This window comes from Psychrobacter sp. UBA6739 (genome assembly GCF_002453835.1).
Classification (GTDB): Bacteria; Pseudomonadota; Gammaproteobacteria; order Pseudomonadales; family Moraxellaceae; genus Psychrobacter; species Psychrobacter immobilis_A.
The window spans coordinates 14347-72017 of record NZ_DKHR01000009.1 but is presented as its reverse complement, the minus strand read 5'-3'; the positions used below and the strand labels follow the sequence as shown (position 1 = coordinate 72017).

Sequence of the window (57671 nt, the reverse complement as noted above, 5' to 3'; positions counted from 1 at the left end):
ACCGCTTCTACTTCATCAGGCGTCATGCTTTGCAATAAGCCAGATGAAACAGCGACCAACGCTTTGTTTTTATTCCAGCCTGTGGCAAACGCATTTGGCTGAGAATTATTAAAAATTCCTACTTCTGGCATGCCAATATTTACCGCTCGCGCTTGTCTAGCGACCGTATCTACAAGCCATTTTTCAGTGGCATTGCTTGGCGTTTCAATAACCACCGTTCCCGTTGATCTTTTGGCCATCCACTTCGAGATAAATAGTGATACCATCGAACCAACCATGCCGTATACGCCGCACATAATGGCAAGACTGGTGTAATTTAACCCGCCCGCACCATGTACGCCGCCAATTCCAAAAAATCTGGATAAAATACCAAACACGATGCTAAATACCACGATCACCGCTAAGTTGGTTAATAAGAACAATCCGATACGCATCATGATGCCAGTTTCCTCATTTAAATTTAAATAGAACTTTAAGACATAATACTCTATGAGGTATTATATTTTTATATATGTTTTTACTTTACATAAATGGCGTTATTTTGATAAATAACAATCCCAGTTAACCGTATAAATACAGTGATATGGTTAGCGAGCAAAGAATAAAAATAAAGGATAGCGACATCTAAAAGGTAAAAATAATTATTTTTTGATGGTTTAAATAGTCAAGGGCTAAAAGTAAAAATTAAAACGAAAATAGTGAGCAGGTATCATGAGCACTCACTGTTGAGGTTCATGATTTGACGCTCTATGAGGTCTAATCATGAACGCTCTAGCACTTAAAGTCCCTCCAGTCGCCCAAGTGATTATTACCGCCGCTGCTATGTATGGTGTCTCTAAAATGGTTCCTGCTTTGACGTTCTCACTCAACGGCTCAACTGCACTGGCAGTGGGTTTGGGTGTGATGGGTCTGAGCTTAGGTATCATGGGTGTGACTCAATTTAGAATCGCTCAGACCACGCCCAATCCGCAAGCGTTAGAGCAGGTCTCTAGTTTAGTGACCAGCGGCGTATATCAGTATAGCCGCAATCCGATGTATGTGGGTTTGGTGCTTATATTATTAGGCTGGGCGTTCTATCTTTCTCACTTTCTGGCGTTTGTACTATTGCCCATTTTTATACTTTATATAACGCGCTTTCAAATCCAGCCAGAAGAGCGAATGATGGCACAGAAATTTGGCAAAACTTATCAGGATTATCTCAATAAAGTGCGGCGCTGGATTTGAGGTATAGTAAGTAAAGATTTTATGATAAATGAATGAACAATAAAATCAGGGAGATGACGTTATGGAAATGAAAAATATACCTTTTGCTATTACCGATTGGACGACAGTAGAAGCGGTAGAAAACAGAGGTGAAACGGGCACGGGGTATTGGAAGACTTGCGAATTTAACAATATCAATGTGCATATGGTTGAGTACTCCGCAGGCTACCTTGCCGATCACTGGTGCGATAAAGGACATATTTTATTCTGTGTTGAGGGCGAGCTGAACACCGAACTAAAAGATGGGCGCACTTTCACCTTAACAGCGGGCATGACTTATCAAGTGGCGGACAATACGATTGCCCATCGTTCGTCAACGAAGATAGGCGCTAAGCTATTTATTGTTGATTGATATTGCCAGTAACACCATAAAATTCATAAAGCTATAAAACCATAGATCTATAAAAATAAAGCGAGAACATAAAATGCAACTAGAAATAAATGTCGTTGATGCTTTTACGGATACCGTTTTTAAAGGCAATTCAGCGGCGGTTATCATTACAGATAATTGGTTAAGTGATGATTTGATGCAGTCTATCGCTTTTGAGAATAATTTATCTGAGACAGCTTTTATTGTGGTTGATGACAAAGACATTTGTCATATCCGCTGGTTTTCACCATTCACTGAGATTGCATTTTGTGGACATGCAACGCTAGCGTCAGCCTTTGTGTTATTTAACAAAAACCCCAATGTAGAAAACATTAAATTTTCAGCCAAAGCGGTTGGTGTTTTGACCATTGTGCAAACAGACGATGGCAAGATACAAATGGACTTTCCTAATACTAAGCCTGAGAAAGTTGACAATATCCCTGATAGCTTGCTTGCAGGACTATCTATTGCACCCGTTGAAGTCTATAAAAATACTCAAGCCTATTTTGTGATTTATAATGCTGAGTCCGACGTCTTAACAGTAGCACGTGATAACGAGCAGCTAAAACAGCTTGCGCCTTTAGATGTGGTGGTGACTTGTCAGGCTAAGTCTGCTGACTACGAAAACTATGATTTTATTTCACGTTATTTTTGGCCAGCCAATGGTGGCGATGAAGACCCAGTGACGGGTTCAGCTCATACAGGGCTTGCACCTTTATGGGCTGAGCGTTTGGCTAAAAATAACTTGGTCGCTTATCAAGCATCACGTCGCGGCGGGGTTCTAGACTGTGTGGTCGCTGGCGATAGAGTCATTATCTCTGGTCATGCCGTACAGTATATGACAGGATTTATCACCGTTTAGGAGTAGATGGTTTTGACTGAATTAAAAACCGTTGGATTGTTCGCACTGACCGCATTAGCAGAGATTGCGGGCTGCTATTTGCCTTATCTTTGGCTGCGAGAAGGTAAATCTATTTGGCTGCTTGTCCCTGGCGTACTAAGTCTGGTCGCTTTCGTTTGGCTGTTGTCTTTACATCCTACCGCAGCTGGTAGAGTCTACGCGGCTTATGGCGGCGTGTATATTTCGATGGCTATTTTATGGTTGTGGGCGGTGAACGGTATCAGGCCGACCACGTGGGATATAGTAGGTTCTGCGGTTGCGTTATTAGGCATGGCAATTATTATGTTTGCGCCGCGCGGTGCTTAGCATAAAGACCGCACCTAGCATAAAAAATGCCAATCAAACCGTGAGGTTCGATTGGCATTTTTTAAATGGCACAATGATACACTAAATATTAATGTTTACCTAAGATACTGCCGTTGTCGTCTTTCTTAGATTGTTTGGCGGCTTTTTTCTCTTTTGCCGTTAATAGCGGTTTCTTTTTTACGTTCTTTTTACTGTCTTGACCTTTACTCATGGTTTTTTCCTCTTGAGATAAGCCGTAATACCTTTTAAGCCAATGTAAATAGCTGAAAGGTTAGATTAACGCTGATGACGCAAATAGTGCGTACTGCAATGAGTATATGCTTAAGGGGTCGCAATAGATAGCGCTAGCACAATTCACCTACGATTTGAGTCAATCCTGTATCCATCCCTTGTTTAATACTACTTTTCAAAAATTTGTCTGATAAATAAATTTTATAAGTAGATTTTCGATGCCATGAATTTATTTAGTCAATACTGCTATTAATAAGTGCTTACTTACGGAGTCATCATGATTTGCTATAATAAGCCACAAGCCGATAAGTCGTCGCGGCAAACTTTTATAATATTCATATTTAGCATAAAAATGCTTACTGTTTTGGTTGATTGTTATGCGTATCCGTAAACTTTTTAAATTTGAAAATGCACATATTGTGCGTAATTGTAGCTCTGAGCGCTGCAAACACTCTATCCATGGTCATAGTTATCAGATTGAGCTGATTCTTGAGGCTAAGCGCTTAGATCATGGGCAAATGGTCTATGATTTTGGCTTATTAAAATCGTCTATCAAGGACATTATCGATAGCTTTGATCACGCGATTTGTTTTTGGAATAAAGACGACCCTGAATATGTCGCTGCCTGTAAAAAATTCAGTGCGCGCTGGATAAGCTTGCCAGTATCGCCATCGGCAGAGCAGTTTTCACGCGTGATATTCTTTTGGGCGCAAGAAATTCTAAAACAAACCCAAATGCAAAACGGTGAATCTGATGTCAGCGTTTACTCGGTGATTGCACACGAAACCGCTACTGGTTACGCGCAGTGCTTTGCTGATGATGTGGCGAACGAGCAAATGGGTAAGCTTCATCTAGAAGCGTTTGAGTTTAGCGATCAAGTCAGTGCCGAGTGGCACGACCCTGAGCTATATGCCAAATTGATCCGCGGTGAAAGCTTTATCAACCCAACGGTGACTATGCAGGTACAGACGCAAGTGCAGGCAGGTAAGCCCGATGCCTAATAGTACAACAGAGGACAAAAATGCTAAGACGCTGACACTGTATACAGAAGCCGATACTCAGCGTTTGGCTGCACAATTGGCAGCTTTACCTTTGACAGGTAGTGTCTGGTTGGCAGGTGATTTAGGGGCAGGTAAAACGACTCTGACTCGCTATTGGTTGCAGGCGCTCGGGCATGCAGGTGCCGTCAAAAGCCCGACTTATACCTTGGTTGAGCCTTATAGCATCGAGCAAACAGACGGCTCGATCAAGCCAGTTTACCACGCGGATTTGTATCGTCTGCAAGACCCAGAAGAGCTGTCTTTTATCGGTTTTGATGAATATCTGGATGAGCCCAATGCGTTGGTTGTCATCGAATGGGCAAGCCGTGCGGACAGCTATTTACCGCCGCCCACCTTGTTTATTAATATGACGCAAGCTACTAGCACTGATAAGGATAATGAGTCTCGTCAAGTTGAGCTGCGGCTATCGAAGGCTGGACAAGCGCAAGGCTTGGATTTATCCTTTATTAAGATTTAATTATACATTTGAATGTTCAATAGACCCTAATATAAATCATCAATATCTGCCAGTACTACTTATCATCACGTAAAACAACGATACCTCTTAATGCCGCAAATGCCAGACAATCATTCTTATACTCGCATCAAAAAACTATCGCCGCTGCTCATCAATCAATTGGCAGCGGGTGAGGTAGTGACACGCCCAGCAGCCGTAGTTAAAGAGCTGCTAGAAAATGCCATTGACGCTGGTGCGACTAATATTGAGATACATATTACTCAAGGCGGCATGGGTATGATTGAAGTGGTCGACAATGGCGTGGGTATTCATCCCGATGATATGGTCATGGCAATTACCCGTCATGCAACCAGTAAAGTCGCGGATGTCGCTAACTTACAAGGTATTACGACGTTGGGTTTTCGCGGGGAGGCGTTGGCGGCGACGGCGGCAGTATCTCGGCTGACTTTAACCAGTAGCCATGATGACAGTGGCATCGGTCGCCAGTTGCAAGTCGCGGGTGTGTTAGATGATGCGCCAAAGCTTATGCCAGTTGTGCATCATCGTGGTACGACCATTACGGTTAAGGATTTATATTTTAATGTACCAGCACGCCGTGGCAATTTGAAATCTATTGCGACGGAGTTCGGTTATATCGAAACGATTGTGCGCGAAGTAGCTTTGGCGCGAGCAGATGTGGCATTGGCGCTCTTTCATGACCATAAAAAACGGTTGTCACTTTCTTCAAGTGCGATGTCTTTAAGTACGATGTCTTCAACTACAAGGCTTTCAAATTCAAAGTCTTTAAGTGCCGTTTCTACAAATGCTAATGGCAATAATAATGTCAATCCTTTGCCATTGGCACGTCTTGAGCAAGCGACTGGGTTGTCGTTAACCAAAAAGGCGTTAGAAATAGCGATAGACCTCACCAGTTTAATACAGCCATCTAGAGAGTATGCTAATAATGGTTTTGCCGATCAAGCAAGCATTAAGGGTTGGTTATGGCCTATCACTGATTCGCAGGATACCTTACCAAAGTTAATCTATGTGAATGGCAGACTGGTAAAAGAAGCATTGATAAGCAATCAGCTACGCCAACTTGCCCAAACTGCTCAGTTGGTAGGAATTGGCTATGCGCTTTATTTTGATTTGCCCACTCAGTGGCTCAATATCAATGTGCATCCCTCTAAACAGCGTATCAAAATAAGTCCGCTCAATAATATTATGGCGCATGTAAGCCATGCGATTCGGACAAAACTTAAGACAGTAGTGACTACAGAGACGATCAGTTCTACTAATGCTAATGATGCTATTCAAATACTAGGTAATAGTCAGATAGTAGATAGTAATCTGTCTATCGATAATGCATTCGCTACTGTAATGCCAAACACATCAACGACCATAATGCCAAACACATCAACGACCATTCATTCAAGCAAAAGCCATCAGGTAAAAGCGCCCAAACAATCCTATCAGTTGTCAGAAGATAGGTATTCGCCTCAAACCTTAAACGTACCAAGTGTTTCTGAGAAAATAAGTCAAAACACCAGAGGTATCGCTAACGATGTCGCAATACATTCGATATCTTTGCCTTATTGCCTAGACGTTGTTACTCATTTAAATGAAGCATTAACCGAATCTGTTGGCACAACATATAGTGAGAATAAAGCACTGCCTTGGCTATTGTTTTATCATCAAAGCCAATGTGTATTGATCGGTGCAGAGAATTGGCAATCAAAGATGCGTTCATTATTTGAGTCAAGTTTACTTAGCAATAGGGAATATAAAAAAGATCAATGGTTGCACAGTGCAAATGACATTAATCAACAACTTGCCACCGTGAGCATGCAGATGTCAAAGCAAGATTTGATGGTGTTCTTGGCGGATATCGACGCGTTACTGACTCAGCATGCGATTAAAGCGATAGATGGTAATCAACTAGCAACATTGATGCTATTATCTGCGCCTGAGTCAAGATAGCTATAACGACAAAAAAATATAATAAGCAAATTTTAGCAATGACAACGCTCAAGTTTATTGCTACTAATATCATTAATAAAGGCAAGCCTATGCAACTTTCATCTGACAGCTCATCTTATCGCCTAAACGCCAATTTAGCAGATAATAGCGTGGTGTGTTTGATGGCGCCGACAGCAAGTGGCAAGACTGCACTGGCTTATGAGTTATATGATACAGGGCGTTATGAGCTAATTTCAGTAGATTCAGCGCTGATTTATCGTGATATGAATATCGGTACGGCAAAACCAACCGCTATTGAGTTGGCGCGTTATCCACATCATTTGGTTGATATTATCGATCCTATGCAGAGCTATAGCGTCGCCGAATTTGTGAATGACGTTGCCGGTTTGATTGATAGCTGTCACGAGAATGGCAAAATACCGTTGCTGGTTGGCGGTACTATGATGTATTACATGGCACTGCTAGACGGGCTATCTCCAGTACCTGACAGTGATGATAGTGTTCGCGCACGTGTGGAGCAGTGGCGGCAAGATGAAGGCATTAGTGCACTATATGACTATTTGGGTGAGATAGATCCGATTAGCCATGAGCGTCTTAATGCGACGGATACTCAGCGTATCACCCGAGCAGTTGAAGTTTATCTGCAAACTGATATCCCTATAAGTGAATGGCAGCGAAAGCCCAAGCAGGCATTGGCAAATAATCCCAATCAGCAATGGCATGCATTGACAGTCATGCCTGATCGTCCATGGTTGCATACACGTATCGAGCAACGTTTAGATATCATGTGGAATGACGGGTTGGTGACTGAGGTCATTGGTCTGCTGGAGCGCTATCCTTTAACACCAAATCTACCATCTATGCGCTGCGTTGGTTATCGACAAGTACTAGAATACCTAGTACATATCGATCACCCAGTATTTGAACAGCCTCATCTAGACAAAGCGCAATTTTACAGTACTTTTGAAGTGCTCCAGTCTTCAGCTCAATCAAGCTTGTCTGATGGTGCGACCGAGGCACTTGCTTGTCAGCAAATGCAAAATAAGGCATTATATGCGACAAGACAATTGGCAAAACGTCAGTACACATGGTTACGCAAAGTTATGCAATTGCCTAGTACTTCCATGAATGGGGCGATAGCAGCCGATACCTTTAGCGAGGAAGGCTATTCTATAGACCGCAATATGGTGGTAAAAGCATTCACGACGATGGCGCAGGCAAGAGACTATTTATATTAAATCTATCAATGATACTAAAGCCATCAGTTATAGCAAAACCACTATCGCCCCAAAATATGGTATGAGTTAATACCTTATAAATACAATATGGTGTACTAAAAATATAGTATTGCAAAAAGCTCTATGCAACTATTAGAAAGTAATGACAATTAGTATCAAAATATATCGTAGATAGCTGTTATAATTTAAATTCATCAAAATAGTAGGTGTAGTATTAGCCTAACTGTTTTTTTAATCAATATTAATTGACGTTTGTTGATAAAAATAACTAATGAAACAACTAGTTACTTAATTATTTACAATAATAATGTATTCGCGATAAAGTGGAATCACTTAAGAACAAGTAGCGTTTATTTAGATACGTTTTATAAAGAAAATTTATTATTGTATCTGCCGTTAGCCATTATAATTAAATTAACACTTAAAATAATTGGCACTAAAACATAATTAATAATATTTAGGAGAGCTCTCATGTCAAAAGGACAAACTTTACAAGATCCGTTTTTGAACTCGCTGCGCAAAGATCGCATTCCTGTCTCTATTTTTTTGGTCAATGGTATCAAGCTGCAAGGTCAGATTGAATCATTTGATCAGTACGTGGTATTGCTCAAAAACACTGTCAGTCAAATGGTATACAAACACGCTATCTCAACCGTCGTGCCGGCACGTAATCCACGTAGCAGTACGACAACGACAGGTACGAGTACTCAATCGCAAAGCGCTGCTCCAGCAGGTTATCAAGGCGGCGGATTTGAACGCGGTAGTAATCCTGCTAGCACAGGTGGCTTTGAAGAGCGCGGTTTTGCGTCTAATCGCAGTGGTTTTAATCGTGGCGGCTTTAGCCAAGGTCAAGATCGTGGTTTTGAGCGTGGTAGCTTTGGTCAGAATCAGGAGCGTGGCTTTGAGCGTGGCGGTTTTGGTCAAGACCGTGGTTTCGAAAACCCAGCAGAAAATACGGGTTTTGAGGAAAAACCAAATGATGGATCTAATGATAACAATGGTTAGAGAGCAAGATTCATTATCGAAGGCGCATTACTAATACGTGATTTATCCGATCAAAACCTGCTTTTTATAGTGGGTTTTTTTTGTATAAATAAACGTATAATAATGGTCTAAAATGACGTGCCGAATTGTTAGCGATTGGTTTCGTAGATTATTATTAATATTGGGCATAGTATAGTAAAATACAGTATTGATTCATTATAAAATAGAGCGAATCCATGAGTAATACCCAAATCAATCTAACCCATGAGCAGTTTATTAGTAAGGCTATCGAAGCGATTAACACTGAGATATCGGCATTGGCTTTACTAACAGAGCAGATAGACGATAGGTTTGCACAAGCATGCGATATTATTTTGGCTTGTAAGGGTCGAGTCGTGGTCACTGGTATGGGTAAGTCAGGATTGATTGGGCGTAAAATAGCGGCGACGTTTGCCTCTACTGGCACGCCAGCCTTTTTTATGCATCCTGGTGAAGCTGGGCATGGCGATTTAGGCATGTTGGTAAAAGGTGATGTATTGCTTGCTATCTCTAATTCTGGTGAGTCCGATGAGATTAAGATGCTGCTGCCAGTGGTCAAATACCTAAATATTCCACTGATTAGTATTAGCCGTGATAAGCGCGGTATGTTGCCTCGTGCCGCGAACATTGTATTGACGCTCGGTAAATCGCAAGAGGCTTGTCCACTTAATCTTGCTCCTACTTCCAGTACCACGGCGACCTTAGCGCTTGGCGATGCATTGGCCGTTGCCTTAGTCCATGCGCGCAACTTTACCTCAGAGGATTTCGCATTATCGCATCCAGCAGGCGCATTAGGTCGTCAGCTGCTAACGCGAGTTGAAGATTTAATGCATACTAAGTCAGAAGATTTGCCGCTCATTCATCAGCAAGCGCCACTGCAAGAAGCGCTTTTTACTATGTCTGCTGGGCGCTTAGGAATGACGGTGGTGACCGATGATAATGATAAGGTGGTTGGGGTATTCACAGATGGTGACCTACGCCGTGGTCTAGAAAAAGGCATCGATTTGCAAACGCCGATGAGTGAAGTAATGGTTAGTAATCCACGGCGCATTAGCAAGACCATGCGCGCATCAGACGCGCTCAGTGTGATGAATGAAAATGGTATTAGCCAGTTGCTAATTATTGACGACCAAGATCGTTTAGAAGCAATTATTACGGTACATGATTTGCTACAAGCTGGTGTAAAATAAATAGCATTAATAAAGATATCGGTTTGTACAGTATAGATTTATAACAATAAAATGTAAAAAATAGCCTTAAGAAAGAGGGATATGATGCAAGACTTAATCAAAAAAGCCGGACAAGTAAAGCTGTTGATAATGGATGTCGATGGTATTTTATCAAACGGTCAAATTATCTATGATGCCAATGGTATCGAGACCAAGGCCTTTTCTGTCCATGATGGCGTAGGCGTTAAGTCGTTAGCACGTTATGGCATTTTGACGGCTATTATTACAGGTCGTAGCAGTGCCATGGTAGATAAGCGCGCCGCGGAAATGGGCGTTAATTATGTGGTGCAAGGTCGTGATGATAAGCTGGTTGCTTTAAATGAGCTGCTAACCATACTTGATCCAGCGCTCAATATCACGGCTGCTGATTGCGCTTATATGGGCGATGATTTACCAGACATTAAAGCAATGCAGACCGTTGGATTTGCTGCAACAGTACCCAATGCGCATGCTGAAGTCATCAATCGCAGTGACATGGTCACCACCCGAGCAGGTGGCACTGGCGCTGTACGTGAAGTATGTGACCTCATTTTGAAAGGTCATGGACACTATCAAGACTTCATCGCGCACTATACGCTTGATGCAGCAAAAACTCAGGATAATTTGTCGTGAATACTCGTGTTTTAATAGTTCTTGCCTTGATTATTGCTGGTATTGCAGGTTGGTTTTTTCAACAGCAAGGAGAGATAGCGCCGCCAGTTAGTATGGAAGCGACCGATGTTGATTATGAAGCAACAGATATCAAAGCGGTACAAACTAATGAGAAAGGCGAAACTGAGTATGAGCTGACTGCCAAAACATTGACGCACAATCCAGAGACCAATTTAGACGAGATGTCAGGCATCACTATGAATTGGGAGCCATCGGCAGAGCAGCGTTATCGTATTGAAGCGGGTAGTGCTGCTATCAGTCAGCAGACGGGTGAACTCAGCTTGTCAGGGGGCTTTTCACTGGTCAGTGAAGGCAATAAAGACACGCCAGATATTGAACCGATAAAGGTGACAGGTAGTATCCTTAAAGGCAATACTAAATCAGGGCAAGTATATAGTGACGCGCCTGTTAAGATTGAACAAGGCATGAATCGGTTTGAAGCTTCTAGCATGACTGCCAACCTTGAGACCGGTGAATATGAGTTTGGTCAAGTTGCCGTCGCTTTTACTCCAGCTGAACGCCAAGATAAAGCATTGTTTTGATCGCAATAACTCTTATTGACTATGTAATAAAAATAGCAGCTAGCATAAAGTTTGCAAATCCTACTACCCATTATAAAACGAGTGATTTTTATGACATCTAAATTTTTGCCTACTTTGCGCTCATCATTAGCACGCTTCAATCTAACATCGTGCCGCTTGCGTCAATTACATGTGCTGCCAACGGTTATACTGCTGGCACTGCCACTTTACAGTCATGCGCTGCCATCAGATGCTAATCAAGAAATCAAACTATTGGCTGATAAAGCGACCTATAGTGAGCGTACAGGCGTTACCAGCTATTCGGGTAGTGTCATTATCACTCAAGGTACGTTTAAAATGACCGCTGATAACATTACGGTTAATCTATCACAGGGTCGCAGTATCAACTCGGCAGTAGCGACCGGACGCCCTGCAACCATGCAACAGGTGGTCACACAAGAAAAAGGGCTGGCAAAAGGTCAAGCCAATAAGATTGATTATAATGCGATCACGGGTATTGTTACTTTGACGGGTAATGCCAAGTTGGTTCAAAATGGCGCAAGCTTTGCGGGTAATGTCATTCGTTATAGCCTAAAAGCTGGTGATGTTGAAGCAACTGCTGGCGGTAATCAGCGCGTAGAGTTGGTGTTTCCTCCCAGTAGTAATGGTAGCCAAAGTAGCATCCGCTAAAAAGCTGAATGGTTAATGTAACTGTATCAACACCCCTTAGTGTATCAGTGCTTGAATTCTGCAACCGTATGAGTAAGTTATGAGTGATAATAAGAATACAAACCCTTTGGCAACCAACAATAACGCAGCACCTGCGACGCGACTATCAATGCAGAATTTAGGCAAACGCTATGGTAAGCGCTGGGTTGTGAAAGATGTCTCTTTCTCCGTAGAACAAGGGCAAGTCGTTGGTTTATTAGGTCCAAATGGTGCAGGGAAGACAACCAGCTTTTATATGGTAGTTGGGTTGGTCAATATGGATAAAGGCCGTGTCACTTTAGGAAAAATGGATCTGTCTAAATATGCCATGCATGAGCGTGCGCGTGCGGGTATTGGTTACTTACCACAAGAGGCGTCTATTTTTCGAAAATTGTCTATCGAAGACAACATCTTAGCTATTTTAGAAACTCGTAAAGAATTAAATAAAAGCGAGCAAAAGCAAGAGCTGGAAAAACTAATCGGTGAATTCCATCTAGAGCATGTACGAAAATCATTAGGCATGAGCGTATCAGGTGGTGAGCGTCGTCGCTGTGAAATTGCCCGTGCATTGGCGGCTGACCCAAAGTTCATTTTATTAGATGAGCCATTTGCAGGCGTGGATCCTATCTCTGTTGGTGATATCAAAGACGTTATTTTGACCCTCAAAAATCGTGGTATTGGTGTTTTGATTACCGATCATAATGTTCGCGATACCTTGGCTATTTGTGAGAAAGCTTATATCGTTTCAGAAGGTGCTATTATCGCTGAGGGTACTTCTAGTGAAGTGTTAGAAAATGAATTGGTGAAAGCCGTTTATCTGGGTAAAGACTTTCACGTATAAATGAGGATGTGTTGAACATTGGACTTGTCTCGAATACATTTTTGCTAAATGCGCATCGATTAGCTCTGCGTATTTTTAAATGTTCAATACACACTTAATATCTCAACGTGTTTTTTGCGCTACTATTTACGCTGTCTGTTAGATTTATAATTTCCATTAAGTGCTCAAGACAGCGCTTGCTAATTTTCCTATATCTAGCTATTCATCACATTTAGCATCACCTCTTCTATAAGATCTAGTCCATCATACTGATGGCTAATTTATCTCAAAAATTATTCTCAAATTAACGCTTATCAGAGCGTCACGATATTTTATCAATTAATCTTGATTGGACACTTGAATAAGGTTCATACGTTATGGCAAAAAATAAGAGCAGTTATGTCTGTCAGCATTGCGGCGCGCATTTTGGCAAGTGGGCAGGGCAATGTACCGATTGCGGTGAATGGAATAGCTTGGTCGAAGCACCAAATGTGAGCATGCCGCATCACAATAAAAACGTTTCTAAACCAGCAGCAAATCGATCAGCCTCTCGTGAATTAGGTGGTGCACCATCAGGAAATTATTCGGGTACGCATAGTGCGGTCATGCCGCTTAATGCTGTGAGCGTAACGCTAGACACACGCTTACCAACTGGTATTAGTGAGTTTGATCGTGTACTTGGTGGAGGATTGGTTGCTGGTTCAGTCGTTTTAATCGGCGGTGATCCTGGTATCGGTAAATCGACGATTTTGCTGCAAACTGCGACTAATATGGCACGTGCCGACTCGTTGGCAGGTAGCGCCTTGTATGTGACTGGTGAAGAATCATTGGCACAGGTTGCTATGCGCGCTAGGCGCTTAGATTTACCGGCTGATAGATTACGCGTACTGGCCGAAACCAATGTAGAAACTATTTGTGCCGCCTTGACTCAAGAGCAGCCCGCCATCGCTATTATTGACTCTATTCAAACCATTTATACGGATGCAATCAATTCTGCACCTGGCGGCGTCAGTCAAATTCGAGAGTCTGCGGCCATCTTGACTCGCTACGCCAAACAGACTGGCACCGCGCTATTCTTAGTGGGTCACGTGACCAAGGAAGGCACGCTCGCAGGGCCGCGCGTTCTTGAACACATGGTTGATACGGTCTTATATTTTGAAGGTCAATCAGACTCACGTTTTCGGATGATTCGTGCCGTTAAAAACCGCTTTGGTGCCGTCAATGAATTAGGTATTTTCGGTATGACAGATATGGGGCTGAAAGAGGTCGCCAATCCGTCAGCGATATTTTTGAGCCGCTATGACAAACCCGTTGCTGGATCTGTCGTCATGGTCAGCCGCGAAGGCACACGACCCTTGTTGGTGGAGGTACAAGCGTTAGTCGATGATTCGCAAGGCTCACCTAGACGAATGGCATTAGGATTGGATTTTCAGCGTCTGTCCATGCTGCTGGCCGTCATGCATCGTCATGGCGGCATTCATACCAGCGGACAAGATGTGTATGTCAACGTCGTCGGTGGTGTCAAGGTTATAGAGACGGGATCTGACTTAGCAGTATTGTTGGCTTGTGCTTCAAGCATTAAAGAAAAAGCGTTGCCATCGTCATTGGCTGTATTTGGTGAAGTGGGATTGTCGGGTGAAATCCGTCCTGTACCGAACGGTCAAGAACGTTTAAAGGAAGCGATGAAACATGGATTTAAGCACGCCATTATTCCAAAAGCCAATGCGCCTGCTAAGGATGCTCCTCAATTTAAAGGCATCAATGTGATTGCCGTTGAACGTCTCGATGATGCTATTGAAAGTGCATTTGAACTGTAAGGTGTAAGGGTTAATCATTTTGATTACACCTTGTTTTATAAGTTATTGCTAAGCGCTACAGCTTTATTTGTAGCCTAATGGATACAATAAACTGAAACTATAAAAAAGCGCCTAACACTGATGTGTTAGGCGCTTTTTATGCTCTAATACAAATAGACTGTTTTTTTAGAATTATGGTCCTGAAACGCGCTCAATAGCAACATTACCCACACCTTTACCCGTAATACCGAGTTTTTTGGCAGCACCATAAGACAAATCTAACACACGGTTACCATGGAATGGACCACGATCATTCACTTTTACCACGACGCTTTTACCATTGGTCTTATTCGTGACTTTAACATAGCAATTCAATGGCAGTGAACGATGCGCCGCTGTCAAACCATTCATATCGAATGTTTCACCACTGGCTGTTTTACGACCATGGAATTTACGACCATACCAAGAGGCTAGGCCTGTTTGCTTAAATTTACTGACCGAATTAGACGCTACAGCTGTCAGACGCTCTAATACATCTTCATCATTGGTCAGTTGAGAGGTGTCACTGGCTAACAGCGAGCTGCTAAGTGCCAACGAGGTTGGTTGGCGTGCTGACTTCACCAAACTTGATGCGCCATCATGCTGACGGCTAAGCTCACCAAGTACACGATCGATATGGGAGGCGTTATCTTGTGAAATCATCGCAAGAGAGGTTTTGGCTTCTACAGCATTTGCATTAGTAGCAACTGCGGAGCCCGCAAACAATACTGCTGACATGGTAAGTAAACCAGATAAACGCTTATTCATAGATACCTCTATAACTTATACTTTAAAATCTAACTCTAATAGTTCTAGACTGAGCGTGGCAATGTTAGACCAATCTAACAGCGTCACAAACTCTAAAGCCGCATCATCAATATTTTTTTCATATAATTATTGATACTAAACGGGGCTTTTATAGATTTTAAGGTATGGTAATTTTTCATTTTATTATCATAAGCGGGTCAGGATAATACGACCAAAGATACTTATGAAACGCTCAAATGACAGCTAACGATATTAGTAGAATACCCAATCCGAATACAAAGGTTGAGTATAGAGTCCGCTATATGTGCTATTTACAAACTTTCTAACATTGCTAAATTAATAAAGGTTTTAGAAGGCATTGCGTGTGTCTTTGTTATTAAACCGTTAATTAAGTAGTGTATTTGAAAGCTTGGAATCTACAATTCGCTAACTATACGTACGAGCTACAACCAAAATATAATTAAATGCAAAGTTTATTAGTAGCTATGTACGGGTTATGTATCAAAGTACAGTTAAACGAGGTTAACGCAATTATTTGTAAAAAACAAGGATTAAAATCTATCAGTACCAATTGGCAACGAAGTGTTTTAATGAGAGGAAATATAAGGGTGTTTTTAATTATTTCAATTAAATCAATGGCTTGTATTTATTATCAAAAGTAGATAGGAGGGTTTTTATGGCAAGTTATAGGACTTGCCATAAAATGATGAAACAATAAAATTTGTTAGAAACCCTTAATTTGTTGTTGATTTACATTTATTTTCAACCATTTTGCATGTAACAACATTCTAAATGAAGGCTTTAATTGGCTGATTTATCCGCCTTATGACTTTTATATAGCGTATGTTTTTTTGATTTTTAATATGAATAGCATTAAGTAAAGTTTGAGTGTTCATTAGAGAATCACTAGTAACTTTGCATCAATTGGGCTTGTGAGTGTGAATCGACATAAGTAGTCCAAATCCTGCCATCAAAGTAACGATCGCAGTACCGCCATAGCTAATGAAGGGCAGAGGAACGCCGACGACGGGTAAAATACCACCAACCATACCCACATTAACGAACACATAAACAAAGAAAGACATGGCAATTGCACCCGCTAGTAATCTACTGTATACATCAGGGTGGGTGAAAGCGATGTATAAGGCGCGCAGGAGCAAACAGGAATAAATGAACATTAATAAAATCACGCCCAACAAGCCAAACTCTTCTGAAAAAGCCGCGATAATAAAATCAGTATGACCTTCTGGTAAAAAATGCAAATGCGACTGCGTGCCTTCTAAATAGCCCTTACCAGTGAGTCCACCCGCACCGATGGCGGTTTTTGACTGAATGATATTCCACCCAGCCCCTTGTACATCGGCTTCAGGATTGAGCAGTGTTAAGACACGTGTACGCTGATAATCATGTAATAGAAAATTCCAAGCAATCGCAATAAGCGGTATCGCTAATATGGCGGCAGCTGAAATCAATCGCCAAGACAACCCTGCCAAAAAAAGCACAAAAATACCACTGGCTGCCACCAATAGCGACGTCCCAAGATCAGGTTCTTTTGCAATTAATAATACAGGGACGATGATTAAGGCTAAGGTAATGACAATGCTAGATAGAGAGGGCGGTAGATCACGCTTGGATAAAAACCAAGCACACATCATTGGCATCCCAAGTTTCATAAATTCTGAGGGTTGCACGCTGCCAAACCCTGGTAAATTAATCCAGCGCTGAGCACCCATACGTACTTCACCGATGATATCGACCAATACCAATAAAATTAATCCCATTACATAAAAGATAGGTGTAAAAGTGCGATAAAGGCTAGGCGGTATCTGTGCCATGATAAACATAACCGTAAAGGCCACACCATAGCTGACCATTTGACGTAATACCATACCGACATCTTGACCGGCAGCACTATATAAAATTGTCAAACCAATGCAGCAAACCGTCAATAAGAGAAGGGTCAACCATGGATCGATATGTATACGCTGCCATAACGATGGTGCATGGCCTTGGCCTAAATGATGGCTCTGACGTGAAAAACGGTATTGCGGATTAGAAGACATAGGCAAAGTGTGTCTGGCAATTGAGGTAAGAGGGAAGTTTCAAATCAAATCAACATTTAAAGGTAATCGCACCATATCTATATCTATGCAAGTAAAATATCGTAGATAAAGTAACACATAAGAAATAAAGTCACATAATTATAAAAATTATAAGGATAAGTGTTAATTACCAATAACACGCCTCTGATTAGAGGCGATAGTTTAGCTTGCTTGCTGAAAATTTGATAGTATCGATAAAACGTTTTTAGCGGTAGCTTGTTGCAATGACCAATACAAAAAAATATCCTTATAGGCAGATTCACAAGCCTATGCTTGCACTACTCATGTGTGCCAGTAGCATCTCTATTCATGCCGCTATTATCAGCGACAATAGTGAACGCCGTATCCAAGTACGTCAGGGTAGTAGCAGTAACGCTCACATCAGACCTTCAACGAATACTACAAGCTATAATTCTGGCGTTACCATGCTGAGTGGCGATAGCATGCAAGGATTGATTGCTCAAAAGCAGCGTGATTTTGATTTCGATGACAGTCTGTCTATTGAAGAAAATAAGCGCATGAATGTCAATCGGCGCGCGCCTGCTTATAATACAACTTACAGTAATAACAGCTACAGCACTGCGAATAATACTTACAATAGTACTTATACTGATTCTATTAGTATGGATTTTAACGCGTGGTTGAATAGCAATAGCTACCGTGCTAGGCAAGTAGCAGATTTTCAACGCTACCTAAATTCGCGGGTAGGCGCACAAAATGTACCGCCTATGTCGCAGTTGCTCACAACAGCGCGAAGCTGGAGCAAATGTGGTTATGAGCCTTATCAGTTACCACCGCAAGAGTTATGGGCAAATATCGTCCCAACATTACGCTTGTACGGCGAATTGAAGCATCAAGGAATTCTACCTATCAGTAGTGAGATACGCTCGGTATATCGTAGTCCTGGTCTTAATGGCTGTGCAGGTGGCGCCGATAGTAGCAAGCATATGAATGCCAGTGCTATCGACATCTGGGTACCAGAGTATGAAGATAACTTATGGCGGCTCAGTACGATGCAAGATGGCCTATGCCAGTTCTGGCAATATCAGGGTCAATCTCATAATTTCGGTTTAGGGCTATATGCTACGGGTGCGATACATCTAGACACGGATGGTTATCGTAAATGGGGCTTTAATCATGCCAGTAGCTCATCTTCGTGCCGTTATTAAGTCATTTATGATCTATTAAAAAATCAAATAAATATGAGCCAGAGGTAATTAAGTTAGAGTAAAAGCGCTATAATAATACTGATGAAAGGCAGCGCTAAATGATAAATAGTTTAGCATTAAAAAACTATGGCTAATGATCATTTAGTTTATGAAATCACATAGCGTCTATTGTAAGTAGGATTTATGAAGAAGCGGTATTCAACGATGGTGAAAACACATAAGTCTGATAAGCCAAAAAAAGCGTTTTTGCAATCAAATAACACATATATGGCTTTGTTTGGTTCAGTCTTGCTATCTCTTTTATTGGTCAGTGCTTGTAGCCCAGAAACGTTTTCTGAACAAGGCTCTCTAACAGCCGAAGATTCTGCTACTGATCCTGACAGAAACTTACAGGACGTTGAAGATATTGAAGATAATATTAAGAACTCTTATGCTCGTCTGGCTTCAAAGCGCTCAGATATCTGTCCAAAACTCATACAAGAAGAAGTAGGTAGTCAGGTCGTTGAGCGTACTGCAGAAGTGATGGTGAATAATCATTGTGATTATTTCTTATACCCACGGAGTGGTCAGCAGATCTCGGTTAGCATTAACGACAGTCAAATTGAAGCGCTACTGATAGTGCCAGCCCTGCATGATTTCGCCAATGGTGATTATAAAGTAGACTCTTATGACAAGCACGTGATTCGATTGACCTATAATGGTGCAACTTATAAGCCTGAAAATTTCATGTATGACGTGGCAGTGACTATTTCTGGTTAAGAGCATTATTTTTTGTATGGATAACCCATTATCGACTTTTAGTACCACTCATAAACAGTGCTACTCATAATTTATTACCACTCATAAAGAAATGCTTGGCAATACTAAATAGTGTTGCCAAGCATTTCTTTGTGCGGCTATTTATTGGTCTTTTTATCTTTCCAAGGATCCTCTTGTCCAACGGTGACAATCAGGAAATCATCAGGCTTAAGGGTATCTTGCATGGTTTGATTGACTTCTGATAGCTTTACTTGATCAACACGTTTGACATAATCAGTCAGATAGCTGTTTGGTAATTGATAAAAATTCATCATCCCAAGTAAGCCATTAATTCCCGCATTGCTCGCAAAACCCATCGGAAAGCTATTTTTAAGATTGTCCGTCGTTAAGCGCATCTCAGTGCTGGTAATACCTTTTTCTAAAGTGTCATTGATAACGGCTAAGCTGGCATCAATGGCCGCGCGCGCCTTGTCATTACGCGTTGAAAAACCGATTTGGTACGGTCCTCGTGCCAGCATGGGATTCATAGAGCCTGATATGCCATAAGTGTAGCCCAAGTTTTGTCTAATCTCAGTCATGAGTCGCGCATTAAAATCACCGCCTGCAAGTACCTCATTACCAACCGCAAAGTTGGTTTGCTTCTGCTGAGACTGGGGATCGGTGGCGCGCTTATCTCCCAATTGTCCCATGAGTACGGTGGTTTGAGTACTTGGAAAGGGGATATGAATGTGCTTGGCTTGGCTCAGTGGTTTTGGTTCAGGCAGCTCAGTTGCAGGCTGACCCTTCGGTAATTTGCTAGTGATATCTTCCGCAAGTTTTTTTGCCTGTCCTAAGGTTAGATTACCAGTGATGGCAACAGAGGCATTAGCTGCGACTAAGTAGCGGTTTTTGAAATCTATCAGCTGTTGCTTTTCGATAGTAGGAACGCTTTCAAGCGTACCCGCTGATGGATGGGCGTAAGGATGCTCGCCATACAATGCTTCGCTAAATGCGATGCTAGCAAGGCTGTTGGGATCTTGTTTTTGCTGCTGCAAGCCAACCAATAATCGTGCTTTATTACGTGCTAGGATGCTGTCGTCAAAAGCGGGTTCGCTGAGCATCTGAGTCATTAAATCAACGGCTGGAAGTAGATGCTTATCATCAGATAAGCTACGTAGCGACACAATAAACATGTCTTTATAAGCACTACTATTTAGATTGATGCCCAAGGTTTCAACAGCGCGAGTAAATTCATTTTCGTCTAAGCGTTTAGAGCCTTGTGTCAACATAGTGGCAGTCATATTAGCAATACCAAAGCCTGTATTACTAATACTGCCATCACGGGCGCTACCAGCGTTAAAACGCAAGTCGATATCGACAATCGGTAAGGCTGTTGTTTGTACAAAACGTACGGGAACGCCTACCTTGGTTTTGAACTGCTGAATCGTTGGGATGGTAACGGTTAACGGTTTATCATCGTCAAGGCTGGTTAGCTTTGATAATGCGGCAATCGGTGCGCTGGTATCCACTGTCGCAGAGCCACGATATTCTTCAGCACCTGTTGTGTTTGCTTGTGCTGTCATCGTCAACGTTGTTAGACCTAGCAAGATGCCAACACTAAGATGCGACAGTTTTTGCATGGTGGCGGTTGCTGATGGTATTGAGCTGTAAGATTTTTTTCTATTTTGCAACAAATCACTATTTTGAGTCATGGTTTTCTTCTTATAAATAAGGTCTTTATGATTGGCACTTGTATCGAATAAAGAGCTAACACGACACGATTATTTCTCTGTCGCTGCTTGGCTTTTAGGTGGGATGACATGCATCACTGTTAAATTATCCTTTACCAAATACTTTTTGCTAGCAGCTTGTATGTCAGTAATCGTCACGCTATCGAGTTTGGTGGGCAATTCAGCAAGCAGCGTATCGTCAAGACCGATAGACTGTAATGAGCCAATCATCTGCGCCTGACCTTCCATACTGTCTTGCGCATAGACGAGCCCTGTGACCGTATTGGTTTTGGCACGCTCGATTTCATCGGCGGCGATGGGATCGGTTTTGAGCTTTTCTATTTCAGCCATAATGGCTTGTTGTGCTTGCTCTAAGCTGACACCTTCACGTGGAGTCGCTTGTATTAAAAACAGTCCATCGCCACGATCTAGCAAGTCATATGAAGTGCCCACCGTGGTCAGTAGACCTTGCTCGCGTATCAATCGACTTTCAAGGCGGGCAGAGAGACCACCGTCTAATACATCTTGAGCAAGTGAGAGCGCATAAGCTTGTTTTTCATTAGCTGCGCCGGCGGTGACGAGACTGGGTACGTTATAACCCATTAATAATACTGGTACTTGTACGGCTTGCTCGGAGTCGACTTTCTGATAGCCACGGAAGCCTTTTTGACTGACGGCAGGACGTTTAGGTAGATCGCTTGGTGTTAGCTCACCAAAGTAACGTTTGACTTGAGCCAACACTTCTTGCGGTTTAACGTCGCCAACGACGACTAACGTTGCATTGTTTGGTGCGTACCATGTTTTATACCAGTCTTTTAAATCTGTAAGGGTAATGGATTCAAGCTCATCCATCGGACCAATGACGGATTCGCCTTTTGGACTATTCGGGAGCGCCAATAAGCGAAATGACTCATAAGCCTTGGCAAGTGGATTATCATCAGTGCGTTGGCGGCGCTCTTCCATGACCACTTGGTGCTCTTTGGTAAATTCCTGCTCATTGAACAGTAGGTTTTTCATACGATCCGCTTCTAGCTCTAATGCCAAAGGAAAACGGTTGGCAGGGAATAGCTCGTAATAGCCCGTATAGTCGTAGCTGGTAAACGCATTATTGACGCCGCCAAATTTAGCAATCAAGCGCTCATAGTCGTCGCTCGAAACGTTAGTAGTGCCTTTAAACATCATATGCTCAAGCAAATGCGAGATGCCTCCTTTATCCAGTGGCTCATCTGCTGACCCAACTCGATACCAGATTTGAGTCATTACCACAGGTGCGCGATGGTCTTCTTTTACCACTACCTTTAGACCGTTTTCTAATTGATATTCGTGTCGACCTGACATGTCCATGGTCAATGCTGATGAGGGCTGAAAGTCTTGACCTGATTTCGCGGTATTTAGCCCATCTTTACCCAAGGTATTTTGAATGACGGGCTTCTGAGCAGCCGACAAGGTGTTGGCGCTGATAGTACTGGTTTGGCAAGCAGCAAGAGTCGTTGCTATTGCTAAGGCACAGGCAAGACGTAGAGAGGCGGTAGGTAAGGGCAACGGTGATAAAGGCAGTGGCATGGTATATTCTACTTATATAAAATGGCAACTTGTAAATTGATCAGTGGTTAGATCACTCTCAATACTAGCGATAGATAGCAGGTTTTATAAAGATTTATGTGCCCCAACCATCACACTGGCTGTTGGCTTAAATTCTTGGGTGGTATTGCATCCTGTCGCAGATAGCACCAGTGTCGCTACTAATAAAGCTGCGCTGATGCTGATTGCTTTTTTACCGTACGTTTTGTCAGTATTAGATAGTAATGGCATAGATAATTCCCAAAAATGAGGGTTGAGTAATCGATAGTGAAGTAATTGGTAAGCTTTGGAATAAGGCTTGCTCTACAATAAACTCTGGTAGAGTAGGCGAAGTTTAGCATGTGCAAGGTCAGATTTTTGTTGCCAAATCTTAAGCGAAACTTTCTAAAGGGATGGTGTGACTTGCCAGATTTGCAAAAATTGACGATAGGCTATGATGGTAAGGTCTGAGCACAACTCGAATTATGATAAACTAGGCTAAAAATTGACTGTCGTGGGTCATGACCCATGGCAAAAACATGACGATATACCGACCCATTTAAAATAATCAAATAACTGACCGTGATAACTTTTAGGGCAAGCTTATGAATAACTCCAATAATAGCAGTCGTGTAATCATTAATCTCGATGGCAATCTTGATGACCTAGATGACGATGATATTACCTTACCCAGTCTGCCTTCGCAATCTGTGCCCATTATCGATGAGAAAGAAGATGCAGGCTCTATCCAAGCGCCCAACGATAAAAGCATCGAAGATCAGCAAAAAGACAGCACAATAAACAAAGATGTCTCAAGTGCTGATGCGGCACAAAACATTGCTTTGGGTGCGCCAATTGTGAGGACAGAAGAGCAAAGCACGTCTAAAAACGCCTCTGAAAGCTTTATAAGCGCTTCTTCAGCTGATAACGATAATAATAAAAATATTGATACTAAGCTTAGCACTATTTCTACTGCCCCAACCATGCCATTACAAGAGCAGCTTGGGGATAGCCCAAATGTCAGTCCTGCGAGTAGTGCGGTAAAAGCGACCACTCAACCAGAAATCGAATCTACAGAGCTGCAAGAAAACAAGAAAAAAGGCAGCTGGTTTAACCGCATGAAAACGGGGCTAAGTAAGTCGCGTAAAAATCTTGCCGAAGGTATGGTCAGTATTTTGATCGGTGGCAAAGAGATTGATGATGAGCTATTAGAAGAAGTTGAAGATCAGTTATTGGTTGCCGATATCGGTGTCAATGCGACCAATCGTATTATCAAAAGTCTGACCGAGCAGACAGACCGTGGCGATTTGATTTATGCGCATTCATTATATAAAGCGTTGCAAACTGAACTGGTTGATATTTTAACGCCAAAAGTTGCACCACTCATTATTGATACGAGTAAACAACCTTTTGTGATTTTAGTTGTGGGTGTCAACGGTGTCGGTAAAACCACGACAATTGGTAAACTTGCCAAGCGCTTACAAAGCGAAGGCAAATCCGTCATGTTGGCGGCTGGCGATACCTTCCGCGCTGCTGCCACTGAACAGCTGCAAATTTGGGGTGAGCGTAATAACATTCCAGTCGTCGCTCAAGGTCATGGCTCTGACAGCGCCTCTGTTATCTTTGATGCCATGCAGTCTGCCAAAGCAAAAAATATCGATGTATTAATCGCTGATACTGCTGGACGCTTGCAGAATAAAACCCATCTGATGGCTGAGCTTGAAAAAGTGGTACGCGTCATGCGTAAAGCGGATCCAAGTGCACCGCACGAAGGCATGATTGTACTCGATGCAGGTACTGGTCAAAATGCGATTAATCAAGTAGAACTCTTTAACAAAGTTGTACCATTAACCGGTATTACCATTACCAAACTAGATGGCACTGCAAAAGGTGGTGTGGTGTTCAATATTGCCGAAACGACGGATGTGCCGATTCGCTATATTGGTGTTGGTGAGTCGATTGATGATTTGCGTGCCTTTAGTCCAAAACAATTTGTCGCCGCCTTATTTGAGACCGATGATAAAGAGTAGCGCTCGATAGGTTGTCTTAGTCGATGAACGATTTTTGAAAATATCATCATTTGAAAGGAAGCATCATGATAGTCACCACAGCCGCTTTTGGAGCACACCAGCTAACGTTAATTGCGAGTGTCAATGAGCATAGTCGTCCTCAGCTGGTTGAAGTCAACTGGCTGCAAGCGGGTGACTCTTGGCACAGCTCAAAATCTATTCCTAAACTTAAAAAGCATTATGGTATTGACGATCAGAGCTTTACGTTTATCAATGAGGACAGCCTAAGCGAAAATAAGCCTGTCCAAGCGCTACTCATAGAGACTATAGCGCAATTAAAATCGTATTTTAAAGGTGATCGTCAGGCATTCGATTTGCCATTAGATATAAGCTTAGGAACCAAGTTTCAGCAACGAGTTTGGCAAGCGTTACAAGATATTGGCTATGGCGAAACAATAAGCTATGCGACACTAGCACAAAATGTCGCTAGTCCCAAGGGGTTTCGCGCGGTTGCTAATGCTAATAGTAAAAACCCTTTTAGCATTATCGTTCCGTGTCATCGTGTCATTGCTAGCGATGGCAAGCTTGGTGGTTATACAGGCGGACTAGATAAGAAAACATACTTGCTAGCGCTTGAAGGTGTCACTTGCAAAACCTAGTAGGAGCGAAGCATTCGTCACATATTGCTAAACAAAAAAAGGCCAAACGTTTTAAACGTTTGGCTTTTTGATGTGTGAGACATAAAGGGTTGCGGGATAAAACTATTGCTCAAGTTGGGTCATTACCGCATCTGAGAAGTTTACATTGCTATAAACTTCTTGCACATCATCGATATCTTCTAACATATCAATCATCTTCATGACTTTTAGCGCATCATCGACATTGTCTATTTCAGCACTGGTAGACGGTGCCATGGTCACTTCAGCATTGTCAGAGACCAAACCTGCAGCATTAAGCGCATCTTTGACGTGACCGAAATTTTCCCATTCAGTGATGACGAGCAAGCTTTCACCATCATTCTCGATATCAAGCGCGCCTGCATCTAATGCCACTAGCATGACTTCATCTTCTAGGCTTGTATCATTAAAGATGATTTCACCGCGCTTATTAAATAGATAAGCGACCGAGCCAGTAGTACCTAGATTGCCTTCATTTTTGGTAAAGGCGTGGCGTACTTCACTGACTGTTCGGTTAAGATTGTCAGTCAAGGTTTCGACAAGTACTGCAACGCCGCCGATGCCATAGCCTTCATAGCTTACTTCGTCCATATTGTCATTGTCATCACCGCCTGTACCACGAGCTACTGCACGGTTGATGGTGTCTCGCGTCATATTGACAGATAGGGCTTTTTCAATGACAGCACGTAGGCGCGGATTCTTGTTAGGGTCAGGATCACCTTGCTTGGCAGCAGAGACAATTTCACGAATAATTTTAGTGAATACTTTACCTTTTACCGCATCCTGACGGGCTTTACGGTGTTTAATATTTGCCCATTTTGAATGGCCTGCCATATAACATCCTTAAGTTTTGCGTATTATTTATTGTGCTTAAAACAAATGTTTAATAACAATCTTTTACTATGAGTGTGTCATGAATGAGCGTATTTATACATTTTAAGATTTTTCAATCTGCATGATGACACACCTCAGATCACCTGTTTCTATGATATAGCTTGCACTATCTCTTTGAAGTAACAGAGCTACCGACACGTTAACGATTTGTATTTTGTTGAGAGTGCTTTTTTGCTACACTGTGGCAACTTAGTGATTGTATTCACATGTGACCTGTGAGCAATATTATAAACCAATTTTATCTATTTTGACTAACTTGGCCTTATCCAGCGTATTTTAAATCATTGGTTGCCATCAAGCCATTGATTTTATATCGCTACTGACTCGATACTACTGACTATATGAAGCAACCGACGGCTGAAGCCATTACCCACCTGCGCAACCGCATTCATATTATTATTGAAGGCACAGATACCCGTTTGGGTAAACTTTTTGATATTGTATTATTGATTGCGATTTTGACCAGTGTGGCTGTGGTCATGCTTGACAGTGTGCTATACATGCGCCTGCAATATGGCACTATATTCTTTTATGCTGAATGGTTTTTTACCATTTTATTCACGATAGAGTATGCGCTCAGGTTGTTTTCAGCACCCAACCGCGTGCGTTACGTCTTTAGTTTTTTTGGGGTAGTTGATTTATTGTCTGTGCTACCAAGTTACCTAAGCCTTATGTTTGTGGGGGTACAGTATCTATTAGTGATACGGGTTTTGCGTATTTTACGTGTGTTTCGCGTTCTCAAGCTCAAAGCCTATATGCAACAAGCGGGATTTTTGGCCTCGGCGCTTAAAACCAGTCAGCAAAAAATCACGGTATTCTTTTTGTCGCTGGTATTATTGGTCACGATTTTCGGCTCGATTATTTACGTGGTAGAAGGTCCTGAAAATGGCTTTACCAGTATTCCACTGTCTATCTACTGGGCAGTCGTCACCATGACCACGGTCGGTTACGGTGATATGTCACCCAAAACACCGCTAGGTCAAGCGATTGCGAGCATGGTCATGATTACGGGTTATTCGATAATTGCAGTGCCAACGGGGATTTTTACTTCTGAGCTGGCACGTAATATGCGTCCGCAACTCAATCCCGTCACCTGTCCTAATTGTGGCAAGTTCGGTCATGCCATTGCAGCAGAATTCTGTGATCGTTGTGGACACGCTTTGCATATTTAGCCGTGTTTGTGCGTTGTCTGCTTTCGTAAATGTTTATATTTTATATCGTTATATATCAATGTATTCACTAACGAGTGGTGATAAGTCAATCTCAACACCGAGGTTGACCAAGTTCCAGTATTGTCCTGACACTGTGCGATCTAGCATCATGGTGGTTGCAGAAGGTTGGAATTGACCAAAGTACTTCAACGACGTCCGCATTTGAGCAATGACTTCGTGATGAACCTGACTTTGACCAAAATCAAAAGCGCCTTGTTGATAAGGTTGAATAGACAGAGGCTTTAGCCCAATGGATAGCCATTTTTCATAAAACTCTCCAGGGATATTTTTATCGTCATCACGGCGAATATCAAGAGCGATGAGGTCCTGCTCAAGGGCAGTCACATCTCCTTTAATGGCATGCTTGGCAAAACGGCGGAACAATTGAACTTCGCTGTCACTATAGCTACGAATGCCGCCAAAATCATAAGCCACCACACTGCCATCTTTGCGAAAGGCAAAGTTGCCGGGATGTGGGTCACAGTGCATACGGTATAAGCCAAATAGTTGTCCTGCGGTAAAGTGGAACAGGCGCTTGGCTATGTGTTGTTTGATGTCATTGTCCCAAGTCGCCGCGACGGTTAGGGTTTCTCCCATCTCTTCTGTTAAGGTTAAAATCCGTTTAGAAGAGTGGCTGCTAATGACTTTAGGAATAATAAGACCTTTGTCTTCTGCATGAAATGCGCCAAACACTCGCAAGTTATGCGCTTCTTTAATATAGTCCAATTCATCATGTAAACTTTGGCGAATCTCGTTGAACAGTTGCTCTTGCAACTGTTTGCTCATATTGAGCACACCCGCGATTTTCAGTGCCATGCGTACTTGTTTGAGATCACTATCACAGTTTTCATCGACATCAGGATATTGAACTTTAACCACCACTTTTTGACCAGATGGCAAAACGGCTTTATGCACTTGACCGATGGAAGCCGCCGCAAACGGTGTTTCTTCAAATTCGCTAAATAATTCTGTAACAGGCGCTTTAAGCTCGCGCTCAATTTGTGCACGTATCTGTGCATACGGCATGGGCGGCGCATCTTTTTGCAGCTTTTCTAATGCTGTCGCCACTTCTGGTGGGAACACGTCTTTATATTGCGAGGCAATTTGCCCGACTTTCATCACCGCGCCTTTCATTTCACCCAACGTTTCGGCTATCTGAATGCCCACATCTTGCATCAGCTCTGAGCGTGCTTGCAAACGTTTTTCTTCGTCACTTGAGAGGTGCTTAAATGAGTTTTTAGCTGCTTTGCCGGCAATGCTTGCTGTCATGCCAGCCAATTTCATAAAGCGCTTTCCAGACGATTTTGCCATTCATATCACCATATAGTGGGTTGTTTGCTCAGCCATAATTTTAGTATTTTAGTCAAACAATTGCTGTTTAACTCGTGTGCTATTGATAAAGCATAGTTATACAATTCATGATTTTCGGTTATCAGGATTAACCATTAGTCGCTGATTGTGACAGAGTAGAGGCTATCAAGCCAGTAGGACAATGCCATTTGATAACCCAGATGCCCCAAACCACAAATAACACCGACGGCGACATCGCTTATATAAGAATGATGGCGAAAAGGTTCGCGCGCGTGCACATTGGATAAGTGCACCTCGATAAACGGTTTTTGTGTGGCCAAGAGCGCATCACGTAATGCAACCGAGGTATGAGTAAAGGCGGCGGGGTTAATGATAATGGCATCTACTTGGAGGGCGGTATCCGCTAAAAGTCCATGATATTGAATGTCATCTATCAGTTTACCTTCATGATTGGATTGTATACATATCAATTCAATACCGTGCTGAGCTGCGCGTGCGATCAGACGTTCCTCGATATCTGCTAGTGTCGTATGACCATAAATTTCAGGTTCGCGCTTACCCAATAAATTCAAATTGACCCCATTGACGAGCAATAACTTATGAGTGAGTGTTTTATCGGCATTTTTCTTTGAAGGCGTGACGGTTGGTATAGACTGAGAAGGAGAGGTCATAATGGTCTCTATAACGATGAAACGAGGTTGAGGATTTATTATTTGTTATAAGGTTTAGATACTGTATAAGCATGAAATGGCATAAGCGTAAAATTGCACAGTTTAATCAAACCTTTCTCTTTATGATAACAGCTTGATGACGAGGTTATAAAAAAATTACATGAAAAATAAAGCTAAAGCCAAAAAATCATGTTAAAAGTCTTTATGTTGCTAAAAACCCGTGCTATGATATTTTTTATGCAATAATTATTGCAATTTTGTTGCTACTGCCGAAGTAGAGCAATCAGTAAGGCAGTCGTTATGTTTGTAAATACTCACTGTGTTGCTACATACCATTATTTGCTATAGATGCGGTATGTAGGTGATAGTAGTGAGGATAGTACTCTTAAGTTTTTGATTTCATCATCTTAGATCCCGTTTATATGCAATGTTGCAAAGGAATTTGGGGCTAAGCGGACTTTTTTAGGAAGCAATATTATGTCAGCTCGTGAGCAAGGTATCGTTAAGTGGTTTAATGACTCAAAAGGCTTTGGCTTCATTCAACGTGACAGCGGAGAAGATATTTTTGTCCATTTCCGCGCGATTCAAGGTGATGGCTATCGTTCTCTAAAAGATGGCGAAAAGGTCGAATTCAGCGTGGTAGAAGGTGATAAAGGCCTTCAAGCTGAAGAAGTCAGAAAAGTAGAAGAGTAATCTATCCAGTCATTAGAGCGGTTTAGCTATAATGTCTGTAGACACTACTGATATACTACTGAGTCAAGCCCGTTTTATCTTACCCATGTTGAGTCAAAATCAGCATGTTTGGTGGGATTAGGCGTTAGGCTTGGCTTTTTTTATGCCCGTATCTCAGTCAGCTATATATAGATTTCATATTGTTGCTGCTTAATTTAGATAGCAATATAACGGGTTATCATGAGCCTATTTATCATGAGTCTACTTATTATTAGTAATGAACAAGTGATTAATTTAAAAGGATATTTTTTTGAGTAATTTTACCACGTTTACTGATTTGCCACTTTCAGCACCGACCTTACGTGCCGTAAGCGATCTAGGTTTTACGGCATTAACGCCCATTCAAGCACAAATATTACCGCATACGTTGGCAAATCAAGATGCTATTGGACAGGCGCAGACGGGTACTGGTAAGACGGCAACCTTTCTATTGACTATTATGGAGGCATTACTCAAGCGTCCTTTTACTAATGATGAAGAGCGTTATTTGGGTGAGCCACGTGCCGTTGTTATGGCGCCCACTCGCGAGCTTGCTCAGCAGATATTTGATGATTGTATCGCTTTGACCAAATATACTTCGCTACACAGTGTTTGTATCATGGGTGGCACCAATTATGAGACTCAGCAGCATGAGCTTGAGCGTCAATACGTTGATATTTTGGTCGCGACACCTGGTCGTCTAATTGATCTTGCCAATAAAGGCATGGTCTATTTAGATCGAGTGGAAGTACTGGTGTTAGATGAAGCAGATCGCATGCTGGATATGGGTTTTATCCCTGACATCAAGCGTTTGGTCGGTCGGATGCCAGCCAATACAGACCGTCAAAGCTTACTGTTTTCTGCCACCTTTAACCAAGATGTGATGAATCTAGCCTATCGCTGGTTGCATGAGCCGCAGTTTGTTGAAATCGAGCCAGAACATAAAACCAGTGAGTTAGTCGATCAGCACTTTTACTTACTGACAGAAGATCAAAAATTAGAAGCGTTGCAGCGTATCATCAGTGATACGGCAGTGGATAAAGTAATTGTCTTTGCCAATCGTAAAGACCAAGTCAAGCGTCTCTATCATAAGCTGCGTCAAGCGCATAAAATTGTGATGTTGTCAGGCGATGTCATTCAACAAAAACGCGAAAAGTATTTACAGCGTTTTAAAGATGGTCATGCTTCTATCTTGGTGGCAACTGATGTCGCAGGACGCGGTATCCATGTCGATGATGTTAGCCACGTGGTTAATTATACTTTGCCTGATCAGCCAGATGATTACGTGCATCGTATTGGTCGTACGGGTCGTGCTGGACAGACAGGCATCAGCATTAGTTTTGTGAGTGAAGATGATGCTTTTAATATTCCCGCGCTAGAGAAGCACTTAGATACTAAGTTTACCCTTGAGCAGTGGCAAGAATAGTGATTTATAAGCCGTCAGTTCTACTATAGTGTAAAGCTGTCGGAATCATAAAAGCCCTCAACGTCATGATTGATGTTAAGGGCTTTTTTATATGGCAGATTTTGATTTTAAATGATTTTAGATTTTAATAATATCTATTATCGATGATTCTATTGAGCCTGTTCCATCATTTCAGAATGTTCATCGTGGTTCATGTTGATCGCGCCATCACTCATATCATGCATACTATGATCCATACCTTGGGGAGTTGTGCTGTTATCAGTTGGCATCATATGATGGCTGCTGTGATCCATATTTGTATCCATCGGCATATCCATCATTTGTGAATCGCTCATTTGCATATGATCGCCTTGCATGGTGGACATATCATGGCCCCCATGCATGCTAGACATTGCTATAGGGACAAACACAACGGCTAAGCCAGATAATACCATGACAGCACCATTAAGCTGTCTCAAGCGAAAACGTCCAATCTTGTCACGTAACCAGCCAACGGTTTCGTGCGTGGCGACTAGCATCGGTACGGTTCCTAAGCCAAACACAAACATGAGTGCTGCACCGCTTAGTGGATTGTGAGCGACCACTGCAAGTAATAATGCACCATAAACCAATCCGCAAGGCAAAAATCCCCAAAGCAGTCCAGCCGTTAATGCTCGCGGAAAGGTATTGAGTGGAAATACTTTTTGACGAAGTGGGCTGAGATATTGCCAAAATCGCATACCAAAACGCTCAAGATTTTTTAAAAATGGTGCGCCAAGCATGGTCACGCCGACGAACACTAACACCAAGCCTAGCAAGATACGTGGCGTACTATTACCTTTCATTAAGGGTTCTAGCACAGTGGTGCCAATCAGGCCTGCCATCAAACCCAAAAATGCGTAACTGGTTAAACGACCTAAATGGTAAGTTGCCACAAGAGCACGGCGCTTGGTAGGGCTGACGTCTTTCATCGATAGCCCAAATGCTGTCACCAGACCGCCACACATGCCTAAGCAATGCGGTGAACCAAAAAATCCCATCAGTAGTGCCGCAACAAGTAAAGCGGTGGTCATGGGGCGATTCTCCTAAAAAATGAAAAGCAAACCTACGCATACAATCGGCATTTAACCAACACTTAACAGTAGGCTGCGCAGATAGTCCAAGCCTTGATAAGTGGTTACGGCATCCACCTCGTTCAATGTACTAAGTCGTACTATTTGCGCTCGGTTGCCATATATTACACTTTAAATAGCTTCTACTATAGATAAGGTGGCTCAATGCTAGCTTTTTGGCTGTTTATCAAGGTCAGCATGATCAATTGACTCTGTATCAGGATGGCTCACCTTATCATCAGCGACTATATCAGTCACTGTGGTATCGTCATTCTGCGAAATAGGCGCTGAGTAATCATGAGCCTGTATGGTTTGCCGTCGCTCTTGGCGATCATCCAATATGATGCGCTGTGATGCATTGTCCAAATCTTCAAACTGGTTTGATTTGACCGCATAGCGTACCGCCCAAATGGCAACCACAAACAGCATGAGACTTAATGGAATTAACAAAAATATACTGAGCATGGTAACTCTCTTAAATAGCATTTTCTTTTATTATTATACACTCATCACAAGTATAGTGGATGACCGGTAGTGATTAGGGTAAGTTCTCAAAAGATATTGAACTGGCTACCTGCTGGTATTGAACTTTATTCGTCAGGTTTTTTTGCTGCGTTACCTCTAGGGGTTAACAGCTGCTGTGAGGTCACGTCGTTGGCATGACGACAATTCATTTGAGGACGTATCACATCGCGTAAATAAGCAGCAACCTCATAAACAGCGCGTCGAGAATGACTTAAGTTTTGCGCAGGTTTCATCCAGTCACGGCTCACTGGTAAAGGGGCGCTAAGTGGTGTGCTATTGATACCGTTTAAGGCAAACTGTCTACGAGCACGTGCCATATGGTAGCTGTCAGTAATGAGATACACATGATGCAGTGGAATACGTTTGGCGGTAAAACGCGCATTTTCGCAGGTATTCATACTGGCATTTTCACTTATCAGCCCATCAATACCATGCTCAATGAGCCATTGACCAAGCCACGGCGCTTCAGCACCGCTTAGTACAATAGGTAGGGGTAAGTCGTGATAAGCGCTGGCAGCGGTACGGGCACGGTTGAGGCTGTAGCTATTAAGAATAATCTGATTGTCATGATCGTTGGTTAGTCCGCCGCCTAACACCACATAAGCGGTAGGCGGTGAACTCAAGGCAGCAGAGGGTAAACTGGGCAATGGCAAAAGCGTAAATAGATAAACAATCGCTTGGGAGAACAGCGGCGTGAATAGGCTGATGAGTACTAAAATAACAGTCGTTGAACCAAGTAAAAAGGTAATATTAATAATGCGAAATAGCTTTATCATACGCTCAGCTGAACGCAGGTAATAACGCCATAGTCGCTTAGATAATAGCCGCTTAGACCACATGCTCATCATACCCAATAGAGCCGTCAGTATTTACCCAAACTGGCTCACGCGCTAACTGAATCGCAAATTTTTCATAAACCGTATCGACGATATGTCGTTGGGCATCTGCTACATCATCTTGAGTGGCGTGATAAGGGGCATGATTGGTCAGCACCAAGGCTTGCTGCTGATGGGTGACAATCGGTGCAATACCCCCACCTTTTAAGCCTGTCTGTTCAATCAACCAGCCTGCCGCAACCTTTACCATGGCATCAGGCATAGCGTAGCCGACGATAGCAGGGTAGGTTGATTGTAAAGCAGTAAAGTGTGATTGAGGAATAATGGGGTTTTGAAAAAAGCTACCACAATTTGGCAGTTGCTTGGGGTTAGGGAGTTTCTGTCGACGAATATCGATAATCGCTTGCATGATATCCGCAGGCACTGGCTGCGTACGATCGTCTTGCTCGGCATAGCGTTGTGCAACGGTTTGCACATCACCATAGCTGGTTAGGATTTTGGTTGCATCGGTATGTAATCTGAATCCAACACAGCTGATTAACCAAGTATTAGGCGCACGTTTAAAAATGCTGTCACGATAGCCAAACTCGCAGTCCGTGGCTGTGAGATGATGCCAAGTTTGAGTGGGTAAGTGATAGGCTCGTACATACTGTAAGCAGTCTTCTAGTTGGACACCATAAGCACCGATATTTTGTACGGGTGCCGCACCAGTTAGCCCCGGGATTAGTGCCAGATTTTCTAGCCCATACCAACCTTGACTGACCGTATACACCACCAAGTCATGCCAGTTTTCACCTGCCATTACTGCGATATCGACGTGGCTATCTGTCTGAGCGGTTAGGCTGATGCCGCGCATTTGGGGCTGCAATACGATAGCATTCAGATGCGCTGGCAATAACACATTACTACCGCCAGACAACACAAATAATGGCTTGTTTTTCGCTATGTCTTTTGTATAATTTGCCATAAAATCGTCAAGCTGTGCTTCAGTCGTCAGTGTCACGACAGTATCCGCGACACAGGCTAAGGCCATGGTATTACCATGTGACAAATCGACTAATTCACGGGTCAATAAGCTCGCTGGCAAATCAGTGGTCATGGCAAATTGAGTACTAGAATCCAAGCGTGAAACTGAGGTCATAACATGGCCCATGTGGCAGATAGATAATGGATTACACAGTGTTTATTATAAAGGATGAAAGATATAAAGGTGGTAGAAAGTTAGCTTTATCGTTAGCAAGCTTTCCAGCTTTCAATCCACGCTTGTGCGCTTGACTCAATACGCTCAATTACCTCTTCAAAGTCGTCACCATCGCCTTTATAAGGATCTGGCACATCGTCGCCGCCATAAGTAGGATCTTCCTCACTAAATAAAGCCAACTTAGCCAAATTATCTTCTGTTTCTATTAAGCTGTCTTTGATGGCTTGTAAATCAGCTAAATTCTGTGTATCCATCGCTAGAATTAAATCAAAATTACGAAAGTCATCGGCACTGACTTGGCGGGCGATCAGTTTATTGATTTTATAACCATGCGCTTTTGCATGGCGTTGCGAGCGAGTGTCGGGCGCATGACCAATATGCGAGTCACTCGTTCCTGCTGAATCTACTTTGATTGACAATCCAGCAATCGCTGCTTGCTGACGAAAGACTTCTTCAGCCGTTGGCGATCGGCAAATATTTCCCAAACAAACCAATAATACAGAAGACGGAGTACAGGTTTTCATCAGCATAATATGACCTTGTATAACAAAAAAACATGCTATAAGAGACCGGCATGTTGGTGCGGCTTTTATTAGCATGCAATTAATTAAGTAAATCGGCCGTCAGCGTAACGGTTAATGCCTTGAATGGCAAGAGTAGAAGCTAAACAATACGGTCATCTGTTCACGAATTTTCGATGATATTATTTATAATCTAAGGTCGTGCTTTGACCAGCTTATTCTTGTTTGTGCTTAAAGCGTTGAAGGTCACGGCGCTCTTTTTTGTTGGGTTTATTATCGGGCCGTGCAAGATTGGCAAGTTTGCGCTGCTCAGCATGATAAGCGCGGCGCTCTTCGCTTTCTTCAGTCTCTGAATACAAAACTTCAGCAGCGAGCGCATTACCACGTTGCGCCGTTAGTGCTTCAACGACGACGGTCTTTTCAGTCATGGCAGTGGCTGAGCCTTGACGAATCTGTAGTTCATCGCCAACCATAATCTCTTTACTGGTCTTTACGCGGCTACCCGCATAATGTACCCGTCCGCTTTCGATGGCTTCTTTGGCGAGATTACGTGTCCGATAAAATCGTGCTGCCCACAACCACTTATCGAGACGCATACGCACGACATCAGGTTGGCTATGGCTAGGCTGATTGTGGTTTTTGTTGTGTTTACTCATCAAAACCTCATAGATATCCATAAAGTAAGATAATATTAATGGTGCTTTTTTTGCAAATTGAAAGAGCCTTGCGCTATCAAAATGTTTAAAAATAGATTCTTATGGTAAAGAGAGAAAGTCTCGTCTTAGCCATTATTCTGATTGGCAACTTTCATCGCCATTTCTGCCGCATCATTTGTCTTTAACTGCGCTAAACCGTTAATCACACCTGTGATATTTTCTACGGTTTTATTTTGGCTTAATTTAAATTGGGCTTGTATAGAATCGATGGGCAGCTTAAAGCCAATAATCCCTCGGCACATAGCATCGATATAAGTAGCAGGTGCCTCATCTAATGACCAAGGATGGTCGGATAGCACCTCTTGCTGCGCAGTCATGGTTGCTAATATCCATTTCAGCGTATCGGTGTCTTCAAGCAGTTCAATTTTGGATTGAATATGGACGCTTTGATAGTTCCAAGTGGGCACTTCTTTATGGGTTTTCGCTTTACTAGGATACCAGTTGGGGCTGATATAATGTCCAGAATCTTGAAAAATAATTAACCACGCAGTATCTGGTAAGGCGTTCCGATAAATAGGGTTTTTACGACCGAAATGACCGTAAAGATAGCCGTGCTGAGCATTAGAGTTAATATCAGAATCAGAATCAGAATCAGAATCAACACCAACACCAACACTAGCATCAGGCATAAAGTTATCGTTATGCCAGAAGAGCGGTATATGGCAGGCTTCGATGCCATCTTTGGTTTGAGCAACCAAGGTCGCTAAGGGGTTGGCTGCGATAAATCCAATGATATTTTCTAGGTTTTCTTCGGCAAAAATAGCAGGAATATGCATGCTGTTCTCAGTTTATATTTGATATAAAATCAGCGACACCACTGCTGCTCACATGGGATACCATCATTATTACCATCCATTTTGGTATTCGGGCAGTGTTGTACAAAGTAAGTGGCTTCTGCGCATGACGTCATCTGAGAGCAATGCTTTCTGCCATCACAGGTAAAGCTTGATGCTGACGACGTGAGTACTGGTTTTACTGCCGAGACTGATGTTGACGTTGCATCTGAATCGACGTACGTTGGCGGTATGTCATCCAGATCAGTTGAGGTAAAAGCAGCGTCAACTGGAGTATCAGTCGCAACGTCAGCAATAGGGTTACTGGTCGTGTTTTTAGGTTGCAGCATCTTATAACCCAAAAGTGCTAAAACCAGTAATAATACAAAGATCAATATCTTTTGAGTCACACTTTACCACCTCATCATGGTCGCTATGAATTAATGAAAGCTACTAATGCATAATCACTGTTCATTCATCAATGGCGGCTTTTTAGTGATTAACAAACAGCCATTGATGGATTGATAGTCTATTTTTATTTCAAAAATAATTGATAGCCAATATTGTCATTGAGCATGGTGCAGTCATAGCCGATATCGAGTAACGCGTCTTGTAATTGACGAGAGTTACCCTCAGACGCTTGCAAACCGACCAATACGCGACCCTCGGCGGCACCATGATTGCGATAATGAAACAAAGTGATATTAAAGTCATCACCCAGTTTTTCTAAAAACTTCAGCAATGCCCCTGGACGTTCAGGGAAAACCACACTTAATAATTGCTCGTTTGCAACATGCGCATGACCACCAATCAAATGGCGGATATGTGATTTGGCAATATCATCATCGGTCAAATCATGAGCTGTATAGCCATCAGCTGCCAATTGGGTGCGAATGGTTTTACGCTCTTTGTCGCCTTCTTTTAGTGCGATACCGACAAATATTGATGCAGGTTCCATAGAGTCAGGTGATTTTTTACTATCGGCGCGATAATTAAACTCAGTGATATTGCGTCCATGTAAGCTACGGCAGAAATTTAAGAAAGCGCCTGTCTGCTCAGGAATCGTCACACCAAAGATGGCTTCTTTTTTCTCACCAATTTCAGTACGCTCAGCGATATAACGTAGGCGGTCAAAGTTCATATTGGCACCGCAAATAATACCGACGCAGTTTTTACCTTGCAGATTATGGGCTTCGATATATTTTTTCATACCAGCAACGGGTAACGCGCCCGCAGGCTCAACGATACTGCGATTTTCTTCAAAGATGTCTTTAACCGCCGCACATACTTCGTCATTGGTACAAGTCACCACTTCAGGCTCGACTAAAGGACCTGATTTATCACTCTTTTGCATGCGGACAATTTCAAATGGCAATTCGCCGATTTGAGCAACTGCCACGCCATCGACGAACAGTCCAACTTGCTCAAGCTTAACGCGCTCATTGGCTTCAAGAGCCGCTTTAAGAGAAGCTGATTGCTCTGCTTCCACCGCAATCACTTTGACATGCGGCGCAACTTCGCCCAAAAATGCCGCGACACCTGAGATGAGACCACCACCGCCAACCGCGACGAACACATAATCCATATTGCGCCATTGCTGAGTTAGCTCAAGACCAATGGTACCTTGTCCGGCAATCACCAATTCATCATCGTAAGGTGGGATAAAGGTCAGACCTTCTGTTTCAGCGCGATTGATTGCATAACGGTTGGCTTCATCGAAGCTATCACCATACAAATCGACATTGCCGCCAAGCGCCTTTACTGCATCTACTTTAATGTCAGGTGTAGTGGTGGGCATCACGATGATATTGTTTAGGGCAAGTTTACGGGCAGAATAAGCAACCCCTTGGGCATGATTACCTGCTGAGGCGCAAATGACGCCGCGTACTTTTTGCTCATCACTTAACTGACTAATTCGATTATAGGCACCACGCAATTTAAAGGATTTGACCGGTTGCAAGTCTTCGCGTTTAAAACGAATGTCATTAGCAAAACGTTGGGTCAGCTTGGGTGCCGCTTCAAGTGGTGTTTGAATTGCCACGTCATAGACGGTGGCTTGCAAGATGGCTCGTACCCAATGTGACAACATAATGTTCCCTAATAAAAAGTGTGGATGAATAGAAAATTAAATAGATTAGCCTATGCTGATTTTAACGGTCTTGCAAGACCCTATTGCAGTTTTTGCAGCGATTTCAATTTTTGATGAAAGATAGGGTGATTTTATCTCAATATTTTTTAAATAAAATATTGAATTATTTCCATATGTCTGTATTATTGGACATATGGAAATAATAAATGCTATCGCCAGCTTTGCTGCGCTCTCTCAAGATACTCGTCTCAAGGCTTTTAGGTTGCTCGTCAGCCAAGAGCCCGTTGGTCTGCCAGCAGGTGAAATTGCTCGCAAACTGTCTGTGCCACATAACACGATGTCAGCACATTTATCGGTGCTGGCTCGTGCAGGGTGGGTGGTGTCTCAACGGCACAGTCGGCAGATAATTTATCGCGCCTCACTGTCACATATGGAGGAGGTTATTCAGTTTCTATTGCAAGATTGTTGTGCGGGACATCCAGAATTGTGTGCGTCTCTTATGGACAGTTTGAGCGGATGTGAGCGTGCCAAACCTGCTGATGCAGACAGTCTTTCAAACAATCAGTAAGCCCATAACTGATTTAACAAACCTCTTTATTACTAGGGCGTGTCCTCATTTTTAGCTCATTTAGTCAATTTTTTTAAGATTGAGGACATACCCTAAGCATATTCATAAATATAGGTAAAATTACTATGACATCACTAATTTTTCACAATCCAAAATGCGGTACGTCTCGCAATACATTGGCCATCATGAAAGCATCAGGCGAAAATCCAGAAGTAATTGAATACCTTAAAACCCCGCCAAGCCGTGATTATTTAGTTGAGCTGTTGGCAAAGATAAACCTTTCACCAAGAGAGCTGTTACGAAGCAAAGAGCCTGTCAATGATGAGCTAGGATTAGACAATCCTGAATTGTCTGATGATCAAATCATTGATGCGATGATTGCCCATCCCATTTTAATCAATCGTCCTATCGTGGTCACCAATAAAGGCGCAGCATTATGCCGCCCATCTGAGCGCGTATTTGAGTTGTTAGAGAATCCCGTGAGCAGCTTCACTAAAGAAGATGGGGAAGTGATTTATCATGGCAAATAAAACAACAGATTTAGATGTGATCGATTTGTGTGATTTGCCCAATATCGATGTAGACAGTATACAGCCTATTGATATTGAGTCTTTAATTGGTGCAAATGACCCGCGCCATGCGCCAAGAATATTGGTGCTATACGGCTCTCTACGCCAGCGCTCATTCTCTAAACTGGCCAGTGAAGAAGCGAGTCGTCTATTGCGTTGGTATGGTTGTGAGGTTCGAACCTTTGATCCGACGGGTTTACCATTGCCTGATGCTGTTGATGCCAATCATCCAAAAGTACAAGAGCTGCGAGAGTTGGCGCAGTGGTCAGAAGGTATGCTTTGGGTGAGCCCAGAGCGTCATGGCAGTATGACCAGTATTATGAAAGCACAAATTGACTGGATTCCATTGTCATTAGGTGGTGTACGTCCAACTCAAGGAAAAACTTTGGCAGTGATGCAAGTCAGCGGTGGCAGTCAAAGCTTCAATACGGTTAACCAATTGCGCATTCTTGGGCGTTGGATGCGGATGATTACCATACCCAATCAGTCCTCTATTCCTAAAGCTTTTTTGGAATTTAACGACGATGATCGTATGGATAAGTCTCCTTTATATTTGCGTCTCGTGGATGTTTGTGAGGAGTTGGTGAAATTCACTTGGCTGACCCGTGGACGCTCAGCCTATCTGACTGACCGTTACTCTGAACGGGTAGAAAGCGCAGAGGAGCTGTCGCAGCGCGTCAATCAAAAATCACTCTAATGTATCCTCTCATCATTCATTTTCTCATACTTGCTCTTACATAATTGTTCTTATAATAATTAAGCCTAAAAAGGTTACTCAATGATCGCATTGATTATATTTATCGTGACTTTGGTTTTAGTGATATGGCAGCCCAAAGGACTGGGTATTGGCTGGAGTGCAATGGGCGGCGCATTGATTGCCTTAGCTTTTGGCGTGGTAAAGCTCTCCGATATTGGTATTGTGTGGGACATCGTTTGGGATGCGACTTTTACCTTTGTGGCGCTTATCATCATCTCGCTTATCTTAGATAAAGCAGGATTTTTTGGCTGGGCAGCACTGCATGTGGCTAGGCTTGGCAATGGGCAAGGACGTTTGCTATTTCCTATGATTGTGATTTTAGGCGCGTTTATCTCGGCATTTTTTGCCAATGATGGGGCAGCATTGCTATTGACCCCGATTGTCATCGCTATCTTGCTGCGACTTAAATTTTCACCACCATCTGCTTTGGCATTTATCATTGCGACTGGCTTCATTGCTGATACCGCAAGTCTGCCGTTAGTCACTTCTAATCTGGTCAATATCGTTAGTGCCAATTATTTTGACATTGGTTTTGGCCGTTATGCAGCAGTGATGATACCGGTCAATATTGTTTCTGTATTGGCGACGCTGGCCGTATTATGGGTGGTCTATGCACGGCACATTCCAAAACACTACTCCATTGCTGATTTGAGTGCACCCGAGTCTGCGATTGAAGATCCGTTGGTCTTTAAAGCAGCCTTTCCGCTGCTCGCGTTGCTACTTATTGCCTACTTTACGACTGAGTCATTCGGCATTACTATCTCCTTGGTGACAGGAGTGGCGGCGTTACTGTTAATGGCTATCGCAGGTCGCTGGTGGCAAGGAGGGCGTGATGCCGTTGTTTCTGTATCTGATATCCTGCGTCAAGCACCTTGGCAAATCGTATTATTTTCCATCGGTATGTACTTGGTTGTTTATGGCTTGGGCAATGCAGGATTGACTGCCTATGGTGCTCAAGTTTTGAATTGGTTGGGGCAGCAGGGTATGGTCATCGCAACAGTAGGAACTGGATTCCTCTCCGCTATTGTAGCCTCTGTCATGAATAATATGCCGTCTACTTTAGTAGGTGCATTGGCGATTGATAGTGCGCAAGTACCTGCTGCCACTCGCGAGCTCATGATTTATGCTAATGTGATTGGTAATGATTTGGGGCCGAAATTCACACCTATCGGTAGCCTTGCGACTTTATTATGGCTCCATGTATTGGCAGAAAAAGACTATAAAATCAGTTGGGGGCAGTATATGAAAATTGGACTGCTTATTACCCCGCCCGTACTATTGGTCACGCTACTGGCTTTGGTTGTTTGGTTGCCTTATCTATCTACATTTTAAAATTTGAGTGAATGTCTTGCGATTAGCGTGGCTATTACGCTGACATCCATTAAGCGCATCGGGTATAATGGCGGCGCATTTTACCTTTTTACCCTTTACTTTTTTTAAAGCGATACGTTTATTTTGCCAAGGATTTATGATGAGTGATCAGCAAGCACAAAAGCAAGCCGCAGCCAAAGCGGCTCTAAGTTATATCGAAGATGACATGATACTTGGAGTAGGCACAGGCAGTACGGTCAACTGTTTGATTGAATTATTGCCAACTGTAAAGCTTGCTGGCGCGGTGGCTAGCTCACAGGTCACTGAAGACAAACTTCGTGCCCTTGGTATTGAGATAGTGGATTTAAACTTTGCTGGTACGCTTGATATTTATATCGATGGGGCAGATGAGGTCAATGAGCATTTGCAATTGATAAAAGGCGGCGGCGGCGCGCTCACTCGTGAGAAAATCGTGGCAGCGGCTTCTAACAAATTTATATGTATGGTTGATGAGAGCAAAAGCGTTGAGGTGCTAGGTCGCGAGTTTCCTGTTCCTATTGAGGTACTGCCGCAAGCACGTTCTTATGTCGCACGGCAATTAGCCCGTATGGGCGGTGAGCCAGTTTACCGCGAAGATTTTGTGACTGATTATGGCAACGTCATCTTAGATACTTATGATTTGGATGTTAGTAATCCGATAGCGCTTGAGAAAGAGCTGAATAATATTGTGGGTGTCGTGTGTAATGGTATTTTTGCGGCCAATCAAGCTGATGTATTGCTGAAAGCAGGTAGTAATGGTGTGACGACACTTATTCGTTAAAAAATGCTTACTCGTTAAAAATCGGTTAAGCAGTGGCTTATCGTTCATCATAAAATAAAAAGGCAGATCATACTAAATGTGGTCTGCCTTTTTCGTACTTACTCTTCCATAAATAGATTATGGCGATATTTTTTAAAGTTTAATTTTATCTTTTAACAAAAATTCCATCAAGGCTTTTTGTGCATGTAAGCGATTTTCAGCTTCATCCCATACCACTGAGCGTGGATCGTCAAGCATATCATGAGAGATCTCCTCACCACGATGCGCGGGTAGACAATGCATAAATACCACTTCAGGATCGGCTTTATCCAATAGCGATGGCGATACTTGATAAGCGGCAAAACGGCGCGCACGAGTATTTTGTTCAGACTCTTGTCCCATGCTTGCCCATACATCGGTGACAATTAAATTTGAATCTTTCGCGGCTTCTTGTACGTTTTCGACAATACTGACGCAATGCGAGAAGCGTTTCATCAGCTCAGGGTCAGGCTCAAACCCATAAGGCGCAGCGACGCGTAGCTCAAAGCCAAACTGATGGGCTGCTTGCATATAGGATGCACACATATTATTGCCATCACCAACCCAAGTAACGATTTTATTTTCGATACTTCCACGGTGTTCATAATAGGTTTGCATATCAGCCAGTAGCTGGCAAGGATGAAATTCGTCAGTTAAAGCATTAATAATAGGCACGCTTGAGTATTCAGCAAAGGTTTCAACTTTTTCGTGACCAAAGGTACGAATCATGATGATATCGACCATGCTCGATATGACACGAGCGGAGTCTTCTAGCGGCTCACCACGCCCAAGCTGGGTATCATTTGGCGACAAAAAGATAGCACTACCACCAAACTGACCCATACCTGTCTCAAATGAGATGCGCGTACGGGTTGAGGATTTTTCAAATATCATGCCAAGCGTACGACCAACAAACGGCTGATATATCTCGCCTGCGTGTTGCATCTTGCGTAATTCGCTGGCGCGTTTTATAAGGTTTTCTAATTCTTGTTTGGTTAAATCAGATAAGGTCAAAAAATGGCGCAAACTCATAGTAATCCTAGCAGTCGATCGCAGTCAGTGAAACGTCATCAGTCTTTAATAGCATCGCGTCAGTGCGTATGCTGGGGTGACAACAAACTTTTAGTATAGCGCAATTAGGCTTAATGTAAATGTCCAATTTGCCGTGATTTATAAGTCTGGCAAACAGACATTACATGAATAGTGATAAGGTCAGCATAATTATACTTGTATGCGATTTGGGCGAATGCTTAGGCGGCATAGTAGCTCATAGCTAATCGTACCAGCATGCGCGGCGACTTCATCGACGTGCGGGGCATCGCCCCACAGAATTACTTTACTGTCTAACGCAATGTCTTCTGGCGCGGTACTGACATCAATGACAATCATATCCATTGCCACGCGTCCAATGACTGCGCATCGATAGCTTTGATCGTTGGTAGTATCTATAACAGTGACATAGGCTTCATCGCTGATGACGCGAGGGTAACCATCGCCGTAGCCGACACTCACCAGCGCTGTTCTAGTGTCTTTCTGCGCTGTCCAACGACTGCCATAGCCAATAGCATTGTCTGCCTGAACTGTTTGCAGGGCGATAATTTGTGCGCTGAAATCCATCGCTGGCTGTAAGTCTAACTCATGCGCGCTTTTATCAATGACAGGGGCGCTACCATATAAAATAATGCCGGGACGTACCCAGTCATAATGATGCTCTGGAAAATTAACGATACCGGCTGAATTGCATAATGAGCCTTTGATATCGTTGCTAATAGTCTCTTGCAAAGTGCTTAATACATCTGAAAAACGCTGAATTTGCATTGAATTTAATGGATGAGTGCTGTCATCGGCATTAGCAAAATGCGTGGCTAGTATCAGCTGATATCCCGCTTCATGCAGGCGCTTAGCCGCTGCCATAATACCTTCAGCGTTGAAGCCTAGACGATTCATACCAGTATTATATTTAAGCCAAACCACTCTGGTCGCACTACTGGCTGGTGGGATATTGTCGAGTGCCCACTGCAATTGCGGTGCATGATGAATCACGCAGCTAATATCATGCTCAATGGCTTGCTGCCACTCATCAGCGGTAAATGCCCCTTCAATCAAACCAATCGTTTTGTCCCAGCCTAACTGCCGAGCTTCTAGCGCCTCAGTCAAGGTTGCAACACCAATACCGTCTGCTTGTTGCAATGCAGGCAATACCGCTGCTACGCCATGTCCGTAAGCGTTGGACTTGACCATGGCTAGGACTTTAGAGTTTGATGCCATTTTCTTAACTTGGTTTAAGTTGTGAGTAATGGCTTGTGGTTTGATTGTGATAGTACGCATAATTGGCTTCTTTATAAGTAGAATTATGAAATTATAAAGCCAGTACTGCATTAATTAGGCTAATGCAGCACTGGCTATTTTATTAAAAACTATTTGTTCGCTTATGATTAAGCTTCAGTTTTTATCAGGCTGATTTCTATTAGGCTTAAGTTTTATAAGATTGATTACTCGTCATTCTCGAAACTGACGTTTTGATAGTATTCTGGCGTTAGGTTAATAAAGCGGGTAAATTGCCCTTCAAAGCCCAAACGTATAGTGCCGATAGGGCCGTTACGCTGTTTACCAATGATGATTTCAGCCACGCCTTTGTGGTCTGTATTCTCATTATAAACCTCATCACGATAGATGAACATAATCAAATCGGCATCCTGCTCAATCGCACCCGATTCACGCAAATCCGACATGATAGGACGCTTGTTAGGGCGGTTTTCTAGACTACGGTTAAGCTGTGATAAGGCAATAACAGGGCATTCAAGCTCACGTGCTAGCGCTTTGAGACTCCGTGAAATCTCAGAGATTTCCCCAACACGGTTGCCATCTAGGTTTGGCACTTTCATCAACTGGAGATAATCGACGACGATAGCGCCAAGCTTGCCGTCATGGTTTTTGGCGATACGGCGGCAGCGTGAACGCATCTCAGAGGGTGGCAAAGCAGTACTATCATCAATATAGAGATGCTTTGATTGCAAGTGCTGAATGGCGTTCATCATTTTTGCCCATTCGTCTTCGTTCATTTGCCCAGAACGCAGATGCGTCTGATTAATCGCGCCCCATGAGGACAGCAAACGCATGACGATAGACTCAGCAGGCATCTCCATCGAAAATACCACAACAGGCAGATCTTCGTTAAATAAAATACCTTCTGCCAAGTTCATTGCAAAAGTGGTTTTACCCATAGAAGGGCGCGCAGCCACAATGATTAAGTCACCTGCCTGCAAGCCTTGGGTTTTATTATTCAACTCAGCAAACGGCGTCTGCAAACCAATCATGCCATCGGGATTGGATTTGAGTTCTTGAATCTTATCAATAACATTGGTCAAAACAGCCGTAATGCCCACAGGTCCACGCTGTTCAGCGCGTTTATTGTGCTGCTCATTGATGCTAAATATCTTACCCTCAACACTGTCTAAAATATCACTGACGGTTTGGTCTTTAGGATTATAGGCGAGCGTAAGCATCTCATTGCCAGTCGTAATCAGTTGGCGTAGAGTAGATAGTTCACGGACGCGCTGAGCATAGGCGGTCAGGTTAAACAAGGTCGCAGGGCTTTGGCTCAAAATATCTGCCAAGTAGCTATCGCCGCCTGCACTTTTAAGGAGTTTTTGTGCTTCTAGCCAGTCGTGTACCATGACCGTATCATAGGGTTCGTTGACTGCCGCTAAATGAGCAATAGCATCAAAAATATACTGATGTCGCCCTGCATAAAAATCATCTTTGGTAACGATATCAGCAATCTTGTCGTACGCCTCTTCGATACTCATTAAGGACGCGAGCAATGCCTTTTCAATATCGATATTGTGCGGCGGTGTCTGATTGAGTAAGTCGTCGGTTTTTTCGTTGTCTGCCATGATTGCCTAATGTGTCAAAAGTCGATATAAAAGAGGGTATAAATGGGTATGTGACATCAGGGTTTTATTGGGTGCTGATACAGCAAATAAAACGCCACGTGCCACTATAATTGAAGTACCAAAACCTGAGCTCGGTGTTTACTGGTAAATGCTATAATGAAAAGCGAAAGTTTAACACATAATAGGTTTTTTTCGGCACCCATAGACAACTATCTATTCTAGATGACAGTTGTAATAAGTAAAAAATTATCTATACAATATAAGTGTCAGTACTTATTTTTCCCATAAAAAATACAATAAAATTCACGACTCAATATAAATATAAAGGCGTAGTTACGATGCAAGATATACAAAAAAAATTGCCATTATTAATCACAACTGGTGAGCCTGCTGGTATTGGAATGGATATCGTGCTGCTATTAGCGGCTGAGGGTAAATTGCAAGATTTTGAACGCCCAATTTGGGTCACTGCCGATAGCACTGCTATGACAAAGCGCGCAGATGAGTTGGTTGCAGCTGGCGTGCTGACAAATTCACCTATCTGGCAAACTATTGATATCGATGCCGATGACTTTAATTTTAACGTTGTAGAGCAGATGTTGCAGCCAGATACTGACGTGGATAGTTCTTTTATTCTGCTTAATATATCTTGTGCTGAGCCAGTTGTCTGCGGACAAATTAACACGCGCAATTCAGCAATGGTTGCTAAGCAGTTAGACGTTGCCCATCAGTTGGCAACCAACAAAATAGTGGCGGCTATCGTCACTGGACCATTGCAAAAGTCTGCATTGATAGAAGCTGGTATTAAGCTATTAGATGGCACGATGTTTAGCGGTCATACAGAGTTTTTTATGCAGCAAAGTGGCTGTGATAAAGTGGTTATGATGCTCGCCAATCAAGCCATGAAAGTGGCGCTTGTTACCACTCATTTACCACTAAAAGATATCCCTGCTGCAATCACGTCTGACAATGTACGCCAAACCGTACAAATTGTCGTCGATGAGATGAAAGCAAAATTTGGCTTAACGCAACCACGTATTTTAGTCTGTGGTCTCAATCCACATGCAGGCGAGGGTGGGTATTTAGGTATAGAAGAGATTGAAATTATCAATCCAGTCTTGCAAGAATTTATCAAAGCAGGCGTAGACATATCAGAGGCGATGCCAGCGGATACCTTATTTACACCCAGACATCTAGCCAACTGTGATGCGGTGATTGCGATGTATCATGACCAAGGGTTGCCGGTGCTGAAATCACATGGTTTTGGTGATACGGTCAATCTTACCTTAGGACTGCCGTATATCCGTACCTCGGTTGATCATGGGACTGCGCTTGATTTAGCGGGGCGCGGCAATGCTAGTGCCACTAGCTTGTATCAAGCATTAAAAATGGCAAACGAGATGGCAGATAAACCGCTTATTAAATAGACCTCTTGCATAAGCCGGCACCTTAGCGACATTTATCACGCAGTATTGGGTAACTTTAGTGTGAGTAATGGCTATTTATGAATTATCAAACAGGGTTTAATATAATTGGTTCCACCATAGCAGTCTGTTATAAGTGGTCTATTAATAGGTTTAGAGGGCTGAAATAGCTGGTTCTGCTAGGGTATATCCTAAAAGATCCATTCTATGATACTAAATTGCTAAGATTGTCGGGGATTCAGCATTCTGAGATAATGTAAGATGGTATATCTGAACTGAAAGCAAAGCGCTATTTGCATGCTCACTAAATTATCAGTACATCTATCAGAATAAATGAGAAGCCCTAGAATGAAACAATCTTTTCAGACCCTGTTAAATCAAGTGGGACTTACCGCTTTAGTGACAGCATCATTACTATCTGGAACAGTACAAGCAGCAGATAACAATGACCATCTAAAGAGCACCGTTGATCAACAAGCCAAATTACTAATGAATGAGCATGATATTTCAGGGATGTCTTTTGGCGTCATCATCGATGGCAAATCACATTTTTATCATTATGGTTTGGCTGATAAGAAAGCCAAAATACCTGTCTCAGAAAACACTATTTTTGAGCTAGGCTCAATCAGTAAGACGTTTGCTGCTACCTTAGCCAGTTATTCAGAATTAAATGGCACACTTACATTAGAAGATACTGCTGATAAATATATTCCCTACCTAAAAAACAGCACCATTGGCAACACCAAGCTTATAAACTTAGTTACCTATTCAGCTGGCGGTCTGCCGTTACAAGTACCTGATGAAGTCAAAAACAATAAAGAGTTGCTTAGTTATTATAAATCTTGGCAGCCAGTCTTTTCTGTCAACTCAAAGCGTTTATATTCCAATGCCAGCATAGGATTGTTTGGTTATATATCGGCATTGAGCATGGATGCTGATTACACACAATTGATGGAAGAAAAAATACTGCCGTCACTCAATATGCCCAACACCTTTATCAATGTGCCTAATGACAAAATGGCGGATTATGCGTTTGGTTATAATGCTGTTGGCGATGCTATCCGAGTCAATCCTGGCATGTTAGACGCTGAAGCCTATGGCATTAAATCCACCATTAAAGATATGACGCAGTTTATGGCGGCGAATATGGGGCTGGTGCCGCTGGATAAAGATATTCAGCAAGCGTTAGACAATAATAGAAAGGGTTACTATCAGGCGAGTACTTTTACCCAAGGGTTAGGATGGGAGATGTACTCTTATCCTACTCAGCTAAATACCTTACTCGAAGGTAACTCAATGGATGTGGTGCTAAAGCCTCAAGCCATTAAAATAGACAATCATCCAACGTCTATTTTAAACAACGTCTGGGTCAATAAAACAGGCGCTACTAATGGGTTTGGTGGCTATATCGCTTATATTCCTGCCGAAAAATCAGGCATTGTCATTCTGGCAAATAAAAACTATCCCAATGCAGATAGGGTCAAAGCAGCGTATACGATTTTAGAGAGTGTGATAACTCATTGATTAAGCATGAGTCACAAAGCAACCTTATAAAAACGACCTTCCACTAATAACCCAGCTAGATGCTGGGTTTTTTACGTTCAACTTTTAAGAGCAACCTTCCACCAAATAAATCGCTTCTGGTATACCAATATCTATGCTTTCTACCTCACCTTTTAATAGGTTTTTATGCTCTGCTGTCCACTCAGTCGCCTTAATCATAGAATCACTCAGCTTTTGACCACCCTTGACATGATATTCAATTTGTAGGGGTAACTTATCCTGTTTATTATTAAGCTCAATATTGTCATCTTTTAAGAATTCTCCAAGTGGGCTTTCTTTTATTACCTTGAAATTGACATTAGCAATCAGGTTATAGTAGTCACCATCAACCGCATATTTATCGATCTCGTAGCTAAGCTCGTCATTATGTGCTTTCATAACGTCTGTAGCGGAATTGCCAACGTTGATGTCTTTATAAAACGGGATACTTGGATCCTGAATATTAATCAGGGCAACCTTGTTGTCTATGATTTGATACAGCACAGAAGCACGTTTACCGTACTTTTTATCGATATAGCTCAGCTCTGGATTACTGACGTAATAGCATTTTTCGTTATCGCTCTTGGCTTTGGTCATTCCTAGGCTGCTTAGTAGTTCAGGAGTAATAACCTGACCAAAGCTTAGTTTCTGATACCCTGACGGGCTGACGATTTGTTCATCAGCTATATCTGTCGCTTTGTTAGTTTGGGCTTCATCTATAGCACTTGTATCTGTAGGTGCTGGATTGACAGGCATCTCATCATTCTCGATCATATCTTTGTCTATATTATTCGTTTGTGTAGTGTCATCGTTATTTGTAGATGAGGGCTGTAAGTCACAGCCTGTCATCTGTTGTACAGCAGCGATTAATAAAGTAGAAGCCATTGCCGTTCTAATTATCGGCAATGATGATTTTGAATGAAAAGTTAACATGGCTCAATTCCTGAATTCAGATCATTGATATTAATATATACCTCAATGAACCTTGTATAAACTGTTTTTCTTATGCTCAATTTCATTTAAGATAACGTCTAATCGGTGCGTCTATAGCGCACTAAAGACGAATAGAATATGTATGGTAAGCACACCATAAAGTACACCGTGAGTATTTCAGTGAGTTAAAACATTGATATCACTAGCCTACAGCAAAAGCTTCAAGTCCTCACTAGGGAACCATGCTTACTCTCATAATACTCTTATAATAAACGATTTTAGAAAAAAATAAGGCACTATGTCGATTGCGCTAATGTATGGGTAGTTTAACAATAAAATATCTCAAAAATACAGTGCAATTATGAGCTGTGTTATAATTCATCATTATAAAACTAGCACATTGCTGGCATTGCCATAGCGCTATAGCCCATTTATCTTTTACTCATTAAGACTTTTTTATGTCCAAAATTTCGTTTGATGCTCAGTCTATTACCAACAGCCTACGCGCTGCCAAACACCAACCGCGTAAGCGCTTTGGTCAAAACTTCTTACATGATCGCAGTGTCATCCGTGAGATTGTTGAGAGCATTCGCTTAGAGCGCGATGACAATTTGATTGAGATTGGGCCAGGGATGGGCGCACTGACTGAGCCATTATTGGCAGAAGTGGATGCGATGACTGTGGTCGAGCTGGATCGTGATTTGGCAGATAGTCTGCGTATTCGTATCGGTGCCAACAGCCATCCAAACTTTACGATCATCAAAGACAATGCCATGCATGTCGACTATCGCGAGCTGTATAGCGATGAGCGGGGCAAGCTCCGTGTGGTTGGTAATCTGCCGTATAATATTTCTACGCCTATCTTATTTCATTTGCTCAGTTATGCCGATGTGATTCAAGACATGCACTTTATGCTGCAAAAAGAAGTGGTCGAGCGTATCACCGCTGACGTTGGTAGCAAAACTTATGGTCGCCTATCTGTCATTATGCAGTATCACTGCCATACCGATTATCTACTGACTGTACCACGTGGTGCTTTTAATCCGCCACCAAAAGTAACCAGTGCGGTTTTTCGTTTGACGCCGCATATCACTAAGCCAATTGTGGCAGAAGATGAAGAGTATTTTGCCTTGGTGGTACGTGAAACCTTTAATCATCGCCGTAAGACACTGCGCGCCATCTTTAAAAAATCAACGTTATTACCAACACTCAGTGAAGCCGATTTTGCAGCGTGTGGTATTGATCCGCAAGCACGCCCTGAAACCTTAAGCGTAAAAGATTTTGTCAATTTGAGCAATCAGGCGAGCACGGTTCAGTTATAACATATTCTTTCTAGCAGCTATAAAAACAGTGAGAAGGGGCTGTTCTCATCGTTTAAATACGTGATGGTCATTGGATGGAAAAAATATTAGCCATTTACTATCATTTGTAAGCTGCTTAAAAGCGAGCAGTTAAAAATTATTGAGGGTTTATGAGTTTTCGTCATCAGTATGTCATCGGTGACCTGCAAGGTTGCTACGCGGCGTACCTTCATTTACTTGAAATATTGGATTTTGATCCTGCACAAGACAAGCTATGGTTTGCAGGGGACTTGGTGGCACGTGGTGAAGACTCGTTAAGTACCTTGCGTCATGTCAAAGCACTTTGCGAGCAAGGGACAGCCGCGACAGTACTCGGCAATCATGATATCAATTTGATCGCTGTCTGGCGCGGTGCGGCAAAGATTAAAAAAAAGGATCAGACAGCGCCTATTTTTGCTGCCGATGATTGCGATGAACTGCTTGAATGGTTACGTCATCAGCCAGTATTGGCTTTTCCTGATGAGCAGACGGTATTAGTTCATGCTGGTATTCCGCCACATTGGAGTATCGAAGATGCCGAAAAGTATGCGCAGCAGTTAGAGTCACAATTGCAAAGTAGTTTAAAACAGCTGGATCGTTTATTGCCAAATTTATATAGCAAGACTGCTGATGACTGGCATCCAGATATTAGCGGCTTTACCAAAATGCGCGCAATTGCCAATTATTTCACTCGTATGCGGCTGTGCAAACAAGACGGCACGTTAGAATTTAGCTTTGCAGCAGGGTTAGAATCGTCTATGCCAGAGGGGTTTTTGCCTTGGTTTGAATGGCAAGTGCCGCGGACTCGCAAGATACTATTTGGGCATTGGGCAGCGCTGAAAGGTGAGGTAGACTTACCGTATGCGCGTGCACTTGACGGCGGCTGTGTTTGGGGAAATGATCTATTGGCTTATCGCTTGAGTGATGGAAAAATCATCAGGTCAAGTGCGCACTGCTTACATACAGGAACATAATATTAAGGCATGGGCTCATTTCTATCTCCGTTTTTAAAATGAGGTCACGCCGCAACTATTTGGCTTATCCAAACGATTTATTGAACCACCAAAACCTTCCCATTAGCTGGGTAGGTTTGGTGGTTTTTTGGGTTTAGGTAGTGATGTTTTAGCATCGCCCGTGGCCTTGTTTTCAGGGTTGCTGTTATCGCTTTCAGGATGGGCAGTCGTCTCATTACCCTCAGTAAAGGCGTTATGCGCTTTATCATATTGAATATCACTACTATAAGGAATGCTATTGAGCTCCTCATCTATCAGCCCATCATCGAGTTCAATGGTTTTTTTGGTACTGATATGATTGGTGGTGCTGTGTGTTTCCCGGCTTTTTAGCGCAGCGTCAGTGTCAGCATTTGAGATGTTATTATCGTAATCTATGTCTGTGATAGCCTGTTCATTTTGCATGCTTTTTTGCTTGGATTTAGGTAGGATTTTTACATCAGACAAACGCCGCACGACATAATTATTGGGAATAGTTTGTCCCCCTTTATGAGCGCTGGTATCGTCAAAGATCATATGTCCTTGACTGTCGATACGAGCATACTTCATTGGCTTATCACGTGGCCAGAAAAAGTCTGAAGGATGGGTAAGCATATGGCTGAAAAGCTGCTTGGTTAAACGACTCCACTCCATGAATTTGACTTCTTTAGAGCGCAGTGCCACAAATAAGGCGAGCGAAAAGCTGACCATGAGGTTCACCATGCCGATAAGGGCAACGCCTAAAATAGAAATAAACACAATCTGCCAATCCCACTGGTTGGCAGATATATTAAACAGTCCATGCGCCAAATTCGCCGAGGCAAACGCAATGTGGCGAATATCAATCGGTAAGCCAAATAAATAGCCAATTGTTGCAGTGCTACCTAAGAACACCCCGAACAAGAAATTGCCCATAATGGCGCCAAGGTTGGCTTCTATAAAACCGCCTAAACGCTGTAACCAAGTTTTTGGTAGTAGGTATTGAAGTAGTTTGTGGCGCTGAATACGGGCACCGATTTGGTTGTAGACCGCCAAGTTATCGTAGTAACCAGCAATAAGACCCGATAAAAATAAATAGACGCCAGCAATGGCCGCATGGGGTAGTGCCAGTGAATGAAAGGGGTCAAGATCATGCAGTAAGTGTGCAGCCTTATCGGTATTGATCATCGGTGCACCAGTATATTGTAGCCATGCAAAAGAGATAATCAGAGCGACTGGTATCGCTAGCATAATATTACCCATAATCGCCACAAACTGGGTACGTAAAATATCGACCACCAACTCTGATAGTTTATTTAACTGGTGTGACTTTTTGCCAGAACCGTCCGAGATAGTAGAGGCAATTGCCGCCGCCGTCATAGCAGGCTGTTTGGTAGCAACTGTACCATGAACGATATGGATAAAAACAAAACCCAATCCATAAATCATACTATTTACAAAGGCGCGTCCCATCGGTGCAAGGGCTAGGTTATAGGCTAATATCTTAAGCGTTGCCATAAAAGCAATAATAAAACCACCAATAGAGGCTTTCTTGAACATTTTTTGGTAGCCCGATTTATCGGTACTAATATAATGTTCACCCACACGGCTGGCATTTTCAGTGACTTTGCGCGACAGCAGCTTGGTATTATTATCAATTAAGTATCCAATACTATAACGGCGGCTCGCAGTGGTAATCAGTGCTTGAATCAACTCAATGAGCGCCTGATCACGCTTATCATAATTATCTGCTACCAGTTCAGTTAGGATGCGCATACGCTGCAAACTTTGGTCTAAACGCAGCATCATATTGGTCAGGCGAATAGAGATCCCCGTTTTATAAATTCGCTTGCGTATGGTGGCAACGATATCTTCGCATTGTTCAATCATGACCAGTAACGGCGCAGGATCTACCGCTTTTTCGGGCGTAATATCTGTTAAAGTATCAAGCTCATGCGCTTCTCGGTACTGATTGACGTATAAGACCGCCTCTTGATTTTGTGCCACAAATGACGCTGAATAATTCAGCATTTGCGGATAAAATTCCATCAAATCTGGATGCAAGCCAATACCGCTGATACGGTATGACAAAATGATAATCGCATTCAAAATACTGTTTTTTGCTGTCGCAACTAAGTTTAAATGCTGCTCATCGACTTTGAGTAGCTCAACCAGTTCATCCCATTTGTCTTTTTTAATATTGGCAAGCCAGCGCTCATCAGAGCGTTTATCAAATAAATAACCGACCAATTCTACGACAGAATCTTCTTGTGGCAATAGCGGTAAAAAACGGTGCCCGATAAGGCGACGTAGACTATTAAAAAAGCCCTGATCCGACATGATGCCAGTATCGGTATATAAAGCAATTTGGCGATATTCAATAATCAGTTTTAAGACGAAACTTGACAGTCCATCTGCATATTCTGGATGTTGACGTAAAATATCAATCAGCTCTTGAATGTTTTGATTGGCTAACGTGGGCTCTTTATCACTCACTCGTAGCTCATCGATTAAGCGCTTGAGTACCGCAGGATCTGGCACATCACTTAAGGCTGTAATCTGTTGTAAAATGTGTTTTATTTCTGACACATTGCATCCCTTGTGGTGGTTATTTCAATCATTGTTATTATTGAGTATGAGCAAAGATATAAGTGCTTTGAATGGCTATATTGGTTATCAATGTCGCGATATCTACCACTATTGATGGTTAGGTTTCTAATTTATAGCTCACTAATTTGGAAATTATTAGCTTTAAGCTTATTGGTTTCGGCGTTAAAGATATTTGTACCAATCTTAATGTTGTGACTTTGCGTTATTTTAATCGTAACAATGCCTGAGCGGTTAATTATTTTGTTAGCAGTTATTTTGTGGCGCTCATTATATCGATTGTGGAAACCATCGCTGTGATGATATTTTTGGCAAAAAAAGGGACAGTAGCGTGAGTGTGTTTTTTGATAATGCCTGATATCAACTGATAACTGTACAGCCTTTATTTTATATGACTTTGATGCTAATATGTCATCTGTGGTAACGTTAGAACTAATGTGGAAACGGCTACCAAATGGCTACCAAAGTGGCTACCAAAATATAGGTGATAAGACGATGGCTAAAACAGACCTAACAACCGACACCCAAATTAAGAAAGTAATCAAAGACACTATCAAAGCGGATAAAACGATTAGCTATCCTATAGCTGGCTATAAAGGCTTAGAGATACGTATTAGACCACAAAAAGATAGCCAAGACGTTACAGCCGACTTTAGACACCGTTATACACACCCTGTCACTGGCAAACGCCCTTATATGACGTTAGGGCAATACCCAGCGTTAAGCCTTGCTGATGCCCGTCAATACCACAGCGACAACATGCAGCTATTAGCTAAAGATATAGACCCAATAGAGCATAGGGACAGCTTAAAGCAAAAAGACATAACAGACCGTCAAAATACTTTAAATTATTTTATTAACGAATGGCAGGAAATACAAAACAGCAAGAGCTTATCTCAATCGACTATTAAGAGCAATAAAATAATCATTAAGGTTATTCAGCAAAAGTTAGGGCATATGAAAGTTACAGACATTAGCCCTAGTATCGTTATTACGTTTATTAAGGACATACAGAAAAAGTACACGTACAAAGGCTTAACGGTAAAAACTATATTAAAGAGCATTCTACAAATCGCTAAAGCTCATATGGTCATTGAGTACAATCCAGCCAGCGACTTAGGCGGAACGCTCATTAAGCATAAAGTAAAGCACCGCCCATCATTAACACAGCCTAAAGAATTTGCGGAACTGCTAAAGGATATCGACCAGCTAGACGATACAAGCCAGCTATATAACAAAAGTATATTACAGCTACTAGCACTTACGTTTGTTCGCATTGGTGATGTTTGCGCTATGAGGTGGGCAGATATTGACCTAAACGCCAAGCAATGGATATTAGAGCCACAGAAAGGGCAGGGACGGGGCGATATGGTGGATAGTGTAGTGATACCACTAGCACCGCAAACTATAGCTATATTAGAGAAGATACAGCCATTAACGGGCGATTATGATTATGTATTCTATAATTCCAGACGCAAGAAAGCACCATATCATCATGCCCAAGAAGTTAACAAGCTACTGAACAGCCCAGCTATGAATAACGGTAAAGGCTATCAATACATTCACAGCCCCCACGGTTTTAGAGCCAGTGCAAAAACTATGCTGATGGAACGACT

The 57671-nt window shown here is 42.5% G+C and carries 55 protein-coding genes and 1 pseudogene (1 of these 56 running past the window's edge); 32 read left to right on the top strand and 24 right to left on the bottom strand.

Annotated elements, in window-relative coordinates:
* Positions 1–437, bottom strand: the start of a protein-coding gene (htpX, locus tag B2575_RS02925) for a protease HtpX (RefSeq protein ID WP_201502123.1). It extends 478 nt beyond the left edge of the window; 437 of the gene's 915 nt are visible here — the first part of the coding sequence; it begins with the start codon at positions 435–437; the stop codon falls past the left edge of the window.
* 325 nt (positions 438–762) lie between these two features.
* On the opposite strand from htpX, the gene B2575_RS02920 reads away from it, so the two are divergent.
* From B2575_RS02920 to B2575_RS02905, 4 genes are all read left to right on the top strand, one after another.
* Positions 763–1224: a methyltransferase family protein gene (locus B2575_RS02920; RefSeq protein ID WP_201502122.1), complete on the top strand. Its 462-nt coding sequence runs from the start codon at positions 763–765 to the stop codon at positions 1222–1224.
* A 61-nt stretch (positions 1225–1285) separates the two neighbouring features.
* Positions 1286–1615, top strand: coding sequence for a DHCW motif cupin fold protein (locus B2575_RS02915; RefSeq protein WP_045446391.1), 330 nt, complete (start codon positions 1286–1288; stop codon positions 1613–1615).
* Between the two features lie 73 nt (positions 1616–1688).
* On the top strand, positions 1689–2495 hold the full coding sequence (locus tag B2575_RS02910) for a PhzF family phenazine biosynthesis protein (RefSeq protein WP_201502121.1): 807 nt from the start codon (positions 1689–1691) through the stop codon (positions 2493–2495).
* A 12-nt stretch (positions 2496–2507) separates the two neighbouring features.
* A complete protein-coding gene (locus B2575_RS02905; protein ID WP_201502120.1) occupies positions 2508–2840 on the top strand; it encodes a YnfA family protein in 333 nt (110 codons plus the stop codon).
* 88 nt (positions 2841–2928) lie between these two features.
* Here B2575_RS02905 and B2575_RS02900 read toward each other — a convergent pair whose 3' ends face one another.
* The gene (locus B2575_RS02900) at positions 2929–3051 is read right to left on the bottom strand and encodes a hypothetical protein (RefSeq protein WP_020443648.1); all 123 of its coding nucleotides are present in this window, start codon (positions 3049–3051) and stop codon (positions 2929–2931) included.
* 397 nt (positions 3052–3448) lie between these two features.
* Between B2575_RS02900 and B2575_RS02895 the strand changes: the two genes are divergently transcribed.
* The 11 genes from B2575_RS02895 (at position 3449) to radA (ending at position 14555) form a co-directional block, all read left to right on the top strand.
* Positions 3449–4072, top strand: a complete 624-nt coding sequence (locus tag B2575_RS02895; protein ID WP_055124932.1) for a 6-pyruvoyl trahydropterin synthase family protein — start codon at positions 3449–3451, stop codon at positions 4070–4072.
* A complete protein-coding gene (gene tsaE / locus B2575_RS02890; protein WP_296240064.1) occupies positions 4065–4589 on the top strand; it encodes a tRNA (adenosine(37)-N6)-threonylcarbamoyltransferase complex ATPase subunit type 1 TsaE in 525 nt (174 codons plus the stop codon). Before B2575_RS02895 ends, tsaE begins: the two co-directional genes overlap by 8 nt.
* Before the next feature lie 90 nt (positions 4590–4679).
* A complete protein-coding gene (mutL, locus tag B2575_RS02885; RefSeq protein ID WP_296240063.1) occupies positions 4680–6548 on the top strand; it encodes a DNA mismatch repair endonuclease MutL in 1869 nt (622 codons plus the stop codon).
* A gap of 89 nt (positions 6549–6637) precedes the next feature.
* Positions 6638–7786 carry a tRNA (adenosine(37)-N6)-dimethylallyltransferase MiaA gene (gene miaA / locus B2575_RS02880; RefSeq protein ID WP_045453054.1) on the top strand — a complete coding sequence of 383 codons (1149 nt, stop codon included), beginning with the start codon at positions 6638–6640 and terminating at the stop codon, positions 7784–7786.
* A 471-nt stretch (positions 7787–8257) separates the two neighbouring features.
* Positions 8258–8791, top strand: a complete 534-nt coding sequence (hfq, locus tag B2575_RS02875; protein ID WP_201502117.1) for an RNA chaperone Hfq — start codon at positions 8258–8260, stop codon at positions 8789–8791.
* Positions 8792–9006: 215 nt separating this feature from the next.
* A complete protein-coding gene (locus B2575_RS02870) occupies positions 9007–9999 on the top strand; it encodes a KpsF/GutQ family sugar-phosphate isomerase (RefSeq protein WP_201502116.1) in 993 nt (330 codons plus the stop codon).
* An 84-nt stretch (positions 10000–10083) separates the two neighbouring features.
* On the top strand, positions 10084–10650 hold the full coding sequence (locus tag B2575_RS02865; protein WP_060491184.1) for a KdsC family phosphatase: 567 nt from the start codon (positions 10084–10086) through the stop codon (positions 10648–10650).
* Positions 10647–11231 carry an LPS export ABC transporter periplasmic protein LptC gene (lptC, locus tag B2575_RS02860; RefSeq protein ID WP_201502115.1) on the top strand — a complete coding sequence of 195 codons (585 nt, stop codon included), beginning with the start codon at positions 10647–10649 and terminating at the stop codon, positions 11229–11231. Before B2575_RS02865 ends, lptC begins: the two co-directional genes overlap by 4 nt.
* 90 nt (positions 11232–11321) lie before the next feature.
* The gene (lptA, locus tag B2575_RS02855) at positions 11322–11900 is read left to right on the top strand and encodes a lipopolysaccharide transport periplasmic protein LptA (RefSeq protein WP_296240062.1); all 579 of its coding nucleotides are present in this window, start codon (positions 11322–11324) and stop codon (positions 11898–11900) included.
* A 79-nt stretch (positions 11901–11979) separates the two neighbouring features.
* A complete protein-coding gene (gene lptB / locus B2575_RS02850; RefSeq protein ID WP_045452843.1) occupies positions 11980–12759 on the top strand; it encodes an LPS export ABC transporter ATP-binding protein in 780 nt (259 codons plus the stop codon).
* Positions 12760–13115: 356 nt separating this feature from the next.
* Positions 13116–14555 carry a DNA repair protein RadA gene (radA, locus tag B2575_RS02845; RefSeq protein ID WP_201502113.1) on the top strand — a complete coding sequence of 480 codons (1440 nt, stop codon included), beginning with the start codon at positions 13116–13118 and terminating at the stop codon, positions 14553–14555.
* A gap of 171 nt (positions 14556–14726) precedes the next feature.
* Here the strand turns inward: radA and B2575_RS13575 are convergent.
* Together B2575_RS13575 and rodA are read right to left on the bottom strand one after the other, a co-directional pair.
* Positions 14727–15068 (bottom strand): annotated as a pseudogene (locus tag B2575_RS13575) (septal ring lytic transglycosylase RlpA family protein); the annotation flags it as partial.
* Positions 15069–16261: 1193 nt separating this feature from the next.
* Positions 16262–17404: a rod shape-determining protein RodA gene (gene rodA / locus B2575_RS02835; protein ID WP_060491182.1), complete on the bottom strand. Its 1143-nt coding sequence runs from the start codon at positions 17402–17404 to the stop codon at positions 16262–16264.
* A 263-nt stretch (positions 17405–17667) separates the two neighbouring features.
* On the opposite strand from rodA, the gene B2575_RS02830 reads away from it, so the two are divergent.
* Entirely contained in the window at positions 17668–18612 is a 945-nt protein-coding gene (locus tag B2575_RS02830; RefSeq protein ID WP_296240061.1) for a D-Ala-D-Ala carboxypeptidase family metallohydrolase, read from the top strand.
* Positions 18613–18795: 183 nt separating this feature from the next.
* The gene (locus B2575_RS02825) at positions 18796–19371 is read left to right on the top strand and encodes a hypothetical protein (protein ID WP_296240060.1); all 576 of its coding nucleotides are present in this window, start codon (positions 18796–18798) and stop codon (positions 19369–19371) included.
* Positions 19372–19508: 137 nt separating this feature from the next.
* On the opposite strand, the gene B2575_RS02820 is transcribed toward B2575_RS02825, so the two are convergent.
* The 3 genes from B2575_RS02820 to B2575_RS02810 form a co-directional block, all read right to left on the bottom strand.
* Entirely contained in the window at positions 19509–21062 is a 1554-nt protein-coding gene (locus B2575_RS02820; protein ID WP_201502108.1) for a M16 family metallopeptidase, read from the bottom strand.
* A 69-nt stretch (positions 21063–21131) separates the two neighbouring features.
* Entirely contained in the window at positions 21132–22643 is a 1512-nt protein-coding gene (locus B2575_RS02815) for a M16 family metallopeptidase (RefSeq protein ID WP_201502107.1), read from the bottom strand.
* Between the two features lie 84 nt (positions 22644–22727).
* Positions 22728–22892, bottom strand: coding sequence for a hypothetical protein (locus B2575_RS02810; protein WP_201502106.1), 165 nt, complete (start codon positions 22890–22892; stop codon positions 22728–22730).
* A gap of 866 nt (positions 22893–23758) precedes the next feature.
* On the opposite strand from B2575_RS02810, the gene ftsY reads away from it, so the two are divergent.
* Complete coding sequence (ftsY, locus tag B2575_RS02805) at positions 23759–24670, top strand: signal recognition particle-docking protein FtsY (RefSeq protein ID WP_227690243.1); 912 nt, start codon at positions 23759–23761, stop codon at positions 24668–24670.
* Between the two features lie 65 nt (positions 24671–24735).
* The gene (locus B2575_RS02800; RefSeq protein WP_296240059.1) at positions 24736–25308 is read left to right on the top strand and encodes a methylated-DNA--[protein]-cysteine S-methyltransferase; all 573 of its coding nucleotides are present in this window, start codon (positions 24736–24738) and stop codon (positions 25306–25308) included.
* Between the two features lie 102 nt (positions 25309–25410).
* Here the strand turns inward: B2575_RS02800 and B2575_RS02795 are convergent, their stop codons facing one another.
* Positions 25411–26160 carry a YebC/PmpR family DNA-binding transcriptional regulator gene (locus tag B2575_RS02795; RefSeq protein WP_193008138.1) on the bottom strand — a complete coding sequence of 250 codons (750 nt, stop codon included), beginning with the start codon at positions 26158–26160 and terminating at the stop codon, positions 25411–25413.
* Positions 26161–26561: 401 nt separating this feature from the next.
* Here B2575_RS02795 and B2575_RS02790 point away from each other — a divergent pair, with 401 nt between their 5' ends.
* The gene (locus B2575_RS02790; RefSeq protein WP_045446426.1) at positions 26562–27392 is read left to right on the top strand and encodes an ion transporter; all 831 of its coding nucleotides are present in this window, start codon (positions 26562–26564) and stop codon (positions 27390–27392) included.
* 48 nt (positions 27393–27440) lie between these two features.
* Here B2575_RS02790 and B2575_RS02785 read toward each other — a convergent pair whose 3' ends face one another.
* Complete coding sequence (locus B2575_RS02785; RefSeq protein WP_087815946.1) at positions 27441–28742, bottom strand: ABC1 kinase family protein; 1302 nt, start codon at positions 28740–28742, stop codon at positions 27441–27443.
* Positions 28743–28876: 134 nt separating this feature from the next.
* On the bottom strand, positions 28877–29413 hold the full coding sequence (gene aroQ, locus B2575_RS02780; protein ID WP_201502100.1) for a type II 3-dehydroquinate dehydratase: 537 nt from the start codon (positions 29411–29413) through the stop codon (positions 28877–28879).
* 477 nt (positions 29414–29890) lie between these two features.
* Here aroQ and B2575_RS02775 point away from each other — a divergent pair, with 477 nt between their 5' ends.
* Both B2575_RS02775 and B2575_RS02770 read left to right on the top strand, forming a co-directional pair.
* The gene (locus B2575_RS02775; RefSeq protein ID WP_011513806.1) at positions 29891–30106 is read left to right on the top strand and encodes a cold-shock protein; all 216 of its coding nucleotides are present in this window, start codon (positions 29891–29893) and stop codon (positions 30104–30106) included.
* Between the two features lie 289 nt (positions 30107–30395).
* Positions 30396–31550: a DEAD/DEAH box helicase gene (locus B2575_RS02770; RefSeq protein WP_045452864.1), complete on the top strand. Its 1155-nt coding sequence runs from the start codon at positions 30396–30398 to the stop codon at positions 31548–31550.
* Positions 31551–31699: 149 nt separating this feature from the next.
* Here the strand turns inward: B2575_RS02770 and B2575_RS02765 are convergent, their stop codons facing one another.
* The 9 genes from B2575_RS02765 to ilvA all read right to left on the bottom strand — a co-directional run bounded on the left by B2575_RS02765 (position 31700) and on the right by ilvA (position 39302).
* A complete protein-coding gene (locus tag B2575_RS02765; protein ID WP_296240058.1) occupies positions 31700–32602 on the bottom strand; it encodes a sulfite exporter TauE/SafE family protein in 903 nt (300 codons plus the stop codon).
* Between the two features lie 207 nt (positions 32603–32809).
* A complete protein-coding gene (gene ccoS, locus B2575_RS02760) occupies positions 32810–33106 on the bottom strand; it encodes a cbb3-type cytochrome oxidase assembly protein CcoS (protein ID WP_296240057.1) in 297 nt (98 codons plus the stop codon).
* A 125-nt stretch (positions 33107–33231) separates the two neighbouring features.
* Positions 33232–34005 carry a YdcF family protein gene (locus B2575_RS02755; RefSeq protein WP_201502096.1) on the bottom strand — a complete coding sequence of 258 codons (774 nt, stop codon included), beginning with the start codon at positions 34003–34005 and terminating at the stop codon, positions 33232–33234.
* Positions 33995–35101 (bottom strand): UDP-N-acetylmuramate dehydrogenase, encoded by a 1107-nt coding sequence (gene murB / locus B2575_RS02750; protein ID WP_296240068.1) that lies wholly within the window; start codon positions 35099–35101, stop codon positions 33995–33997. The genes B2575_RS02755 and murB overlap by 11 nt, the downstream gene beginning before the upstream one ends.
* A 134-nt stretch (positions 35102–35235) precedes the next feature.
* The gene (locus B2575_RS02745) at positions 35236–35733 is read right to left on the bottom strand and encodes a low molecular weight protein-tyrosine-phosphatase (RefSeq protein WP_060491170.1); all 498 of its coding nucleotides are present in this window, start codon (positions 35731–35733) and stop codon (positions 35236–35238) included.
* 206 nt (positions 35734–35939) lie between these two features.
* Entirely contained in the window at positions 35940–36380 is a 441-nt protein-coding gene (locus B2575_RS02740; protein ID WP_045453058.1) for an RNA-binding S4 domain-containing protein, read from the bottom strand.
* Positions 36381–36505: 125 nt separating this feature from the next.
* Positions 36506–37216: an FMN-binding negative transcriptional regulator gene (locus tag B2575_RS02735; RefSeq protein ID WP_201605786.1), complete on the bottom strand. Its 711-nt coding sequence runs from the start codon at positions 37214–37216 to the stop codon at positions 36506–36508.
* A 29-nt stretch (positions 37217–37245) separates the two neighbouring features.
* A complete protein-coding gene (locus tag B2575_RS13570; RefSeq protein WP_227678947.1) occupies positions 37246–37623 on the bottom strand; it encodes an excalibur calcium-binding domain-containing protein in 378 nt (125 codons plus the stop codon).
* 125 nt (positions 37624–37748) lie between these two features.
* Positions 37749–39302, bottom strand: a complete 1554-nt coding sequence (gene ilvA / locus B2575_RS02725) for a threonine ammonia-lyase, biosynthetic (protein ID WP_045446449.1) — start codon at positions 39300–39302, stop codon at positions 37749–37751.
* Between the two features lie 193 nt (positions 39303–39495).
* On the opposite strand from ilvA, the gene B2575_RS02720 reads away from it, so the two are divergent.
* From B2575_RS02720 to rpiA, 5 genes are all read left to right on the top strand, one after another.
* Entirely contained in the window at positions 39496–39870 is a 375-nt protein-coding gene (locus tag B2575_RS02720) for an ArsR/SmtB family transcription factor (protein ID WP_045452870.1), read from the top strand.
* A gap of 125 nt (positions 39871–39995) precedes the next feature.
* Positions 39996–40400 (top strand): arsenate reductase (glutaredoxin), encoded by a 405-nt coding sequence (gene arsC, locus B2575_RS02715; RefSeq protein WP_045452872.1) that lies wholly within the window; start codon positions 39996–39998, stop codon positions 40398–40400.
* Positions 40390–41136, top strand: a complete 747-nt coding sequence (gene arsH, locus B2575_RS02710) for an arsenical resistance protein ArsH (RefSeq protein WP_045452874.1) — start codon at positions 40390–40392, stop codon at positions 41134–41136. The genes arsC and arsH overlap by 11 nt, the downstream gene beginning before the upstream one ends.
* An 81-nt stretch (positions 41137–41217) precedes the next feature.
* Complete coding sequence (locus tag B2575_RS02705) at positions 41218–42528, top strand: arsenic transporter (RefSeq protein ID WP_201605784.1); 1311 nt, start codon at positions 41218–41220, stop codon at positions 42526–42528.
* A 139-nt stretch (positions 42529–42667) separates the two neighbouring features.
* On the top strand, positions 42668–43327 hold the full coding sequence (rpiA, locus tag B2575_RS02700) for a ribose-5-phosphate isomerase RpiA (RefSeq protein ID WP_060491162.1): 660 nt from the start codon (positions 42668–42670) through the stop codon (positions 43325–43327).
* Between the two features lie 132 nt (positions 43328–43459).
* Here the strand turns inward: rpiA and argF are convergent, their stop codons facing one another.
* From argF to dnaB, 3 genes are all read right to left on the bottom strand, one after another.
* On the bottom strand, positions 43460–44377 hold the full coding sequence (gene argF, locus B2575_RS02695; protein ID WP_045452876.1) for an ornithine carbamoyltransferase: 918 nt from the start codon (positions 44375–44377) through the stop codon (positions 43460–43462).
* A gap of 189 nt (positions 44378–44566) precedes the next feature.
* Complete coding sequence (gene alr, locus B2575_RS02690) at positions 44567–45673, bottom strand: alanine racemase (protein ID WP_201605782.1); 1107 nt, start codon at positions 45671–45673, stop codon at positions 44567–44569.
* A 164-nt stretch (positions 45674–45837) separates the two neighbouring features.
* A complete protein-coding gene (dnaB, locus tag B2575_RS02685; RefSeq protein ID WP_055124901.1) occupies positions 45838–47241 on the bottom strand; it encodes a replicative DNA helicase in 1404 nt (467 codons plus the stop codon).
* A 347-nt stretch (positions 47242–47588) separates the two neighbouring features.
* Here dnaB and pdxA point away from each other — a divergent pair, with 347 nt between their 5' ends.
* Together pdxA and ampC are read left to right on the top strand one after the other, a co-directional pair.
* A complete protein-coding gene (gene pdxA, locus B2575_RS02680; RefSeq protein WP_413786970.1) occupies positions 47589–48668 on the top strand; it encodes a 4-hydroxythreonine-4-phosphate dehydrogenase PdxA in 1080 nt (359 codons plus the stop codon).
* Positions 48669–49013: 345 nt separating this feature from the next.
* On the top strand, positions 49014–50189 hold the full coding sequence (gene ampC / locus B2575_RS02675; protein ID WP_193008098.1) for a class C beta-lactamase: 1176 nt from the start codon (positions 49014–49016) through the stop codon (positions 50187–50189).
* 84 nt (positions 50190–50273) lie between these two features.
* Here ampC and B2575_RS02670 read toward each other — a convergent pair whose 3' ends face one another.
* The gene (locus B2575_RS02670; protein ID WP_045452881.1) at positions 50274–51140 is read right to left on the bottom strand and encodes a hypothetical protein; all 867 of its coding nucleotides are present in this window, start codon (positions 51138–51140) and stop codon (positions 50274–50276) included.
* Between the two features lie 458 nt (positions 51141–51598).
* Here B2575_RS02670 and rsmA point away from each other — a divergent pair, with 458 nt between their 5' ends.
* Positions 51599–52462 (top strand): 16S rRNA (adenine(1518)-N(6)/adenine(1519)-N(6))-dimethyltransferase RsmA, encoded by an 864-nt coding sequence (gene rsmA, locus B2575_RS02665; RefSeq protein WP_045452885.1) that lies wholly within the window; start codon positions 51599–51601, stop codon positions 52460–52462.
* Positions 52463–52611: 149 nt separating this feature from the next.
* Complete coding sequence (locus B2575_RS02660) at positions 52612–53454, top strand: symmetrical bis(5'-nucleosyl)-tetraphosphatase (RefSeq protein WP_201605780.1); 843 nt, start codon at positions 52612–52614, stop codon at positions 53452–53454.
* Between the two features lie 102 nt (positions 53455–53556).
* On the opposite strand, the gene B2575_RS02655 is transcribed toward B2575_RS02660, so the two are convergent.
* A complete protein-coding gene (locus B2575_RS02655) occupies positions 53557–56037 on the bottom strand; it encodes a site-specific recombinase (RefSeq protein WP_201605778.1) in 2481 nt (826 codons plus the stop codon).
* A gap of 513 nt (positions 56038–56550) precedes the next feature.
* Between B2575_RS02655 and B2575_RS02650 the strand changes: the two genes are divergently transcribed.
* A partial coding sequence (locus B2575_RS02650) for a tyrosine-type recombinase/integrase (protein WP_296240056.1) occupies positions 56551–57671 on the top strand: 1121 nt, incomplete at its 3' end.

Bases quoted from the DNA above. Each gene is read 5' to 3' on its own strand.
- B2575_RS02920 (WP_201502122.1), top strand. From the start codon at position 763: ATGAACGCTCTAGCACTTAAAGTCCCTCCAGTCGCCCAAGTGATTATT.
- B2575_RS02915 (WP_045446391.1), top strand. From the start codon at position 1,286: ATGGAAATGAAAAATATACCTTTTGCTATTACCGATTGGACGACAGTA.
- B2575_RS02910 (WP_201502121.1), top strand. From the start codon at position 1,689: ATGCAACTAGAAATAAATGTCGTTGATGCTTTTACGGATACCGTTTTT.
- B2575_RS02900 (WP_020443648.1), bottom strand. From the start codon at position 3,051: ATGAGTAAAGGTCAAGACAGTAAAAAGAACGTAAAAAAGAAACCGCTA.
- B2575_RS02895 (WP_055124932.1), top strand. From the start codon at position 3,449: ATGCGTATCCGTAAACTTTTTAAATTTGAAAATGCACATATTGTGCGT.
- tsaE (WP_296240064.1), top strand. From the start codon at position 4,065: ATGCCTAATAGTACAACAGAGGACAAAAATGCTAAGACGCTGACACTG.
- mutL (WP_296240063.1), top strand. From the start codon at position 4,680: ATGCCGCAAATGCCAGACAATCATTCTTATACTCGCATCAAAAAACTA.
- miaA (WP_045453054.1), top strand. From the start codon at position 6,638: ATGCAACTTTCATCTGACAGCTCATCTTATCGCCTAAACGCCAATTTA.
- hfq (WP_201502117.1), top strand. From the start codon at position 8,258: ATGTCAAAAGGACAAACTTTACAAGATCCGTTTTTGAACTCGCTGCGC.
- B2575_RS02870 (WP_201502116.1), top strand. From the start codon at position 9,007: ATGAGTAATACCCAAATCAATCTAACCCATGAGCAGTTTATTAGTAAG.
- B2575_RS02865 (WP_060491184.1), top strand. From the start codon at position 10,084: ATGCAAGACTTAATCAAAAAAGCCGGACAAGTAAAGCTGTTGATAATG.
- lptA (WP_296240062.1), top strand. From the start codon at position 11,322: ATGACATCTAAATTTTTGCCTACTTTGCGCTCATCATTAGCACGCTTC.
- lptB (WP_045452843.1), top strand. From the start codon at position 11,980: ATGAGTGATAATAAGAATACAAACCCTTTGGCAACCAACAATAACGCA.
- radA (WP_201502113.1), top strand. From the start codon at position 13,116: ATGGCAAAAAATAAGAGCAGTTATGTCTGTCAGCATTGCGGCGCGCAT.
- rodA (WP_060491182.1), bottom strand. From the start codon at position 17,404: ATGTCTTCTAATCCGCAATACCGTTTTTCACGTCAGAGCCATCATTTA.
- B2575_RS02830 (WP_296240061.1), top strand. From the start codon at position 17,668: ATGACCAATACAAAAAAATATCCTTATAGGCAGATTCACAAGCCTATG.
- B2575_RS02825 (WP_296240060.1), top strand. From the start codon at position 18,796: ATGAAGAAGCGGTATTCAACGATGGTGAAAACACATAAGTCTGATAAG.
- B2575_RS02820 (WP_201502108.1), bottom strand. From the start codon at position 21,062: ATGACTCAAAATAGTGATTTGTTGCAAAATAGAAAAAAATCTTACAGC.
- B2575_RS02815 (WP_201502107.1), bottom strand. From the start codon at position 22,643: ATGCCACTGCCTTTATCACCGTTGCCCTTACCTACCGCCTCTCTACGT.
- B2575_RS02810 (WP_201502106.1), bottom strand. From the start codon at position 22,892: ATGCCATTACTATCTAATACTGACAAAACGTACGGTAAAAAAGCAATC.
- ftsY (WP_227690243.1), top strand. From the start codon at position 23,759: ATGAAAACGGGGCTAAGTAAGTCGCGTAAAAATCTTGCCGAAGGTATG.
- B2575_RS02800 (WP_296240059.1), top strand. From the start codon at position 24,736: ATGATAGTCACCACAGCCGCTTTTGGAGCACACCAGCTAACGTTAATT.
- B2575_RS02795 (WP_193008138.1), bottom strand. From the start codon at position 26,160: ATGGCAGGCCATTCAAAATGGGCAAATATTAAACACCGTAAAGCCCGT.
- B2575_RS02790 (WP_045446426.1), top strand. From the start codon at position 26,562: ATGAAGCAACCGACGGCTGAAGCCATTACCCACCTGCGCAACCGCATT.
- B2575_RS02785 (WP_087815946.1), bottom strand. From the start codon at position 28,742: ATGGCAAAATCGTCTGGAAAGCGCTTTATGAAATTGGCTGGCATGACA.
- aroQ (WP_201502100.1), bottom strand. From the start codon at position 29,413: ATGACCTCTCCTTCTCAGTCTATACCAACCGTCACGCCTTCAAAGAAA.
- B2575_RS02775 (WP_011513806.1), top strand. From the start codon at position 29,891: ATGTCAGCTCGTGAGCAAGGTATCGTTAAGTGGTTTAATGACTCAAAA.
- B2575_RS02765 (WP_296240058.1), bottom strand. From the start codon at position 32,602: ATGACCACCGCTTTACTTGTTGCGGCACTACTGATGGGATTTTTTGGT.
- ccoS (WP_296240057.1), bottom strand. From the start codon at position 33,106: ATGCTCAGTATATTTTTGTTAATTCCATTAAGTCTCATGCTGTTTGTG.
- B2575_RS02755 (WP_201502096.1), bottom strand. From the start codon at position 34,005: ATGTGGTCTAAGCGGCTATTATCTAAGCGACTATGGCGTTATTACCTG.
- murB (WP_296240068.1), bottom strand. From the start codon at position 35,101: ATGACCACTGATTTGCCAGCGAGCTTATTGACCCGTGAATTAGTCGAT.
- B2575_RS02745 (WP_060491170.1), bottom strand. From the start codon at position 35,733: ATGCTGATGAAAACCTGTACTCCGTCTTCTGTATTATTGGTTTGTTTG.
- B2575_RS02740 (WP_045453058.1), bottom strand. From the start codon at position 36,380: ATGAGTAAACACAACAAAAACCACAATCAGCCTAGCCATAGCCAACCT.
- B2575_RS02735 (WP_201605786.1), bottom strand. From the start codon at position 37,216: ATGCATATTCCTGCTATTTTTGCCGAAGAAAACCTAGAAAATATCATT.
- ilvA (WP_045446449.1), bottom strand. From the start codon at position 39,302: ATGTTGTCACATTGGGTACGAGCCATCTTGCAAGCCACCGTCTATGAC.
- B2575_RS02720 (WP_045452870.1), top strand. From the start codon at position 39,496: ATGGAAATAATAAATGCTATCGCCAGCTTTGCTGCGCTCTCTCAAGAT.
- arsC (WP_045452872.1), top strand. From the start codon at position 39,996: ATGACATCACTAATTTTTCACAATCCAAAATGCGGTACGTCTCGCAAT.
- arsH (WP_045452874.1), top strand. From the start codon at position 40,390: ATGGCAAATAAAACAACAGATTTAGATGTGATCGATTTGTGTGATTTG.
- B2575_RS02705 (WP_201605784.1), top strand. From the start codon at position 41,218: ATGATCGCATTGATTATATTTATCGTGACTTTGGTTTTAGTGATATGG.
- rpiA (WP_060491162.1), top strand. From the start codon at position 42,668: ATGAGTGATCAGCAAGCACAAAAGCAAGCCGCAGCCAAAGCGGCTCTA.
- argF (WP_045452876.1), bottom strand. From the start codon at position 44,377: ATGAGTTTGCGCCATTTTTTGACCTTATCTGATTTAACCAAACAAGAA.
- alr (WP_201605782.1), bottom strand. From the start codon at position 45,673: ATGCGTACTATCACAATCAAACCACAAGCCATTACTCACAACTTAAAC.
- dnaB (WP_055124901.1), bottom strand. From the start codon at position 47,241: ATGGCAGACAACGAAAAAACCGACGACTTACTCAATCAGACACCGCCG.
- ampC (WP_193008098.1), top strand. From the start codon at position 49,014: ATGAAACAATCTTTTCAGACCCTGTTAAATCAAGTGGGACTTACCGCT.
- B2575_RS02670 (WP_045452881.1), bottom strand. From the start codon at position 51,140: ATGTTAACTTTTCATTCAAAATCATCATTGCCGATAATTAGAACGGCA.
- rsmA (WP_045452885.1), top strand. From the start codon at position 51,599: ATGTCCAAAATTTCGTTTGATGCTCAGTCTATTACCAACAGCCTACGC.
- B2575_RS02660 (WP_201605780.1), top strand. From the start codon at position 52,612: ATGAGTTTTCGTCATCAGTATGTCATCGGTGACCTGCAAGGTTGCTAC.